Annotated in this window: 58 protein-coding genes (2 of these 58 only partly in view); 23 read left to right on the top strand and 35 right to left on the bottom strand. The window is 62.8% G+C overall.

Translation table 11 applies throughout. The features are described 5' to 3' along the window. From NKJ26_RS00525 to NKJ26_RS00505, 5 genes are all read right to left on the bottom strand, one after another. Positions 1–328: the 5' end (the start) of a transglutaminase family protein gene (locus NKJ26_RS00525; RefSeq protein ID WP_352692918.1), read on the bottom strand. Its footprint begins 467 nt before the window's first position; only the first 328 of its 795 coding nucleotides appear in the window; it begins with the start codon at positions 326–328; its stop codon lies off the left edge, out of view. Positions 329–387: 59 nt separating this feature from the next. Then, entirely contained in the window at positions 388–1,329 is a 942-nt protein-coding gene (locus tag NKJ26_RS00520; RefSeq protein WP_027025157.1) for an alpha-E domain-containing protein, read from the bottom strand. Between the two features lie 214 nt (positions 1,330–1,543). Next, the gene (locus tag NKJ26_RS00515; protein WP_352692916.1) at positions 1,544–2,956 is read right to left on the bottom strand and encodes a circularly permuted type 2 ATP-grasp protein; all 1,413 of its coding nucleotides are present in this window, start codon (positions 2,954–2,956) and stop codon (positions 1,544–1,546) included. A gap of 171 nt (positions 2,957–3,127) precedes the next feature. Next, on the bottom strand, positions 3,128–3,364 hold the full coding sequence (locus NKJ26_RS00510; RefSeq protein WP_010909609.1) for an Lrp/AsnC family transcriptional regulator: 237 nt from the start codon (positions 3,362–3,364) through the stop codon (positions 3,128–3,130). 80 nt (positions 3,365–3,444) lie between these two features. Continuing rightward, on the bottom strand, positions 3,445–4,068 hold the full coding sequence (locus NKJ26_RS00505; protein ID WP_352692914.1) for a DsbA family protein: 624 nt from the start codon (positions 4,066–4,068) through the stop codon (positions 3,445–3,447). A gap of 192 nt (positions 4,069–4,260) precedes the next feature. On the opposite strand from NKJ26_RS00505, the gene NKJ26_RS00500 reads away from it, so the two are divergent. Continuing rightward, on the top strand, positions 4,261–4,680 hold the full coding sequence (locus NKJ26_RS00500; protein WP_352692912.1) for a DUF4864 domain-containing protein: 420 nt from the start codon (positions 4,261–4,263) through the stop codon (positions 4,678–4,680). 12 nt (positions 4,681–4,692) lie between these two features. On the opposite strand, the gene NKJ26_RS00495 is transcribed toward NKJ26_RS00500, so the two are convergent. The 8 genes from NKJ26_RS00495 to coaD all read right to left on the bottom strand — a co-directional run bounded on the left by NKJ26_RS00495 (position 4,693) and on the right by coaD (position 10,000). Then, positions 4,693–5,418 carry an SDR family NAD(P)-dependent oxidoreductase gene (locus NKJ26_RS00495; RefSeq protein ID WP_352599265.1) on the bottom strand — a complete coding sequence of 242 codons (726 nt, stop codon included), beginning with the start codon at positions 5,416–5,418 and terminating at the stop codon, positions 4,693–4,695. A gap of 72 nt (positions 5,419–5,490) precedes the next feature. Continuing rightward, entirely contained in the window at positions 5,491–6,621 is a 1,131-nt protein-coding gene (gene tgt / locus NKJ26_RS00490) for a tRNA guanosine(34) transglycosylase Tgt (protein WP_352692910.1), read from the bottom strand. Then, entirely contained in the window at positions 6,614–6,748 is a 135-nt protein-coding gene (locus tag NKJ26_RS00485; protein ID WP_352692908.1) for a hypothetical protein, read from the bottom strand. The genes tgt and NKJ26_RS00485 overlap by 8 nt, the downstream gene beginning before the upstream one ends. Next, a complete protein-coding gene (queA, locus tag NKJ26_RS00480; protein WP_352692906.1) occupies positions 6,745–7,833 on the bottom strand; it encodes a tRNA preQ1(34) S-adenosylmethionine ribosyltransferase-isomerase QueA in 1,089 nt (362 codons plus the stop codon). The genes NKJ26_RS00485 and queA overlap by 4 nt, the downstream gene beginning before the upstream one ends. Then, positions 7,833–8,282, bottom strand: a complete 450-nt coding sequence (locus NKJ26_RS00475; RefSeq protein WP_027025163.1) for a DMT family transporter — start codon at positions 8,280–8,282, stop codon at positions 7,833–7,835. Before NKJ26_RS00475 ends, queA begins: the two co-directional genes overlap by 1 nt. A gap of 12 nt (positions 8,283–8,294) precedes the next feature. Then, entirely contained in the window at positions 8,295–8,807 is a 513-nt protein-coding gene (locus NKJ26_RS00470) for a peptidylprolyl isomerase (protein WP_352599256.1), read from the bottom strand. Positions 8,808–8,835: 28 nt separating this feature from the next. Further along, the gene (locus NKJ26_RS00465; protein ID WP_352599371.1) at positions 8,836–9,330 is read right to left on the bottom strand and encodes a peptidylprolyl isomerase; all 495 of its coding nucleotides are present in this window, start codon (positions 9,328–9,330) and stop codon (positions 8,836–8,838) included. Between the two features lie 169 nt (positions 9,331–9,499). After that, positions 9,500–10,000, bottom strand: coding sequence for a pantetheine-phosphate adenylyltransferase (gene coaD, locus NKJ26_RS00460; RefSeq protein WP_352692904.1), 501 nt, complete (start codon positions 9,998–10,000; stop codon positions 9,500–9,502). Positions 10,001–10,193: 193 nt separating this feature from the next. Between coaD and NKJ26_RS00455 the strand changes: the two genes are divergently transcribed. Further along, the gene (locus NKJ26_RS00455; RefSeq protein WP_352692902.1) at positions 10,194–10,346 is read left to right on the top strand and encodes a hypothetical protein; all 153 of its coding nucleotides are present in this window, start codon (positions 10,194–10,196) and stop codon (positions 10,344–10,346) included. An 88-nt stretch (positions 10,347–10,434) separates the two neighbouring features. Here the strand turns inward: NKJ26_RS00455 and gyrA are convergent, their stop codons facing one another. Together gyrA and NKJ26_RS00445 are read right to left on the bottom strand one after the other, a co-directional pair. After that, positions 10,435–13,236 (bottom strand): DNA gyrase subunit A, encoded by a 2,802-nt coding sequence (gene gyrA, locus NKJ26_RS00450; protein WP_352599250.1) that lies wholly within the window; start codon positions 13,234–13,236, stop codon positions 10,435–10,437. A 266-nt stretch (positions 13,237–13,502) separates the two neighbouring features. Then, a complete protein-coding gene (locus NKJ26_RS00445) occupies positions 13,503–14,357 on the bottom strand; it encodes a helix-turn-helix transcriptional regulator (protein WP_352692900.1) in 855 nt (284 codons plus the stop codon). Positions 14,358–14,441: 84 nt separating this feature from the next. Between NKJ26_RS00445 and NKJ26_RS00440 the strand changes: the two genes are divergently transcribed. Next, positions 14,442–14,984: a hypothetical protein gene (locus NKJ26_RS00440; RefSeq protein ID WP_352692898.1), complete on the top strand. Its 543-nt coding sequence runs from the start codon at positions 14,442–14,444 to the stop codon at positions 14,982–14,984. A gap of 253 nt (positions 14,985–15,237) precedes the next feature. Next, a complete protein-coding gene (locus tag NKJ26_RS00435) occupies positions 15,238–15,867 on the top strand; it encodes a MarC family protein (protein WP_352599243.1) in 630 nt (209 codons plus the stop codon). Positions 15,868–15,897: 30 nt separating this feature from the next. On the opposite strand, the gene NKJ26_RS00430 is transcribed toward NKJ26_RS00435, so the two are convergent. Genes NKJ26_RS00430 through NKJ26_RS00420 form a run of 3 tightly spaced genes read right to left on the bottom strand, consistent with a single transcriptional unit; the run spans position 15,898 to position 17,349 of the window. Then, complete coding sequence (locus NKJ26_RS00430; protein ID WP_352599241.1) at positions 15,898–16,323, bottom strand: OsmC family protein; 426 nt, start codon at positions 16,321–16,323, stop codon at positions 15,898–15,900. Positions 16,324–16,375: 52 nt separating this feature from the next. After that, on the bottom strand, positions 16,376–16,789 hold the full coding sequence (locus NKJ26_RS00425) for a DUF2306 domain-containing protein (protein ID WP_352692896.1): 414 nt from the start codon (positions 16,787–16,789) through the stop codon (positions 16,376–16,378). A gap of 41 nt (positions 16,790–16,830) precedes the next feature. Next, positions 16,831–17,349: a single-stranded DNA-binding protein gene (locus NKJ26_RS00420; protein WP_027025171.1), complete on the bottom strand. Its 519-nt coding sequence runs from the start codon at positions 17,347–17,349 to the stop codon at positions 16,831–16,833. Between the two features lie 226 nt (positions 17,350–17,575). Between NKJ26_RS00420 and NKJ26_RS00415 the strand changes: the two genes are divergently transcribed. The 8 genes from NKJ26_RS00415 (at position 17,576) to NKJ26_RS00375 (ending at position 26,030) form a co-directional block, all read left to right on the top strand. Next, positions 17,576–17,890 carry an ArsR/SmtB family transcription factor gene (locus tag NKJ26_RS00415; protein WP_352692894.1) on the top strand — a complete coding sequence of 105 codons (315 nt, stop codon included), beginning with the start codon at positions 17,576–17,578 and terminating at the stop codon, positions 17,888–17,890. Next, complete coding sequence (locus tag NKJ26_RS00410) at positions 17,887–18,360, top strand: SRPBCC family protein (RefSeq protein WP_352692892.1); 474 nt, start codon at positions 17,887–17,889, stop codon at positions 18,358–18,360. The genes NKJ26_RS00415 and NKJ26_RS00410 overlap by 4 nt, the downstream gene beginning before the upstream one ends. A gap of 20 nt (positions 18,361–18,380) precedes the next feature. After that, a complete protein-coding gene (locus NKJ26_RS00405; RefSeq protein WP_027025174.1) occupies positions 18,381–18,986 on the top strand; it encodes an ATP-dependent Clp protease proteolytic subunit in 606 nt (201 codons plus the stop codon). A 67-nt stretch (positions 18,987–19,053) separates the two neighbouring features. Next, on the top strand, positions 19,054–19,347 hold the full coding sequence (locus tag NKJ26_RS00400) for a hypothetical protein (protein ID WP_352599232.1): 294 nt from the start codon (positions 19,054–19,056) through the stop codon (positions 19,345–19,347). A 744-nt stretch (positions 19,348–20,091) separates the two neighbouring features. Next, a complete protein-coding gene (gene uvrA, locus NKJ26_RS00395) occupies positions 20,092–23,013 on the top strand; it encodes an excinuclease ABC subunit UvrA (RefSeq protein ID WP_352692890.1) in 2,922 nt (973 codons plus the stop codon). Between the two features lie 34 nt (positions 23,014–23,047). After that, a complete protein-coding gene (locus tag NKJ26_RS00390) occupies positions 23,048–23,518 on the top strand; it encodes a GNAT family N-acetyltransferase (RefSeq protein WP_352692888.1) in 471 nt (156 codons plus the stop codon). A gap of 42 nt (positions 23,519–23,560) precedes the next feature. Beyond that, on the top strand, positions 23,561–24,367 hold the full coding sequence (locus NKJ26_RS00385; RefSeq protein ID WP_352692886.1) for a DUF72 domain-containing protein: 807 nt from the start codon (positions 23,561–23,563) through the stop codon (positions 24,365–24,367). A gap of 517 nt (positions 24,368–24,884) precedes the next feature. Further along, a complete protein-coding gene (locus tag NKJ26_RS00375) occupies positions 24,885–26,030 on the top strand; it encodes a GGDEF domain-containing protein (RefSeq protein WP_352692883.1) in 1,146 nt (381 codons plus the stop codon). A 135-nt stretch (positions 26,031–26,165) separates the two neighbouring features. Here NKJ26_RS00375 and NKJ26_RS00370 read toward each other — a convergent pair whose 3' ends face one another. From NKJ26_RS00370 to urtA, 6 genes are all read right to left on the bottom strand, one after another. Beyond that, a complete protein-coding gene (locus tag NKJ26_RS00370) occupies positions 26,166–26,342 on the bottom strand; it encodes a hypothetical protein (RefSeq protein ID WP_352599220.1) in 177 nt (58 codons plus the stop codon). Positions 26,343–26,603: 261 nt separating this feature from the next. Beyond that, the gene (gene urtE, locus NKJ26_RS00365; RefSeq protein ID WP_352692880.1) at positions 26,604–27,299 is read right to left on the bottom strand and encodes an urea ABC transporter ATP-binding subunit UrtE; all 696 of its coding nucleotides are present in this window, start codon (positions 27,297–27,299) and stop codon (positions 26,604–26,606) included. Positions 27,300–27,368: 69 nt separating this feature from the next. Beyond that, positions 27,369–28,115: an urea ABC transporter ATP-binding protein UrtD gene (gene urtD, locus NKJ26_RS00360; protein ID WP_352599216.1), complete on the bottom strand. Its 747-nt coding sequence runs from the start codon at positions 28,113–28,115 to the stop codon at positions 27,369–27,371. A gap of 6 nt (positions 28,116–28,121) precedes the next feature. Next, a complete protein-coding gene (gene urtC, locus NKJ26_RS00355; protein WP_352692878.1) occupies positions 28,122–29,357 on the bottom strand; it encodes an urea ABC transporter permease subunit UrtC in 1,236 nt (411 codons plus the stop codon). Beyond that, entirely contained in the window at positions 29,354–30,970 is a 1,617-nt protein-coding gene (gene urtB, locus NKJ26_RS00350) for an urea ABC transporter permease subunit UrtB (protein ID WP_352692876.1), read from the bottom strand. Before urtB ends, urtC begins: the two co-directional genes overlap by 4 nt. Positions 30,971–31,095: 125 nt before the next feature. After that, positions 31,096–32,406, bottom strand: coding sequence for an urea ABC transporter substrate-binding protein (gene urtA / locus NKJ26_RS00345; RefSeq protein ID WP_352599209.1), 1,311 nt, complete (start codon positions 32,404–32,406; stop codon positions 31,096–31,098). A 312-nt stretch (positions 32,407–32,718) separates the two neighbouring features. Here urtA and NKJ26_RS00340 point away from each other — a divergent pair, with 312 nt between their 5' ends. Further along, positions 32,719–33,132: a hypothetical protein gene (locus tag NKJ26_RS00340; protein ID WP_352599207.1), complete on the top strand. Its 414-nt coding sequence runs from the start codon at positions 32,719–32,721 to the stop codon at positions 33,130–33,132. Positions 33,133–33,277: 145 nt separating this feature from the next. On the opposite strand, the gene cckA is transcribed toward NKJ26_RS00340, so the two are convergent. After that, positions 33,278–35,854 (bottom strand): cell cycle histidine kinase CckA, encoded by a 2,577-nt coding sequence (gene cckA / locus NKJ26_RS00335; RefSeq protein WP_352692874.1) that lies wholly within the window; start codon positions 35,852–35,854, stop codon positions 33,278–33,280. 247 nt (positions 35,855–36,101) lie between these two features. Between cckA and NKJ26_RS00330 the strand changes: the two genes are divergently transcribed. Continuing rightward, positions 36,102–36,854: a hypothetical protein gene (locus tag NKJ26_RS00330; protein WP_502903072.1), complete on the top strand. Its 753-nt coding sequence runs from the start codon at positions 36,102–36,104 to the stop codon at positions 36,852–36,854. 196 nt (positions 36,855–37,050) lie between these two features. On the opposite strand, the gene dksA is transcribed toward NKJ26_RS00330, so the two are convergent. Continuing rightward, positions 37,051–37,467 (bottom strand): RNA polymerase-binding protein DksA, encoded by a 417-nt coding sequence (dksA, locus tag NKJ26_RS00325; protein ID WP_352599201.1) that lies wholly within the window; start codon positions 37,465–37,467, stop codon positions 37,051–37,053. A 332-nt stretch (positions 37,468–37,799) separates the two neighbouring features. Between dksA and NKJ26_RS00320 the strand changes: the two genes are divergently transcribed. From NKJ26_RS00320 to NKJ26_RS00305, 4 genes are all read left to right on the top strand, one after another. Then, entirely contained in the window at positions 37,800–38,303 is a 504-nt protein-coding gene (locus NKJ26_RS00320) for a SixA phosphatase family protein (protein WP_352599199.1), read from the top strand. Between the two features lie 76 nt (positions 38,304–38,379). Then, complete coding sequence (locus NKJ26_RS00315) at positions 38,380–39,858, top strand: YcjX family GTP-binding protein (protein ID WP_352599197.1); 1,479 nt, start codon at positions 38,380–38,382, stop codon at positions 39,856–39,858. Next, the gene (locus NKJ26_RS00310; protein ID WP_352599195.1) at positions 39,855–40,943 is read left to right on the top strand and encodes a YcjF family protein; all 1,089 of its coding nucleotides are present in this window, start codon (positions 39,855–39,857) and stop codon (positions 40,941–40,943) included. Before NKJ26_RS00315 ends, NKJ26_RS00310 begins: the two co-directional genes overlap by 4 nt. A gap of 124 nt (positions 40,944–41,067) precedes the next feature. Continuing rightward, on the top strand, positions 41,068–41,619 hold the full coding sequence (locus NKJ26_RS00305) for a hypothetical protein (protein ID WP_352692869.1): 552 nt from the start codon (positions 41,068–41,070) through the stop codon (positions 41,617–41,619). 79 nt (positions 41,620–41,698) lie between these two features. On the opposite strand, the gene NKJ26_RS00300 is transcribed toward NKJ26_RS00305, so the two are convergent. The 3 genes from NKJ26_RS00300 to NKJ26_RS00290 all read right to left on the bottom strand — a co-directional run bounded on the left by NKJ26_RS00300 (position 41,699) and on the right by NKJ26_RS00290 (position 44,394). Further along, positions 41,699–41,965, bottom strand: a complete 267-nt coding sequence (locus NKJ26_RS00300; RefSeq protein ID WP_352692867.1) for a hypothetical protein — start codon at positions 41,963–41,965, stop codon at positions 41,699–41,701. Between the two features lie 180 nt (positions 41,966–42,145). Continuing rightward, entirely contained in the window at positions 42,146–43,354 is a 1,209-nt protein-coding gene (locus tag NKJ26_RS00295; protein WP_352692865.1) for an MFS transporter, read from the bottom strand. Between the two features lie 59 nt (positions 43,355–43,413). Then, positions 43,414–44,394, bottom strand: coding sequence for an AraC family transcriptional regulator (locus NKJ26_RS00290; RefSeq protein WP_352692863.1), 981 nt, complete (start codon positions 44,392–44,394; stop codon positions 43,414–43,416). A gap of 161 nt (positions 44,395–44,555) precedes the next feature. Here NKJ26_RS00290 and NKJ26_RS00285 point away from each other — a divergent pair, with 161 nt between their 5' ends. Both NKJ26_RS00285 and NKJ26_RS00280 read left to right on the top strand, forming a co-directional pair. Continuing rightward, complete coding sequence (locus NKJ26_RS00285) at positions 44,556–46,391, top strand: monovalent cation:proton antiporter-2 (CPA2) family protein (RefSeq protein WP_352692861.1); 1,836 nt, start codon at positions 44,556–44,558, stop codon at positions 46,389–46,391. Between the two features lie 10 nt (positions 46,392–46,401). After that, on the top strand, positions 46,402–46,947 hold the full coding sequence (locus NKJ26_RS00280; RefSeq protein ID WP_352692859.1) for a DUF924 family protein: 546 nt from the start codon (positions 46,402–46,404) through the stop codon (positions 46,945–46,947). Positions 46,948–46,963: 16 nt separating this feature from the next. Here NKJ26_RS00280 and folK read toward each other — a convergent pair whose 3' ends face one another. From folK to folP, 3 genes are read right to left on the bottom strand one after another with little or no spacing between them, the layout of a single operon-like run. Further along, entirely contained in the window at positions 46,964–47,476 is a 513-nt protein-coding gene (folK, locus tag NKJ26_RS00275; RefSeq protein WP_352692858.1) for a 2-amino-4-hydroxy-6-hydroxymethyldihydropteridine diphosphokinase, read from the bottom strand. Continuing rightward, positions 47,460–47,819 (bottom strand): dihydroneopterin aldolase, encoded by a 360-nt coding sequence (gene folB / locus NKJ26_RS00270; RefSeq protein WP_027025200.1) that lies wholly within the window; start codon positions 47,817–47,819, stop codon positions 47,460–47,462. The genes folK and folB overlap by 17 nt, the downstream gene beginning before the upstream one ends. Positions 47,820–47,822: 3 nt before the next feature. Then, a complete protein-coding gene (gene folP, locus NKJ26_RS00265; protein ID WP_352692855.1) occupies positions 47,823–48,671 on the bottom strand; it encodes a dihydropteroate synthase in 849 nt (282 codons plus the stop codon). 140 nt (positions 48,672–48,811) lie between these two features. Here folP and NKJ26_RS00260 point away from each other — a divergent pair, with 140 nt between their 5' ends. Then, positions 48,812–49,429, top strand: a complete 618-nt coding sequence (locus NKJ26_RS00260; RefSeq protein ID WP_352693290.1) for a DUF922 domain-containing Zn-dependent protease — start codon at positions 48,812–48,814, stop codon at positions 49,427–49,429. A gap of 207 nt (positions 49,430–49,636) precedes the next feature. After that, a complete protein-coding gene (locus NKJ26_RS00255; RefSeq protein WP_352692853.1) occupies positions 49,637–51,112 on the top strand; it encodes an MDR family MFS transporter in 1,476 nt (491 codons plus the stop codon). A gap of 15 nt (positions 51,113–51,127) precedes the next feature. Here NKJ26_RS00255 and NKJ26_RS00250 read toward each other — a convergent pair whose 3' ends face one another. The 3 genes from NKJ26_RS00250 to NKJ26_RS00240 all read right to left on the bottom strand — a co-directional run bounded on the left by NKJ26_RS00250 (position 51,128) and on the right by NKJ26_RS00240 (position 53,274). Next, the gene (locus NKJ26_RS00250) at positions 51,128–52,162 is read right to left on the bottom strand and encodes an NAD(P)/FAD-dependent oxidoreductase (RefSeq protein WP_352692851.1); all 1,035 of its coding nucleotides are present in this window, start codon (positions 52,160–52,162) and stop codon (positions 51,128–51,130) included. Positions 52,163–52,485: 323 nt separating this feature from the next. Further along, positions 52,486–52,806 (bottom strand): 2Fe-2S iron-sulfur cluster-binding protein, encoded by a 321-nt coding sequence (locus NKJ26_RS00245; protein ID WP_013895257.1) that lies wholly within the window; start codon positions 52,804–52,806, stop codon positions 52,486–52,488. Positions 52,807–52,905: 99 nt separating this feature from the next. Beyond that, entirely contained in the window at positions 52,906–53,274 is a 369-nt protein-coding gene (locus NKJ26_RS00240) for an Hpt domain-containing protein (RefSeq protein WP_352599172.1), read from the bottom strand. A gap of 276 nt (positions 53,275–53,550) precedes the next feature. Between NKJ26_RS00240 and NKJ26_RS00235 the strand changes: the two genes are divergently transcribed. Then, positions 53,551–55,564: the beginning of an apolipoprotein A-IV repeat region-like domain-containing protein gene (locus tag NKJ26_RS00235; protein ID WP_352692849.1), read on the top strand. The gene runs 4,100 nt beyond the window's last position; 2,014 of the gene's 6,114 nt are visible here — the first part of the coding sequence; the start codon lies at positions 53,551–53,553; the stop codon falls past the right edge of the window.

Below are 55,564 nucleotides of genomic sequence, written 5' to 3'. Positions count from 1 at the left end.
TCGTCGTCAATGGCGTTTCATGGCTATACAGCCAGAGCGGCGTAAAACCCTGATGCGGTCCGGAGACGCCTGACGTGTCGCGTGTCACCACTTCGCCCGATGCCTCTACCGTGATAAAATCGCGCTCGCCCTCGACGCTCAACAGTCTTGTGTCATTACCGAAATGATCAACGAAGCGGACCTCCTCGCGCGCGCCCTCGATGTTCAGCGCCCAGGATAGAACGGTCTGCGTCGATCCGCTGACCGGAAGCAGCCGTAACCGCTGCAGCAGATAGTGCACCGGCGCATCGTAGCGGTATTCGGTCCGGTGGGTGATCTTCAGCCGCATGCACTATTTCCCGCTTGCGAGCATGATCTCGTGCCAGGTTCCACTCTTCGGCATCATGCTCAATTGAACCGGTAATCTTGTGCGATCTCGTCGCCCAATCTGGTGTTGTCGCGAATGAAATTGGCCAGGAATTCATGCAGGCCGGCGTCGAATATGTCCTTGATGGATCCACCGGTGAGCATTGCCTGGGTTCTGCAGGCTGTCTCATGGCAGACGTGGCGCTCGCCATAGTCGTCGCTCAGGAACTTCAGATGCTCGGCCAGGAAACGATAGCAGAAGGTCAGCGAACGCGGCATGCGGACATTGAGGATCAGGTAATCGGCAATGTTGGTCGGCTTGTAATCGGCGTCGTAGACCCAGCGGTAGGAGCGATGCGCCGATACTGAGCGCAGGATCGATTCCCACTGATAGTTGTCGAGCGTCGAGCCGACCCAGGAGATCGACGGCAACAACACGTAGTATTTCACGTCGAGGATGCGCGCCGTGTTGTCGGCGCGCTCGACATAGGTACCGAGCTGCGAGAAATCGAAGATCTCGTTGCGCAGCATGGTGCCGTAGAACGAGCCGCGGATCAGCGCGGTCTCGCGCTTGATTGCATCGAGGACGCTCGGCAGGTCGCGCTCGTCGATCGGCTTGGCCAGCATGCGCTTGAGCGCCATCCAGGCCTCGTTGATGCTTTCCCAGGTCTCGCGCGTCAGCGCCGTGCGGACCATGCGGGCATTGTTGCGGGCCGTCTCGATCGACGACATCGTACTCGACGGATTCGAGGTGTCGCGCAGCAGGAAGTCGGCGACGTTCGCGGCGGAATAATCCTGATATTTCTGCGTGAAAGCCGCATCGGAGCCGGCGCTGAGCAGCACCGAATTCCACTCTTCCGAGGCGTTCTGGGTCCGGGTCAGCGCCATGCGCAACCCGGCATCGACCAGCCGCGCCATGTTTTCGGCCCGCTCGATATAGCGGTTCATCCAGTAGAGCCCGTTGGCGGTGCGGCCTAGAAGCATGTCAACGTGCCTCGATTTTGAGCGAGTAGCGAGTAGCGAGTAGCGAGTAGCGAAAAAATAGGTTCATGATTTTTGTTGCAGGCTCCTGATCATAGAACGCAGCATTCTCCCGATCTCATCGGTTTGGCCAAGCAAACGCACCATCTCCACTTCAACCATCAATCCTACTTTTTCGGACAAGATCAGGTGTCTCCCTACTCCCTACTCCCTCATCTCAGTCATCCAACACCCAAGTATCCTTCGTTCCCCCGCCCTGGGAGGAATTGACCACCAGAGAGCCCTCCTTGAGGGCGACGCGCGTCAGCCCGCCGGGCACGATCTGGATGCGGTCGGAGACCAGCACGTAAGGCCTGAGATCGACATGGCGCGGCGCCAGCCCGTTTTCGGTCAGGATCGGGCAAGTCGACAGCGCCAGCGTCGGCTGGGCGATATAATTCGAAGGCTTCGCCGCCAGTTTCTTGGCGAATGCCTCGCATTCCTTCTTGGTCGCGGCCGGCCCGACCAGCATGCCGTAGCCGCCGGAGCCATGCACTTCCTTGATCACCAATTCGTCGATGTGCTCGATCACGTATTTCAAACTGTCGGGTTCCGAGCAGCGCCAGGTCGGGATGTTGCCGAGGATCGCCTTGCGGCCGGTGTAGAATTCGATGATCTCGGGCATGTAGGAATAGATCGCCTTGTCGTCGGCGATACCGGTTCCCGGCGCATTGGCGATGGTGATGTTGCCGGCGCGGTAGACATCCATGATGCCTGGCACGCCAAGCGCCGAGTCAGGCCGGAAGGTCAGCGGGTCGAGGAAGGAATCGTCGACGCGGCGATAGAGCACGTCGATCTGCTTGTAGCCTTCGGTCGTTCGCATCGCGACATGGCCGTCGACGACGCGCAGATCCTGTCCTTCCACCAGTTGCACGCCCATCTGGTCGGCAAGGAAGGCATGTTCGAAATAGGCGGAGTTGTAGCTGCCCGGCGTCAGCACGGCGATGGTCGGCGCGCCCTTGGCGCTTTGCGGCCGTACCGCCGCCAGCGATTGGCGCAGCAATTGCGGATAGTTCTCGACCGGCCGCACCTTGATCTTCTGGAACAACTCGGGGAACAACTGCATCATCGTCTCGCGGTTCTCCAGCATGTAGGAGACGCCAGATGGCGTGCGCGCATTGTCCTCCAGCACGTAGAATTCGTCCTCGCTGATGCGCACGATATCGACGCCGATGATGTGGGTATAGACGCCGGCCGGCGGCCTGACCCCGATCATCTCCGGCAGGAATGCCTCGTTCCTGGCGATCAATTCCCGGGGAACGCGGCCTGCGCGCAGAATTTCCTGGCGATGATAGATATCGTCGAGAAAAGCGTTCAGCGCCTGCACGCGCTGTTCGATGCCTTGGGTCAGGCGTCGCCATTCATTGCCTGAAATGATCCGCGGAACGATGTCGAACGGGATAAGGCGTTCGGAGGCTTCCTGCTCGCCATAGACGGCAAAGGTAATGCCGGTCTTGCGAAAGACGCGTTCGGCGTCCTGCATTTTCTCGGTGAGCCTGGCCGGATCCTGCTCCTTAAGCCAGCGATCGTAAGCCGAATACGGTCTTCTCAATCCGGAGACCTCCGGAAGCATTTCATCGAACGCGGCCAATCGCATACTCCCCTGTGACGCCATTTCACTGGCGTCGTTGGAGAAAATCAAGCGCAATCGGTGATTTGACGGAAGCCGGCGATCAGGTTGTCGCTCATGCCTAAAAATTAGGCGACGAGAATATGAGCTTGGCCAGGCTTTGCCTCATGCCCGGGCAAACGCACTCCGGCGCTAGAAGGCGCGAAACGTGACGACGGTGAACGTGTCCTTGATGCCTGGGAGAATCTGCACCTTCTCGTTGACGAAATGCCCGACGTCTTCCTCGTCATCGACATAGAATTTGGCGAGCAGATCGTAATTGCCGGCGGTGGAGTAGATCTCCGAGGCGATCTCGGCGTCGGCAAGCGCGCTGGCAACCTCGTAGGATTTGCCCAGCTCGCATTTGATCTGCACGAAAAACGCCTTCATGGCTTCGTCCCGCTAAATTTCCAGGTCCAAGCGGCCCTTCTGGCAGACTGGAGGCGCGCTTTCAAGCGCTGGGACGGTACTCAGCCGGCGCGGACCCTGGCCACGACCTCCCGCAGCTCCGCCACCGGCATGCCGCGCTTGAAAAGCTTGCCGCCGATCACCAGCGCCGGCGTGCCTCGCAACTTGAAGGCCGTCGCCTGGCCATCATTGCGCGACAGCAATGCGTCGATCGCGGGCTTCCGGCCGGCAAGACCGGCGCGCGCTTCGGCAACATCGACGCCTACCGAGGCGAGAATGGTGTCGGTGCGGCGCTCGGAAAGCCCACGCTGATTGGCCATCAGCGCATCGACGGCCGCCGCGTAATGGGTCCCCGCCGATAACGCCATCCGCGCCGCATCGCGCGAGACGTCACCGAAGATCGGCCAATCCTTCATCACCAGCCGGATGCCCCGATCCTCGGCCATAAGCTTCTTCAGTTCGACAAAGACGAGCTTGCACACGGGGCATTGGTAGTCGACGAACTCGGCGATGGTCACATCGCCATCGGCATTGCCAAGAGCCGGTATCGCCGGATCGAAAGCCACTTCGGCGACGGTTGGTGCGGTTTTGGCCCAGGCCGGCAGAGGCGCCAGGACAACAAGGCTGGCAGCACCCTTCAGCAAAAGGCGCCGATCGACAGGCTGCGCGAACATCATTCGTCCCATGCGTTGCACGTTTCCCGCCCCTGATCACGATGAGCGCCCCGCCTTAAAGGAAGCTTAAGCACGAAAAAAGCGCACTGGCGGGATGAATATTCGCGGCCGCTGAAACCGTGAAGCACTGCCAGGCGTATGTTAGGATGCCACCTGGAACAGCTTTTCTGGAGCCGGCTTTTTGGAGACGACGGAGACCAAGCCATGCGCCGCATGTTTTTCGCATTCGCGTTCGTTCCGCTCCTTCTGGTTTCGTCTGCATACGCCGGGGATACCGAGGTTAGGGCGGCGCAAACGGCCATAGACGGCCAGCTGAAAGCGTTCATCGCCGATGACGGCGCCACGGCCTATAGTTTCGCGGCGCCGAACGTGAAGCAGATATTCCCGACCGTAGACACGTTTATGAACATGGTGACCAACGGCTATCCGCCGGTGCGCAAGCCCCGGAGCTACTCCTTCGGCAAGGTCGAGGAGACCGGCCCCGGTTCGATCGTCCAGCAGGTGTTGATCGTCGGCCCCGACGGCAAGGATTACGAGGCGGTCTATACGTTGCAACAGCAACCGGACGGCACGTTCCGGATTACTGGATGCAGCCTGCGCGCGTCGAATTCGCTGAGCACCTGAGTAGAAAAACGCTCAATAGCGCGCCCTGCCCCCCGACATATCGAACACCGCTCCAGTGTTGAACGCGCTGGCATCGGAGCATAGCCAAAGCACCAATGCCGCGACTTCATCCACAGAGCCGAGGCGCCTGAGCGGACTGGCGTTGATCATGTCGTTTACGACATCGTTGCCAAGCCGCCTGATGAGTTCGGTATCGATCGGTCCCGGCGCGACGCAATTGACGCGGATGTCGGTGTCGCTGACCTCCCGCGACAATGCTTTTGTGAAAGCAATGACACCCGCACTTGCCGCAGAATAGGCTGCCAGGTTCGGCAGTCCTTCCTTGCCCGCCAGCGAACCCATATTAACGATACGACCACTCCCGGCCTTGCGCATGATCGGCAGAACCTGGTGCGTGACTTCGAAAACACCCATCAGGTTGACGCCGATGATCCGTTGCCATTCGATCGGATCGAAGGCCTCGAATCCACGATAGCTGCCAAGGTAGCCTGCATTGTTGATGAGGATATCGATCCGCCCGTCATCGACTGTGACCCCGGCCAATGCGTCCTTTATCTGGTGTGCCTTGGTCACATCGACAGTCTGGCAATAGGCGCCATCGAGAGGCAAGGGATCCGCATCCCATATCCAGACATCGGCACCGGACTGTATCAGCTGCGCGGCAACGGCTTTGCCGATACCCCTTGAGCCGCCGGTCACGATCGCGGTCTTGCCGCCAAAGTCGTACGTCACGGTCATGGCTTAACCCCGACCGGACCCTGCGTCCGGACAATCGACCAGTCAATCGTTATCACGCAGACGCTGGCTCATTCACAGGGCAGGAATATCGCCCCGCGCCCAACCTTCGGAAATCTCCGCTGAGCGCGCTTCGAAGGTCTGGGCTTCGATGGCGGCGCGGACGTCCTGCATCAGCTTCTGATAATAGGAAAGATTGTTCCAGGTCAGCAACATTGCCCCAAGCGCCTCTTGCGAGCGCACAAGGTGGTGCAGATAGGCGCGCGAATAGTCACGAGCCGCCGGGCAATCGCTCTCCTCGTCCAGCGGGCGAGGATCGTCGGCATGGCGGGCGTTGCGCAGGTTGACCTTGCCGCGCCTGGTATAGGCAAGACCGTGCCGGCCGGCCCGCGTCGGCATCACGCAGTCGAACATGTCGATACCGCGCGCCACCGATTTCAGGATATCGTCGGGCGTGCCGACGCCCATGAGATAGCGTGGCTTGTTATCAGGCAGTTCCGGGCAGGTGATCTCGAGCATCTCGAGCATCACCGCTTGCGGCTCCCCGACGGCAAGGCCTCCGATCGCGTAGCCCTTCAGGTCCATTTCGCTCAGCGCCTGCGCGGAACGCACCCGCAATGCCGCGTTGTCGCCGCCTTGAACGATGCCGAACATCGCCTTGCCCGGCTGATCGCCGAACGCCGTCTTGCAGCGCTCGGCCCAGCGCAGGGACAGTTCCATGGCGCGCTCGATCTCCTTGGTCTCGGCCGGCAGCGCCGTGCACTCGTCGAGCTGCATCTGGATGTCGGAATCGAGCAGCCCCTGGATTTCGATCGAGCGCTCCGGCGACATCTCGTAAGCGGCACCATCGATATGCGAGCGGAAGGTGACACCCTTTTCGGTCAGTTTCCTCAGCTTCGACAGCGACATCACCTGAAAACCGCCGCTGTCCGTGAGGATCGGCTGCGGCCAGCGGGCGAATTCATGCAAGCCGCCGAGCCGCGCCACGCGCTCGGCGCCCGGCCGCAGCATCAGATGATAGGTGTTGCCAAGGATGATGTCGGCGCCGACGCCGCGCACCTGGTCCATGTACATCGTCTTGACGGTGCCGCCGGTGCCGACCGGCATGAAGGCCGGCGTACGGATTTCGCCGCGCGGCATGTCGATCACGCCGCGGCGCGCTTTACCATCGGTCGCCAATACGTTGAAGGTAAATGGCTTAGCCATTGAATTCCTTGTCATGGACCGGGGCCGCCGGTGCCTGCTCGTCGAGCGACTGGCGATAGCGAATGCCGGCTCGCAATTTCTTCACTTCCGCAATCAGGCGTTCGCGATCGAGGGGCTTGCAGATCATCGTCCATCGATTGCCTCCGCTCGGTAGAGCAGGCTTGCGTCCCCATAGGAATAAAATCTGTATCGGTTCTCGATGGCATATGCATAGGCCGCGCGCATCGTGTCGAGGCCGCTGAAAGCCGAAACCAGCATGAACAGGGTCGAGCGAGGCAGATGGAAATTGGTCATCAGCATGTCGGCGACGCGAAAGCGGTAGCCGGGCGTGATGAAGATATCGGTGGGGCCGGACCAGGCCAGCAGAGTGCCATCCTCGCGCGCGGCACTCTCCAGTAGGCGCAGTGAGGTCGTGCCGACGGCGATGATGCGCCCGCCCCTCGCCTTTGCTGCGTTCAGCGCGTTGGAGGTTGCATCACTGACCGAGCCAATCTCGGCATGCATCTTGTGCTCGGCGGTATCGTCCACCTTCACCGGCAGGAACGTGCCGGCGCCGACATGCAAGGTGACGAAGCGGCGCTCGACACCCCGGGCATCGAGAGCGGCAAACAGCTCCGGCGTGAAGTGCAGGCCTGCCGTCGGTGCCGCGACCGCGCCCTCCTCCTTGGCATAGATGGTCTGGTAGTCGGCCCGGTCGCGTTCGTCGTCGTCGCGCTTCGAGGCGATATAGGGCGGCAGCGGAATATGGCCGACGGCGTGCAGCGCCTCGTCGAGGAAAGGTCCCGACAGGTCGAAGCCGAGCAGCGCCTCGCCGCCCTCGCCTCTCTCGATCACGGTGGCGTCGAGCTGGCCGAGGAAACAGGAATTGGCGTCATGGCCAAAATGGATGCGGTCGCCGGCGGCGATGCGCTTGCCCGGCCGCATGAAGGCCAGCCAGCGGTCCGGCGCCATGCGCATGTGCAGCGTGGCTTCGACTTGCGCCTGTGCCTCGCCGCGCCGCCTAATGCCTTTGAGCTGGGCCGGAATGACCTTGGTGTCATTGAAGACCAGCACATCGCCTTCCCTGAGCAAGGCGGGCAGTTCGCCAACAGTCCGGTCTTCGAGCGCTTTCCCCGGCTTGACCACCAGCATTTTTGCGCTGTCGCGCGGCTCTGCCGGGCGAAGCGCGATGCGCTCCTCCGGCAGGTCGAAGTCGAAGAGGTCGACGCGCATCAGTAGAGCCGGACGAGCAGCGCTCCGGCCAGCAGCAGCACCGCGCCGGCGATGCGGCCGAGCGAGATTTCACGCACCGCGACGCCGAGGAAGCCGATGCGGTCGATGAGCATGCCGGCCAGCAACTGGCCGGCCACCAGAAATGCCATCAGCGCGGCAGCACCGATACGCGGCGTCAGGATTGTGGAGAGCGTGACATAGAAGCCGCCCAGCATGCCGCCGGCCAGGAACAGCCAGGGCGCCGGCGCCTTCCAGTCGAGCGAGATGCCTTGCAGCTTCACCACCACGACCGCAATGATGCCGAGCACGATCGCGCCCGACAGGAACGAAAACGCCGCCGCCGCGACCGGAAGACCCAGGCCGCGCGCCAGCTGCGAATTGATCGGCGCCTGAATGGCAATGAAGGCGCCGGACAGGATTCCGAGAAGCGACCAGATGGCGCCCATCATTGTCGTTTTGCCTTACTTGACGTCGGCCGCGACCTTCAGCGACACGATCTTGTCGGGATCCTGCACCGGCTCGCCGCGCTTGATCTTGTCGACATTGTCCATGCCTTCGATGACCTGGCCCCATACCGTGTACTGGCGGTTGAGGAAGGCGGCATCGTCGAAGCAGATGAAGAACTGCGAATTGGCCGAGTTCGGGTTCTGCGAACGCGCCATCGAGCAGGTGCCGCGGCCATGGTTGGCGTTGGAGAATTCGGCTTTCAGGTCCGGCTTGTCGGAACCGCCCATGCCCGCGCGCGACGGCGCGAAGGAAGGCTTGCTCGAATTGCCGAACTTGACGTCGCCGGTCTGCGCCATGAAGCCCTCGATGACGCGGTGGAAGACCACGCCGTCATAAGCGCCTTCACGCGCCAATTCCTTGATACGGGCGACATGGCCCGGAGCCAGGTCGGGGAGCATTTCGATGACGACCTTGCCCTTGGTCGTTTCCATGATGAGCGCGTTTTCGCGGTCCTTGATTTCGGCCATGTCAGATATCCTTCTTCAAAAAACAGAATTATTTGTCGGCGGCGATGCGCACCTTGATCATCCGGTCAGGTTCGGTGACCGTGCCGTTGTCGGCCTCTTCGCCCTTCTTGATCTGGTCCACCAGTTCCATGCCGCTGACGACATTACCGACGATGGTGTACTGCCCGTCGAGCGGCGGCGCCGGCGCGAACATGATGAAGAACTGAGAATTGGCCGAGTTCGGATCCTGCGAGCGGGCCATGCCGACCACGCCGCGCTTGAAATGCTCGGTCTGCGAGAACTCCGCCGGCAGGTCGGGCAGATCGGAACCGCCGGTGCCGACTGCCTCGGCGCTGAAGCCCTTGCTCAGGTTGCCGAACTTCACGTCGCCGGTCTGCGCCATGAAGCCATCGATAACGCGGTGGAAGGCGACATTGTCATAGGCATGCTCGCGCACAAGTTTCTTGATCTGTGCGACATGCTTCGGCGCCAGATCGGGGCGGAGCGCGATGGTCACATCGCCGTCTTTCAGCGTGATGACCATGGTGTTTTCCGGATCGGCGGCATACGCCGAGACCGATGCGGTCACGAGACCGGCAAGTACGACGAGGAACGAGGCAAGCTTTTTCAGCTGCATGGGATGGCTCTCCGAAAATTTATGTTCATGGATGCGTTGTCCCAAAAACCGGGTTCCACTTCTGGGACGACATGCATCATTTCGCGAATTTGGCGGTGAGTGCGCCGGCAACGGCCGCCGGCACGAAGGGGCGGATGTCACCGCCCATCGAGGCAATCTGGCGGACAAGTGTGGCGGTAATGGTGCGCACCGAGGGGCTTGCAGGCAGAAAAACCGTCTGCAGCTCCGGCGCCATGGTCTCGTTCATGCCGGCCATCTGCATTTCATAGTCTAGATCGGTGCCGTCGCGCAGGCCGCGGATCATGATCGAGGCGCCCTCTTTGCGGGCCGCGTCGATGACCAACCCGTCAAAGGCAACGACCTTTATGCGGGCGCCGTCGCGGCCAAATTCGGCTTTGGTTGCGGCTTCGATCAGTTGCACCCGCTCCTCGAAGGAAAACAGCGGCTTCTTGCCCGGATGAATGCCGATCGCCGCATAGACGATGTCGGCCACCGCCAGCGATGCTTTCAGCACATCGAGATGGCCGTTGGTCAGCGGGTCGAAGGAGCCGGCATAAAGGGCGATACGTTCGATCATGGCGGTGCTTCTAGCGGGCGCGTCGGCGGAAGGCAAATCCGTTAATGCGACGCCCGTGAACCTTTTCCGGCGCATGAACGACAGATGAACAAGCCGATCACGAAGCCTTCACGCAGCGTTCACTAGGTTGAACCCTTATTAAGATGAAACCAAAATCCTATCTATCCGTTGTAAGGCGCAGGAGAACACGCAAATGCTGATCTACATGCTCGCCACCGCAATGACCGTCGTCATGCTGATCGCCACCGTATTGGGGCTGCATCAGGAGGCACAACGTATCCGCGTCAAGGCAACCACCAAGCGATTCGAAGGCTTCGGCCCCCGCAAGCCGTATCGTCACTACTAAGTCAGTCCGAATTTGCCGACGCGCCGGCCAGTGGGCCGGCGTTGCTGTGTCGGGAGCTACGCTGCCCCAGCCTTATTCCACACCGTCCTTATTCCGCACCATCCGGGCCAGCATCGGTCGTATCCGCAGCGACACCGACTTCGACGATCTCTTCGCTTTCCTCGTCCGACTGCGGCTCCGATATCCGCTCGACCGATACGACCTTTTCACCGTCCGCCGTGTTGAAGATGGTCACGCCCTTGGTGGCGCGGCTGGCGAAACGAATGCCGGCGACCGGCACGCGGATGACGGTGCCGCCGTCCGACACCAGCATGATCTGATCGTCATTGCCGACCGGGAAGGTCGCCACCAGCCTGCCGATCTCGGCGGTCTTCGAGACGTCGGTGGCGCGGATGCCCTTGCCGCCTCGTCCAGTCAGCCGGAAGTCATAGGATGACGAGCGCTTGCCGTAGCCATATTCGGTGACCGTCAGCACGAACTGCTCATGTGCCTTGAGGAACTCGTAGCGTTCGTCGGAAAGCTCCGTCTCCTCGCCGACCTCTTCGTTCGTAAGCGCGATCTCTTCCTCTTCGCCGGTCGCGACGCCGGCGGCAAGCCGGCGGTCGGCCGCCGCCCGCTTGAGATAGGCGGCGCGTTCGGCCGGCGGCGCATCGACATTCTCGATGACAGCCATCGAAATCACCCTGTCCGAATCGGCCATGGCGATGCCGCGCACGCCGACGGAGTTGCGGCTCTGGAAGACGCGCACATCGCCCACGGAGAAGCGGATGCACTGGCCGGAACTGGCGGTCAGAAGCACGTCGTCATTGTCGGTACAGGTCTCGACACCGAGGATCTCGTCGCCTGCCTCCTCCAGCTTCATGGCGATCTTGCCGTTGCGGTTGACCTGGACGAAGTCGGAAAGCTTGTTGCGGCGCACCGTGCCGCGCGTGGTGGCGAACATCACGTCGAGTTCGCCCCAGCTCGTCTCGTCCTCGGGCAGCGGCATGATGGTGGTGATGCGCTCGCCCTGTTCCAGCGGCAGCATGTTGATCAGCGCCTTGCCGCGCGACTGCGGGTTGCCGATCGGCAGACGCCACACCTTTTCCTTGTAGACGATGCCGCGCGAGGAGAAGAACAGCACCGGCGTGTGGGTGTTGGCCACGAACAGCCGGGTGACGAAATCCTCTTCCTTAGTCGACATGCCCGAGCGGCCTTTGCCGCCGCGGCGCTGCGCCCGGTAGAGCGACAGCGGCACGCGCTTGATGTAGCCGGAATGGCTCACCGTCACGACCATGTCCTCGCGCTGGATCAGGTCCTCGTCTTCCATGTCCGCCCCACCCTCGGCGAGTTCGGTGCGGCGTGGGGTGCCGAATTCGTCGCGCACGGCGGCAAGCTCGTCCTTGACGATCTGCTGCACGCGCACGCGGGAAGACAGGATGTCCAAATAATCGACGATCTCGGCGCCGATCGTGTTCAATTCATCGGCGATCTCGTCGCGGCCGAGCGCGGTCAGGCGCTGCAGGCGCAGTTCGAGGATGGCGCGCGCCTGTTCCTCGGAGAGATTGTAGGTGCCGTCCTCATTGATGCGATGACGGGGATCGTCGATCAGAAGGATCAGTGATTCGACGTCGCCGGACGGCCAGCGCCGCTCCATCAACTGCTCGCGCGCCGTTTGCGGATCGGGCGCGGTGCGGATCAGCTTGATGATCTCGTCTATGTTGGCGACGGCGATGGCCAGGCCGACCAGCACATGGGCGCGGTCGCGGGCCTTGCGCAGCAGGAATTTCGTCCGCCGGGTGACCACTTCCTCGCGGAAGGCGACGAATGCCCTCAGCATGTCGGTCAAGGTCATCAGTTCCGGCTTGCCGCCATTCAGCGCCACCATATTGGCGCCAAAAGAGGTCTGCAGCGGCGTGAAGCGGTAAAGCTGGTTGAGAACGACGTCGGCGACGGCATCGCGCTTCAACTCGATGACGACGCGGTATCCCTGGCGATCGCTCTCGTCGCGGATATCGGAAATGCCCTCGATGCGCTTGTCCCGCACCAGCTCGGCCATCTTCTCGATCATCGACGCCTTGTTCACCTGGTAGGGAACCTCGGTGACGATGATCGATTCACGGTCGTTGCCGCGCTGTTCGATGTTGACCTTGCCGCGCATGACGATGGAACCGCGGCCGGTCGAATAGGCGTTGTAGATGCCGGAGCGGCCAAGCACGATGCCGCCGGTCGGGAAATCCGGCCCCGGAATGATCTCCATCAGCGCCGGCAGGTCGATCGCCGGATTGTCGATGATGGCGATGGCGCCATTGCAGACTTCACTGAGATTATGCGGCGGGATATTCGTGGCCATGCCGACGGCGATGCCGCCGGAGCCGTTGACCAGGAGGTTGGGGAACCGCGCCGGCAACACTTTCGGCTCGCTGCCGGAAGCATCGTAGGTGTCCTGGAAATCGACGGTTTCCTTGTCGATGTCCTCCAGCATTTCATGCGCGACCTTGGTCAGCCGCGATTCGGTGTAGCGCATCGCCGCCGGCGGATCGCCGTCGATCGAACCGAAATTGCCTTGCCCGTCGATCAGCGGCACGCGCAGCGACCAGTCCTGCGCCATGCGCACCAAGGCGTCATAGATCGAGGCGTCGCCATGCGGATGGTATTTACCCATCACGTCGGCGACCGGACGCGCCGATTTCACATATTTGCGATTCCAGTGGTAGCCGCTTTCATGGGCGGCGAAGAGAATGCGCCGATGAACCGGCTTCAGGCCGTCGCGCACGTCCGGCAACGCACGGCTCACGATCACGCTCATGGCGTAATCGAGATAGGAGCGCTGCATCTCCTCGATGATGGATATCGGCTCGATGCCGGTGGGGCCGCCGTCGGCGCCGCGCGGTGTCTTCTGGTCGGTCAAATCGGATCACAATCTAAACAGGAATCACTTGGTGCTTATATAGGAACCAACGCCGAAACTCCAACCTTAGAGGCACTTTTCCAGTGTCATTTTTTATGGGGATTTCAAAAGGATACCGCTGATTGCGACGATATGGCCACCGCGCTTTTCGCCGCCGCCAGGGCAACAGCCGGCAATGAACCATTTCCCCCCAAGCGAAAGCCACGAGCATGATGAGTTGGATCCCATGGCTGCCTCCGCATGCGCCGAGCGCTCGGGCACCCATTTCACGGGACCAGGGCAAGCGGGGTGCGGCCGAATGCGCCACGGCGGGCGCGAAAATTGCCCGGCGTTTCTCCCATCACGCGCCGAAACCGGCGGTTGAAGCTCGACAGATCGTTGAAGCCGGCCGCGAAGGCGATCGCCGAGACCGCGTCGTCTGATGTGCGCAACCGCACCGCCGCGCGGTTCAGCCGGGTCTTGAGCAGGAACTGGTGGGGCGTCATGCCGGCGACCTGCCGGAAGACGCGCAGGAAATGATAGGGGCTGGTCGCTGTCGCATCCGCAAGCGCTGAAAGCGAAACCGACCCTTCGGCATCCAACTCGATCCGCCGCACCGCTTCGGCAACCCGCTTCTGGTCGCGGCGGCTCGGCTGGCGCCCAGCGCGCGCCGCGCTGGAGACCGTAGCCACGGCGGCACCCGCGATGCGCAATCCGAGTTCCTCGAAGGCGTCCCGGTCGCCCATCTCTCGCGCCGTCTCCGCCTCAGCCAGCAGTGGCGCCAGGGCCGGCAAAGGTGGCAGGCGCGGCGCTTCGAAAGCCAGATTGCTGGCGCCCGGCACGCCGGCCACGATCCGTTCCATATAGGCCGGCTCGAAGTGAAATGAGAGGCAGCGGTCGCCGCCGCCATGTTCGTGCCCGCATTCGTAGCATGTGCCGGAATTGCCGAGCAGCAGCGCGCCCGGCGCCAGCATCTCGGTGCCTTGTTGGGCGCGGTAGCGGAACGCGCCGCTGGTGACCGCCGCGATACAGAAATCCTGATGCGCCTCCTCGAACGGCCGGTCGCCGGCGCTGGCCGTGCAGACCACATCCGCCACGTGCCAGCCGGGCCCGGATGCGAGCGTATGCGTGGTCGCCGTCATGGCCGAATTATAGCAATTTTTCCCAAGCCCAGAACCCCGCCACCGCCTAGATTCCGGGTCTCCTGACAAGAAGAGACCGAAACCATGTTCGACCAATCTTCCTTTGCCGAGGCTTTGCACAGCCCGGGCCCCATCGACGGGCTTGCCGAAAAGCTGAACCTTTATGGTCGCTTCGTCGGTGCCTGGACTTTCGACGCCTCGCGCCAGCTTGAAGACGGTACCGTGCTGACCGGGCGCGGCGAGGTGCATTTTGGCTGGGTTCTGGAGGGCCGCGCCGTCCAGGACGTCTGGATCCTGCCTGCCCGCGACGCCGGCCCCTCGCCCTCGCTCGGCAAATGGACGTTCTATGGCACGACGCTGCGGGTCTACGATCCCGGCGCGGATGCCTGGCACATCTTCTGGAGTGATCCGCGCAGCCAGTATTTTAGCCGCCAGCTCGGCCGCGCCGACGGCGACACGATCGTGCAAGTCGGCGCTGACGACACCGGCTCCTCCGTGCGCTGGAGCTTTTCGCGGATCACCGGGAACTCGTTCCGCTGGCTCGGCGAGCGCTCGCATGACAATGGCGCGACATGGCGGCTGGAGGTGGAATTCCTGGCGCGGCGGCAAGCGGAACTTGATGGCTAAAGGCGGTTCCGTAGCGATCCTTCGCGGACCGAGCTAACGCCGAAGCTGCCGATCTCCCCCCTCGTGGGGGAAGATGTCCGGTCCACCCTCCGCAGCTGTGCGGAGGACGGGCAGGACAGAGGGGGGCGCCGGCCCGCCGGCTTCCAAAAGGTTGAATTCCCGGGACATGAACAGCTTCCCTGGCGGTTCCCCCCGACCGGTCTTTGCTCTACCAATATCCTGGTGCGGGCTCTGCCCGGTGGGAGGGTCAGAGATGCCGAATTTCGACAGCCTGTTCAACGCCTTCGTCACCATTCTCGTGACCATCGATCCGCCCGGCCTGGCGCCGCTGTTTCTTGCCGTCACGCGCGGCATGAACCGCGAGGAGCGCCAGCAGGTGTCCGTGCGCGCCTCGGTCATCGGCTTCCTGGTGATGGCGCTGTTCGCGGTCGCCGGCGCCTCGATCCTGTCGGTGTTCGGCATCACGCTGCCGGCCTTCCGCGTCGCCGGCGGTTTTCTCCTGTTCTTCATCGCCTTCGAAATGGTGTTCGAGCGCCGGCAGGACCGCAAGGAGAAGATCGGTGACGTCGCCATCACCAAGGACATGATCCACAACATCGCCGCCTTCCCGCTGGCGATCCCGCTGATCGCCGGCCCCGGCGCGATTTCGGCGACGGTGCTGCTCTCCGGTTCGTTTCAGGGTTTTGGCGCGCAGGCGGCTCTGGTCGGCATCATCTTCGTCTGCCTCGCCATTACCTATCTGGTGTTCGTGCTGTCGGAGCGCATCGACCGCATCCTCGGCCAGACCGGCCGTTCGATCCTGACCCGCCTGCTCGGCGTCATCCTGGCCGCACTTGCCGTGCAGTTCGTCGCGGACGGCATCAAGGCATTGATGGTGGGGTGATGCGCGACGGGCCGCCTGTCGACGGCGACCCTACTTCGCCGTCATATCGATCACTTCGAAATCGTGGGTGATCGCAGCGGTCTTGGCCAGCATCGCGGAGGCCGAGCAGTATTTCTCGATCGAAAGATCGATCGCCCGCTTGACCTTGTCGCTGGAGAGCGCCTTGCCCTTGACGACGAAATGCATGTGGATGCGGGTGAAAACCCTGGGCTCGGTTTCGGCCCGGTCGGCGTCGAGCTCGACCACGCAGTCCTCGACCGCCTCGCGGCCCTTTTCGAGGATATGCACCACGTCATAGGCCGAACAGCCGCCGGTGCCGATCAACACCAGCTCCATTGGGCTCGGCCCCGGCGTTTTACCTTCCGGTCCGAACGCAGTCCCCAGCACGACCTTGTGGCCCGTGCCGGATTCGCCGACGAAGGTGCGTTCCTCGACCCATTTGATGCGTGCTTTCAACTGAAACATCCTTTCGCCGCAACACTGTCCATGCCTGGGACTAGAGAAGAGTTCACGGGCCGCTACGCGCGACCCCGAAGACCACGTCGTGCATGACCCTGCCCGGCAACAGCGTGAAGATGCCGGCGCCGACCAACGCAAAGACATACAGCGCAATCATCGCCTTGCGGTGCTTGGCGACGCGGTGATTGCGTGCATGCCAGACCGCCAGCGGCACCGTGACCAGCACCAGGATCGACAAGAGATGGATCGGGCTGAAAGGGCCAAGGAGCCGTATCTGCTGGATCCAGAAACTCGAGATGGCAACGGCCAGCATCAGCGCCGCCCAGAGATAGCCCATCGCGCGGTGGCGCAGCGTGCCTTTCGGCAGCGCCAGCTGCGCGCCGCCTATCGCCAGCGCGGCAAAAGCCGCAAACGCATGCCATGGGATCGGAGGACGTGCCGATAGGAGCGGTCCGAGCGACATCGCGCCCTCTCCTCAGATGCCCGTCACGCCCGTGTCGATGCTCAGAACGGAATTTCGTCGTCCAGCTCGCGCGAAGAACCGCCGCCACCGCCGCCCTTGGAAGCGCCGCCGCCGCGATTGAAGCTTTCGCCCGGGCTGGACTGGCCGAAATCGGAGCCACGGCTGCTGCCGCCGGAATAGCCGCCGACCTGGCCGCCTTCGCCCTGTCCGCGCGCGTCGAGCATCTGCAATTCGCCGCGGAACTTCTGCAGCACGACTTCCGTCGTGTATTTGTCGGCACCGGTCTGGTCCTGCCATTTGCGGGTCTGCAGCTGGCCCTCGACATAGACCTTCATGCCCTTCTTCAAATACTGCTCGGCGACCTTGGCGATCCCCTCATTGAAGATCACGACATTGTGCCACTCGGTCTTTTCCTTGCGCTCGCCAGAATTCTTGTCGCGCCAGCTTTCCGACGTGGCGATGCGGATGTTGACGACCGGCTCGCCCGAATTCAGGCGACGGATTTCCGGGTCCGCGCCGAGATTGCCGACCAGAATGACTTTGTTGACGCTACCCGCCATGATATTTCTCCGCGCTCGTCCGAAACAAATTTTTGTCGCAGCACCTTACAGGCTGTCGACAGTCGCCGCCTGCTAAGGCTGGCTTTTCCCACAAGGTTTTTGTTCTCTTTTCGTTCTACACGCATTGCCGCCGATTGTCAAGGAATGGCAGCAATGCTGGAAGCCCCACATATGGGTTTCAAAACAGCCCTTGCCAAATCGATAAGTATCCACTTATGCTTTCGTCATGATCGAAGCCGAGATTTTCCGAGCCCTGGCCGACCCGACGCGCCGCGCCGTCTTTGAGCGGCTGGCGACAACCGAGATGAGCGTGTCGGAACTGCGCAGCGGCATGACGGTGTCGCAGCCGGCCGTGTCGCAACATCTGGCGGTTTTGCGCGGAGCCGGCCTCGTGACCGAGCGGCGCTCCGGCCGCAACGCCTATTATCGCGCCGATCCGCGGGGGCTTACACCCCTGCTCTCCTGGATCGAACGCTACCGGGCCTTCTGGCCGGATCGCATCGAAAGGCTGAAGGCGGTTTTGAAGGACATGGACCAATGAAGCACGAAAGCCAAACCGAAGCCGCTCTCGATGCGATCGAGTTCGAGTACGATCTCACCGAGCCGCCGGAAAAAGTGTGGCGGGCGCTGACCGTGCCGGAACTGCTCGCGGCCTGGATGATGCCGAACGATATCAGGCCGCAGACCGGCAGCCGTTTCGCCTTCGCCGGGCCGGATGCTGCGATCGAATGCGAAATCCTTGACGCCGAACCCGAACGGCTGCTGCGCTATTCCTGGCGCGAGCAGCCGGGCGATGCCAGGCAGGACGCGCTCGACAGCATCGTAACCTTCACGCTCGCCCGCACCGTTTCCGGCGGCACGCATCTGCGCATCGTCCATGACGGCTTTGCCCGCAAGGCAATGCCCGCTGTTGCCACGGCGGGTGCCGGATGCCGGCTTTCGCTGGGACTGCGCGGGCCCGCGAAACCCGTCGCCGCGAACACATCTTTGCCGATGCTGCGCGCGGCCTGACCAGGACAATGGAGAAGATTATGAGCGGTGTTGCCAATCTGGTGCCGATGGTGATCGAGCAATCGAGCCGCGGCGAACGCGCGTTCGACATTTTCTCGCGGCTGCTGCGCGAGCGCATCATCTTCATCAACGGCGAGATCAACGACGACACCTCGGCGCTGGTCTGCGCACAGCTTCTGTCGCTGGAATCGGACAATCCCGACAAGGAGATCTCGCTCTACATCAACTCGCCGGGTGGCGTGGTGACCAGCGGTTTCGCCATCTACGACACGATGCAGTACATCAGCTGCCCGGTGTCGACCGTCTGCATGGGCTTTGCCGCTTCGATGGGATCGTTCCTGCTGATGGCGGGTTCGCCGGGACGCCGCATTTCGCTGCCCAACGCCACCATCCTGCTGCATCAGCCGCTGGGCGGTTTCCAGGGCCAGGCCTCCGACATCCAGCGCCATGCCGAGCGCATCGGCCAGACGAAACGCCACATGACCGAACTCTATGCGCAGCATTGCGGACGCAGCTACGAAGAGGTCGAGCGAACGCTGGACCGCGACCACTTCATGACCGCCCGCGAAGCCCAGGCGTGGGGCATCGTCGACCACGTCTTCGACACACGCAAAAAGGCGGCGTGAATCCGGTTGCCGAAGATTTGACGATGGCTGTCTGGTTCCGTCGGCGCCACATGACTATAAATGAGGAATGGCCTACCTTCTTCCGTCCAGAACTTCACACCGCATCGCCATTGCGATGCTCGCCATTGCCGGCCTGGTGTCCGGCACGGCACGCGCCGAAGACAACTCGCCACGGAAAGGCGCCCTGCCCGGCGTGAGCAGCGAGTATCGCATCGCCAGGCCGGCTCCGCAGCCCGAGTCCGACGACGCGTTCCCCAGCAACGGCGACGGCCAGTTCAAGATCGGCGACACGGACGTCAGGATTTCCGGCAGCATCACTGTCGATGTCGGCGCAGGTTCGATCAAGCCCTCCAACCGGTGACATCAGCCGGAGGGTTTGCGATTCATCTTCTCAAGGTCCGCGCTATTGGGCGGGCACGCTTTTGGAGATCATCTCGCCTAAAAGAATAGCCCCGCCGTGCTTTGCGCAAACGGACGGGGCTTCTCTGGATTTAAAATCCAATCTCTTGCCGGGAATATACTGCCGGCGTTTGATTTCGGATGCTTCGCGGTGTTCAGCCGACGATCCGACTAGCAGTCTCTGATTTTAACGGTACGGCAGGTTCATGGTTTGCCTGGCGGCGAAACCGCCAACTCTTGGCACTTATGCCCGCCGCGGCTCCATCGCGATGTGGAGCCCTTTGTGATGGTCAGGTGGCGTCATGCTCCGCTCCTTTGTCCATTGCGTCCTGTCGTCGTCCCGAAGCTCAAATCGCAAATGCCTGCGGCGTCTCGCAGGCCGCCCCTGGGCGGCGAGGCCATCGAAAGACGGCCGGCTTCGGTTGACGTCTGGAGTCTGCCCCCCTCTGTCGGGGACGTCAACCGTTCAAATAGGCTGATTAAAAAATGTGATCGAACCTCATGCACCAGGGCTCCATGCACAGCTTTTGTCAGGAGCATGTTCGGCCTTTGTTCTTTCTGCTTGCCCCTTCGCGCGAAAGACGGTTAAACGCTTCTGTCGGGAGTTGTGGCGTCTCTCGACGTGGCGGCAAAAAAACCTACATAAGGGATGGCCGGGAAAAGCCCGCCAATCCCACGAATTCCAGATCTGAGGCGGCGACCGGCTATGGCCGACCATAAATTTCTTTCCATTCGCGGGGCGCGCGAACACAATCTCAAGAACGTCGATCTCGACCTGCCGCGCGACAGCCTGATCGTCATGACCGGCCTGTCGGGCTCCGGCAAGTCGTCGCTCGCCTTCGACACCATCTATGCCGAAGGCCAGCGCCGCTATGTCGAAAGCCTGTCGGCCTATGCCCGGCAATTCCTCGAAATGATGCAAAAGCCGGACGTCGACCAGATCGACGGCCTGTCGCCAGCCATCTCCATCGAACAGAAGACCACGTCCAAGAACCCGCGTTCGACGGTCGGCACCGTCACCGAGATCTACGACTATATGCGGCTTCTGTTCGCGCGTGTCGGTGTGCCCTATTCGCCGGCCACCGGCCTGCCGATCGAAAGCCAGACGGTTTCGCAGATGGTCGACCGGGTGCTGGCGGTCGAGGAAGGCACGCGCCTGTTCATCCTGGCGCCGATCGTGCGCGGCCGCAAAGGCGAGTACCGCAAGGAATTGCTGGAGCTGCAGAAGAAGGGATTTCAGCGCGTCAAGGTCGACGGCGTCTTCTACGAGATCGCCGACGTGCCGGCGCTGGACAAGAAGTACAAGCACGACCTCGACGTCGTCGTCGACCGCATCGTCGTGCGCGGCGATCTCGCCACCCGGCTTGCCGACTCCATCGAGACCGCGCTGAAGCTCGCCGAAGGGCTGGCGGTGGCCGAGTTCGCCGACAAGCCGCTCGACGCCAGCCAGACCGGCGAGGATTCGGTCAACAAGTCGAAGAACGAGACGCATGAGCGCATCCTGTTCTCCGAAAAATTCGCTTGCCCGGTGTCCGGCTTCACCATTCCGGAGATCGAGCCCAGGCTGTTCTCGTTCAACAACCCGTTCGGCGCCTGCCCGACCTGCGACGGTCTCGGCAGCCAGCGCGCCATCGATCCCAATCTCGTCGTACCGGATGAGAACGTGTCGCTGCGCGACGGCGCCGTCAGCCCATGGGCGAAATCGACCTCGCCCTATTACGTGCAGACGCTTGAGGCGCTGGGCAAGGCCTACGGCTTCAAGCTCGGCGACAAGTTCAGGGATTTGAGCGTCGAGGCCCAGGAGGCGATCCTGCGCGGCACCGGCGAGCGCGAGATCACGTTCCAGTATGATGACGGCCTGCGCTCCTACAAGACGACCAAGACTTTCGAGGGCGTCATTCCCAATCTCGAGCGGCGCTGGAAAGAGACCGAATCCGCCTGGATGCGCGAGGAGATCGAGCGCTTCATGTCGGCCACGCCTTGCCCGGCCTGCAAGGGCTATCGGCTGAAGCCCGAGTCGCTGGCGGTGAAAATCGCCGGCAAGCACATCGGCGAGGTCACCGAACAGTCGATCCGCAACGCCGACCAGTGGTTCACCGACCTGCCGGCACAGCTCAACGACAAGCAGAACGAGATCGCGGTCCGTGTGCTGAAGGAAATCCGCGAACGGCTGCGCTTCCTCAACGATGTCGGGCTCGACTATCTGACGCTGTCGCGCAATTCCGGCACGCTGTCGGGCGGCGAGAGCCAGCGCATCCGGCTTGCCTCGCAGATCGGCTCCGGCCTCACCGGCGTGCTCTATGTGCTGGACGAGCCGTCGATCGGCTTGCACCAGCGTGACAATGCGCGCCTTCTCGATACGCTGAAGCACCTGCGCGACATCGGCAACACGGTGATCGTCGTCGAGCATGACGAGGACGCCATCCTGCATGCCGACTATGTCGTCGACATGGGGCCCGCCGCAGGCATCCACGGCGGTGAGATCATCGCCCAGGGCACGCCGCAGCAGGTCATGGCTAACTCCAATTCGATCACCGGCAAATACCTGTCGGGCGAACTGGAAGTGGCGACGCCCGGCGTGCGGCGCGAGGCGAAGAAGAACCGGCGGCTGAAGATCGTCGGCGCGCGCGGCAACAATTTGAAGAACGTCACCGCCGAAATCCCGCTCGGCACCTTCACCGCCGTCACCGGCGTGTCGGGCGGCGGCAAGTCGACCTTCCTGATCGAGACGCTGTTCAAGGCGGCCTCGCGCCGCATCATGGGCTCGCGCGAGCATCCGGCCGAGCATGACCGCATCGAGGGCCTCGAATTCCTCGACAAGGTCATCGACATCGACCAGTCACCGATCGGCCGCACGCCGCGTTCGAACCCGGCCACCTATACCGGTGCCTTCACGCCCATCCGCGACTGGTTCGCGGGCCTGCCGGAAGCGAAGGCGCGCGGTTATCAGCCGGGGCGCTTTTCCTTCAACGTCAAGGGTGGCCGCTGCGAGGCCTGCCAGGGCGACGGCGTCATCAAGATCGAGATGCACTTCCTGCCCGACGTCTACGTCACCTGCGACGTCTGCCACGGCAAGCGCTACAACCGTGAGACGCTCGACGTGCTGTTCAAGGGCAAGTCGATCGCCGATGTGCTCGACATGACCGTCGAGGAAGGCGTCGATTTCTTCGCCGCGGTGCCCGGCGTGCGCGACAAGCTCGACACGCTGAAGCAGGTCGGCCTCGGCTATATCCATATCGGCCAGCAGGCGACGACGCTGTCGGGCGGCGAGGCGCAGCGCATCAAGCTCGCCAAGGAACTGTCGCGCAAGGCGACCGGCAAGACGCTCTACATCCTCGACGAGCCGACCACCGGCCTACATTTCCACGACGTCGCCAAGCTTTTGGAAGTGCTGCACGAGCTGGTCGACCAGGGCAACACGGTGGTCGTCATCGAGCACAATCTCGAAGTGATAAAAACCGCCGACTGGGTGCTCGACCTCGGCCCCGAAGGCGGCGACGGCGGCGGCGAACTCGTCGCCTCCGGGACGCCGGAAGCGATCGTGCGCGAAAAGCGCAGCTACACCGGCCAGTTCCTCAAGGAATTGCTGGAGCGGCGCCCCGGAGGCAAGCGCGAAGCGGCGGAGTGATGGGCGGCCCGCTTGGCGCCTGGAGAGCTTTTGAATGACAATCCGAAGAGCGCTTGCCGGTGATCTCCAGGCTATCGTCTCGCTGACGGAAGCCGCCTATGCGCCCTACACCGCCTTGCTCGGGGCGCCGCCGGTCCCGGTCACCGAAGACTATGCGCCGCGCATCGAACGCGGCGAGGTCTGGTTGCTGGAGAGCGGCGGCGACCTGGCCGGCCTGATCGTCTTGGAGCGGCAAAAAGACCACGCGATGATTTTCTCAGTCGCCGCGGCGCCTGGCTTCCAAGGCAAGGGATTCGGCATCGCGCTGTTGAAATTTGCCGATGAACAGACCCGTCTGTGGCGCCTGCCGGAAGTGCGGCTCTACACCAATGCAAGGATGGAGCGGAATATCGCGCTTAATCTGGCCTATGGTTTTCACGAAACGGGTCGCCGGCCCAATCCCTACCGGCCGGGATGGGTGCTCGTCGATATGGCCAAAGCCGTCGACGAAATCACGATGGCCTGATTTTTCTGAATTCGGCCAGGCTTTTGAATCGGGAGGACGACAATGAGCAAATCGGGAACAATCCGCGCCGGCATGGGCGGCTGGACCTTCGAGCCGTGGGATACGTCCTTCTATCCCGAAAAACTCTCCAAGGCGAAGCAACTGCAATATGCCACTCGGCAGGTGCCGAGCATCGAGGTCAACGGCACCTATTATTCCAGTTTCAAGGAGCCGACCTTCGTCAAATGGGCGAACGAGGCGCCGGATGGTTTCGTCTATTCGCTGAAGGGCAACCGCTTCGTCACCAACCGGCGTGTGCTTGGTGAGGCCGGCGAGTCGATGATGCGCTTCCTCGGCTCCGGCATCGCCGCACTCGGCGAAAAGCTCGGGCCGATCCTGTGGCAGTTCGCGCCGACCAAGAAATTCGATGCGGACGATTTCGAGGCTTTTTTGAAACTGTTGCCGGAAAAGCAGGACGGCGTCGCGCTACGCCATGCGCTCGAAGTACGCAACGACAGCTTTGTCGTGCCGGAATTCGCCGCGCTCGCGCGCAAATACAAGGCGGCGATCGTCTATGCCGATCACGCCAAATATCCTGCGATCGCCGATATCACCGGCGATTTCATCTACGCCCGGTTGCAGACCGGCAGTGACGATAATCCCGACTGCTACACGCCAAAGGGCCTCGACGAATGGGCCGCGCGTGCAAAGGTCTGGGCGGAGGGCAAGGTGCCGGCCGACCTGCCGCGCGCCGATCCAAGCACCGATGCGCCGGTCCAGCCGCGCGACGTGTTCGTCTACTTCATCACCGAAGGCAAGGTGCGCGCGCCGTTCGGGGCAATGGCATTGATGAAGCGGGTGACGGCCTAAGCTGCAGGCCTTGTGGCTATAACCATCTTCTAGGTACCTGCGTCAGCAGCCTCTGTCGGAACCTCAGGGGCGTCATGACCGTTTTGGCGGAGTGGGTTCCCCCGGAGCTAATGCTGATCGGGAGAACCCGAGAAAAGCGAGGAAAGGATGGCTGTCATCCTTATCGGAGCGTTGCTCATCGTCGCCGGCGTTGTGTACATGGCGGGCGCGGCCCTCAAGCGCGGACGGCTCAGCGATCCCGCACCTGTAACTTCGGATCGACCTATGCCAAACCTCGCAACGCCGGGACCGACGCTCGAGCCACGCCGGCGGGGCCTCGGTTTCCTCGGCCTATCACAGAATTGGCCGGGACTGCTAATGATGGCGATCGGCGCCATCCTGCTGTTGTCGACGATAGTCCTCTAAGGCAGCGCAATCTCGGCGTCTTCGCCTCCATCGTAACCTTATCGATACTTCCTTACGTCATGAATCCCGCCACGCTAGGTTGCAGAGGCGGCCGCGGGCAAGGACGAGGGGCATGTCGCTCGACTACAACTCACTTCTGCTGGCAGTTGGTTTTTCCGCTGCCTGCCTGAGCCTGACGTTGTTCGGAACGTGGCTGACCGCGCGCACCGACAAATTCCTGCTGACATGGGCGATCAGCGCATTGCTGGTGGTCTGCGATATCTTCACCTACGACGCCTACATCGACACGCCCGGGCGCATCCTCGGCATGGCCACCTTCGCTCTGCTGCTGGTCAGCTTCTCGATGATGCTTGGTGCCTCCTACCAGTTCAGAAGCGGCGGCTCGCCAATCCCCAGGATCCTGATCGGCAGCGGCATTTCGCTTGCGGTGGCGCTGCCGCCGATGGCGCTTGGCTATGACGGGCTCGGCTTCATGTTCGAGAATCTGTTCGCCGCGCTGCTTCTGTTCGCCACGGCCACCGAATACTGGAAAGGCCGCGCCGAGGCCCCTGCCCTGACGATCGGTGCCGCGGCCCTCTATTCCGCCACCGCCCTATCTTTCCTGCTGTGCGCCGCTGTCCTGGCCTGGGACGGCAAGCTGATCCTCGGCCATGCGCCGAGCAACTGGGCCGAGGATTTGAGCCTTGTCGTCGTCATTGCCTCGATGACGGGCATCGGCGCGCTGTCGCTGGCCCTCAACCAGGGCCGCCTGGCCAGACATCACCGCCGCAACGCCCTGACCGATCCGTTGACCGGCCTGCTCAACCGCCGTGCGCTGTTCGACCTTTTCGGCGATTCTCCGGTCGGCGCCTTCACCGCGGTAGTCGTGTTCGACCTCGACAGTTTCAAGGCCATCAACGACGAATTCGGCCACGCAACTGGCGACGAGGTGCTGCGAGTGTTCGCCAGGGAGCTCGCCTGCAATCTTCGCCCGGCCGACATTGCCGCACGCATGGGCGGGGAGGAATTCGCGCTTGTGTTGAAGCGGACCTTGCCCGAAACGGTGGAGAATACCGCCGAAGCCATACGGACCTCGTTCGCGGCGCGCCGCGTCGAAACCGAAGCGGGATCCCTGACATGCACGGTCAGCGCCGGGTATGCCTTCGGCAGCAAGGAAGGCCTCAGCTTCGACAAGGTGCTCAGCGCCGCCGACAAGGCGCTCTATGCCGCCAAGCGCGGTGGCCGCAACCGCGTCTCTCCATTCCGGCGCGCAAGCTGATGCTAGACGTTGTCGTGACAGCCGCTTACGACAATGGCACCATGCTTCGCATCTACGCCCCGCGCTGAACCATCACGAATTCTGGCAGTGACATAGCAATGCCGCGCCTGTGGTCGAGAGCAACGAGGGCGGCTTTTATGCCGCCAAGACGATTTCATTGAAGGTATCGAGATCGACGTAAAAGACCTTGGTGATTTCCTCGATCAGTTCGTCGCGGTCGTACCCTTGCGATCTCAGGATGTTGATGGCGGTGATGATGTCGACGCGCTCCGTGAGCCGCCGTTTCTGGTAGTCCTCGACGTAACGTTCCATGGCTGTCCCTTAGCCTGTGTGCCCAAACGCGTTGAACGACAGAGATCGCAGAGGGAAGCTAGGAATGCATGCTTGCGCGGAACTTGCCCGCCCGGGCCCGCGTCCCTCGATCTGCGATAAACCAGACTGATACGGAAGCGGCCGACTCACAAAAGCCAGGAAAAGATTAGCATGCAGCTCCGGGTGCACCAGAGACGCAGATGGTTGGGTCGGAAATATTGTGCCAACGACTTCGGATTCACCTGAAGCCCAGCGCCGATTCTACACCGTCAGGAATTTCCTGACATCGGCACGGTCCAGATCTTCCGCCGGCCCGGTATGGACGATCAGGCCGCGGTCCATGATGTTGACCTCGTCGGCGAGCTCGCGGCAGAAATCCAGATATTGCTCGACCAAAAGCACGGCAATGCCGGCCTGGTCGCGCAGATAGCGGATGGCGCGGCCTATGTCCTTGATAACAGACGGCTGTATTCCTTCCGTCGGCTCGTCGAGCACCAGCAGCTTCGGCCGCATCACCAGCGCCCTGCCGATCGCGAGCTGCTGTTGCTGGCCGCCGGAAAGATCGCCGCCGCGGCGGCCCAGCATCTGCTTCAGCACGGGAAACAGCTCGAACACATGCGCCGGCACGTTGCGGTCGACGCGCTTCAAGGGCGCGAAGCCCGATTCCAGGTTCTCGCGTACAGTGAGCAAGGGAAAAATCTCCCTGCCCTGCGGCACGAATGCGATGCCCGACCGGGCGCGGTCATACGCCGCGCTCCGGTCGAGCGCCTTCCCCTCGAAGGCAACGCTTCCGCTCGTCAGCCGGTGATGGCCGACGATCGATCTCATCAAACTGGTCTTGCCGACGCCGTTGCGGCCGAGCACGCAAGTTATCTTGCCGGCACCCGCCTTCAGCGACACGCCGCGCAGTGCCTGGGCGGCGCCGTAGTGGAGCGTGGCATCGGAAACTTCGAGCATGTCAGCGCCTTCTCCAGAACCTGAGAAAAGACAGATCGAAGCGATGGAATTGAACCCGCCAGACCATGCTCATCTCCCCAGATAGACTTCAACGACGCGCTCGTCGGCCGAAACGAAATCGAGTGTGCCTTCGGACAGCACCGAGCCCTCATGCAGGCAGGTGACCTTGACGCCGAGCTCGCGCACGAAATGCATGTCATGCTCGACGACGATGACCGAATGGTCGCGCGCTATATCCTTGAGCAGCCGCGCCGTTTCCTCGGTTTCGGCATCGGTCATGCCGGCGACCGGCTCGTCGACCAGCAGCAGCTTCGGATCCTGCGCGAGCAGCATGCCGATCTCGAGCCACTGCTTCTGGCCATGGCTGAGATTGGCGGCCATTTCTTCGCGCTTGTCGCCGAGCCGGATGATGCCGAGAATGTCGTCGATCTGCCGCGCCTCCGCGGCCGAGCGGCGGTGGAACAGCGCCGGGAAAATCGAGCGCGGCCCCTTCAGTGCCAGCATCAGGTTTTCCTCGATCGTGTGGCTTTCGAACACGGTCGGCTTCTGGAATTTGCGGCCGATGCCCATCATGGCGATCTCGGCCTCGTCATGCTTGGTGAGATCCACCTGACCGTCGAAGAACACTTCGCCCTCGTCGGGCCGCGTCTTGCCGGTAACGATGTCCATCATCGTCGTCTTGCCGGCGCCGTTGGGACCGATGATGGCGCGCATCTCACCCTTGTCGAGCACCAGCGACAAATTGTTGATGGCGCGGAAGCCATCGAAAGAAACCGAGACGCCGTCGAGATAAAGGATGGTGTTCGACTTCGACATGGTCGCTCACTCCGCCGGCTGCGGTTCGGGGCTGGACGAAGACCATTCACCCGGCTTTGTCGCCGCGCTGCGAACGATCTTCCGCGGCGGCGGCGGCATCTCAGGATCGGTGCCAGCCTCCTCGGCCGGCGAAGCCGCACGCAACGCCCTGGCGTTGCCGCGCCAGGAATCCCACATGCCGATGATGCCCTTCGGCAGGAACAGCGTGACGGCGACGAACATGCCGCCCAGTGCAAACAGCCAGAATTCCGGCAGCACGCCGGTGAACCAGGATTTGCCGGCATTGACCAGCAGCGCGCCGACAATCGGCCCGACAATGGTGCCGCGTCCACCGACGGCAGCCCAGATCACCACCTCGATCGAATTGGACGGTTCGAACTCGCCCGGATTGATGATGCCGACCTGCGGCACGTAAAGCGCGCCGGCAATGCCGGCCATGACGGCCGAGACGGTGAAGGCGAACAGTTTCACATTCTCCGCCCGCCAGCCGAGGAAGCGTGTGCGGCTCTCGGCGTCACGCACGGCCATAAGCAGCTTGCCGTATTTCGAACCGACGATCGCCCAGGTGATGAAGACCGCGAGTGCCAGCATCACCGCGCTGGCGGCGAACAGGGCCGAACGCGTCGCATCTGCCTGTACGTTGAAGCCCAATATATCCTTGAAATCGGTCAGGCCATTATTGCCGCCGAACCCCATGTCGTTGCGGAAAAAGGCCAGCAGCAGCGCATAGGTCATCGCCTGGGTGATGATCGAGAGATAGACGCCGGTGACGCGGCTGCGGAAGGCGAACCAGCCAAAGACGAAGGCGAGCAGGCCCGGCACCGCAAGCACCATGATCGCGGCGAACCAGAAGTGGTCGAAACCGGTCCAGAACCATGGCAATTGCTTGTAGTTCAGGAACACCATGAAATCTGGCAGAATCGGATTGCCATAGACGCCGCGCGAGCCGATCTGGCGCATCAGATACATGCCCATCGCATAGCCGCCGAGCGCGAAGAAGGCGCCGTGGCCGAGCGAAAGAATGCCGCAATAGCCCCAGACGAGGTCGAGCGCCAGCGCCAGCAACGCATAGCAGAGATACTTGCCGGTCAGCGCCACGATGTAGGCGGGGATATAGAACGCGCTGGCCGGCGAAATGGCCAGGTTGAGCAGCGGCACGATGATGGCCGCCGCCAGCAGGATGAGGATGGTGATGGCGATGCGGCGGTCCGCGCCGGCGGCGAAGAAGCGTCCTGACATCATGCTTCCACCGCCCTGCCCTTGAGCGCGAACAGGCCGCGCGGGCGCTTCTGGATGAACAGGATGATCAAAACCAGCACGACGATCTTGCCGAGCACGGCGCCGGCATAGGGCTCGAGGAATTTGTTGACGATGCCGAGCGAGAAGGCGCCGACCAGCGTGCCCCACAGATTGCCGACACCGCCGAAGACGACGACCATGAAGCTATCGATGATGTAGCTGCGGCCGAGATTGGGCGAGACGTTGTCGATCTGGCTGAGCGCGACGCCGGCGATGCCGGCAATGCCGGATCCGAGCGCGAAGGTCAGCGCGTCGACCCAGGGCGTCCTGATGCCCATCGACGCGGCCATGCGCCGGTTGGCGGTGACGGCGCGCATCTGCAGGCCCCAGGGCGTGCGCTTCATCACATAGAGCAGCACGGCGAAGACACTGAGCGCGAAGACCAGTATCCAGAGACGGTTCCAGGTGATGGCCAACTGGCCGACGTCGAACGAACCCGACATCCAGGAGGGATTGCCGACCTCCTGGTTGGTCGGCCCAAAAATGCTGCGCACGGCCTGCTGCAGGATCAGCGAGACGCCCCATGTCGCCAGCAGCGTTTCCAATGGGCGTCCGTAGAGAAAACGGATGACGCCGCGCTCGATGATGAGACCAACCAGGGCTGAGACCAGGAAGGCCAGCGGCAGCGCGATGACCAGCGACCAGTCGAACAAGCCTGGAAAGGAAGTGCGGATCACCTGCTGGACGACGAAGGTCGTGTAGGCGCCAAGCATGACCATCTCGCCATGCGCCATGTTGATCACGCCCATGACGCCGAAGGTGATGGCAAGGCCGATAGCGGCAAGCAGCAGCACCGAGCCGAGCGAAATGCCGTACCAGATGTTCTGGCCGGCATCCCAGAATGCCAGCGTCGAATTGATGTTTCGAATGGCCGCGGTCGCCGCTTCCTTGACCACGTCGGAAGCGTTCGCCTCGACCGAGGTGAGCAGCGAAACCGCGTCGCGGTCGCCCCTTGCGCCGATCAGCGCCACCGCGGCGAGTTTGTCTGCGTCCGGCCGGTCGGAGACCAGCACGGAAGCGGCACGGGCCTGTTCGAGCAAGGCCTTGACGCTCGCGACCGTCTCGTTGGCGATCGCCGTGTCGAGCGGCTCGATGTTTGAGGCATCCGGCGTCTTGAACATTGTATCGGCGGCGGCGATGCGCGCGGCCGGATCCTTGGCGCCGAGCGTCAGCGTGCCCAGCGCGTCGCGGATGACGCGCCGCAAAGTGTTGTTGACCTTGATCTTGGTGATACCGTCCTTAGCCGCTTCGCCGGACGCTCCGCCGCTCAGCGGGTCGAAAAGCTCGACGCTTTCGCCGGCTTCCTTGCCGACGAACACCAGGGAATCCGCCTTGCGGACATAGAGGTTGCCGTCGGCAAGCGCCGATAGCGGCCGTTCGACGGCGGGATCGCCGGTGGCGGCCAGTTCGTGAACCACGGCTCCCGTGGCGGAAAACCCGGTGGCCGTGGCGAACTTGGCGACGATGGCGCGCAGATCGGCTTCATTGGCATTCGACGGCAAAAGTGTCGCCAGCAGCAACACCAGCATCAGGCCAATCATGCGGATCGATGTCATCGGCTTCGGGTAGCTCCGGGGCTGTTGATTTCGCGCCCGGGCGGGCTTGGAGGAGGAAGCCCGCCCGAAGCGCTTGCGGTCCCGGGCCGTGGCGTTGCGGCCACGGCCCGGTCAGACCGGGAGGATCAGTTCGTGCCTTTGCCGCCGCACTTGCCGGTGGCGACATTGAAGTTGCCGCAGGACAAAGGCGCGCGCCAATCGGAGATCAGGTCCTTGGAATCGGGCAGATAGTCGGACCACTCATCGCCCATCACCAGGCCCGGCGTGCGCGAAACCGTCTCGAACTGGCCGTCGGCCTGGATTTCACCGATCAGCACCGGCTTGGTGATGTGGTGGTTCGGCATCATGGTCGAATAGCCGCCGGTCAGGTTCGGCACGGAAACGCCGACCATCGCATCGATGACCTTGTCCGGATCGGTGGTGCCGGCCTTCTCGACTGCCTTCACCCACATGTTGAAGCCGATATAGTGGGCTTCCATCGGATCGTTGGTGGTGCGCTTGTCGTTCTTGATGAACTTGTGCCAGTCGGCGATGAACTTCTTGTTCTCGGGCGTATCGATGCTCTCGAAATAGTTCCAGGCGGCGAGATGGCCGACCAGCGGCGCGGTGTCGAGACCGGCAAGCTCTTCCTCGCCGACCGAGAACGCCATGACGGGGATGTCCTCGGCCTTGATGCCCTGGTTGCCGAGTTCCTTGTAGAACGGCACATTGGCGTCGCCGTTGACCGTCGAGACGACGGCGGTCTTCTTGCCGGCCGAGCCGAACTTCTTGATTGCCGAGACTTCGGTCTGCCAGTCGGAGAAGCCGAACGGCGTGTAGTTGACCTGGATATCCTCGGCCGCGACGCCCTTGGCCTTCAGGTAGGCTTCGAGGATCTTGTTGGTGGTGCGCGGATAGACGTAGTCGGTGCCCTCGAGCACCCAACGCTTCACCGAACCGCCGTCCTCGCTCATCAGATAGTCGACGGCCGGGATGGCTTGCTGGTTCGGCGCCGCGCCGGTGTAGAACACGTTGCGCTCGCTTTCCTCGCCCTCATACTGGACGGGATAGAACAGGATGTTGTCGAGTTCGGAGAACACCGGCAGCACCGATTTGCGCGACACCGAGGTCCAGCAGCCGAACACGGCCGCTACCTTGTCCTTGGAGATCAGCTCGCGCGCCTTTTCGGCGAATAGCGGCCAGTTGGAAGCCGGATCGACGACGACGGCTTCGAGCTTCTTGCCGAGCAAGCCGCCCTTGGCGTTCTGCTCGTCGATGAGCATCAGCATGGCGTCCTTCAGCGTCGTCTCCGAAATCGCCATGGTCCCCGACAGCGAATGGAGGATGCCGACCTTGATCGTGTCCTCGGCCGCCTTCGCGGGAGCGGACACCATCAGGCTGGCGGCGACCACGCCAGCCGAAAACATTTTTGTTATTGTCAAGAAATTACCCCTCATGCCTAACACTCCCAAACTGGTTGATTGCATCGCAACAATACGAAGCAACCCCCATGCCAACTGCCGATCCAACGTGTCTTCGAGGTGGATAATCGAACGCAATCAAAGGCTTGCATATTAGCAACACATAAACAAAGAGGTCCGGTCGAGAATCGATTGCGGGAAATTTGCGCAGCGCACACCGCTTGTGCCTAATTTTCGTACAAATTTTTCCGGTGCCTAGATTTTGACCCGACTCCTCGGGTCGCAAATGACAAATGTTGCGGCAGGGCACAGAAATAGGGCAAGCTCGCCGTTCAACCGGACGACGTCATGGCATCCTGGATTTCCCGCCTTTCTATTGCCCGCATTGCTCTTGGCATCCTGCTTCCGACGACAGCGACCGGCGATGCACGCGCCGACTTCAGTGACGGAAAGATGCCCGACGGCACCTATCACTGCGAAGTCTACTTGCTCGGCATGTTCCTCAGTCTCGGCGACATCACCATCAAGGGAAATGTCTATAGCGGCCCGGTCACGTTTGGGGCGGCACGGCAGGGTTACAACTACCAGATGGACGCAAACGGCGTGATCTCATGGCTGGGACCGCTCGGCGGCTATACCACCGGCGGCAACTCGCTCTCGCTGACCCAGGCAACATTGGATGGCCAGAACCCGCCCTCCTTCGACATCATCATGAAGCAGCCCGACGGCGCCTTCACCGCCTCGACTTGTACGAAGAACTGAGACGCCGAGAGAAAAAGAGGCACTAGACCTCGTCTGCCCGGCGGGATCGCCAGCGACACGATCGTAAGCGCACGACCTGCGCAGCCATCGGCCGGGCATGGTAGGCCGATGGCGTCGAAGCGGGAAACGGCCTGATCAGCGATTTCTAAGATTCAAGCACATCCTTGACGATGGTCGCCAGCTGCTTGAGCGAAAACGGCTTCGGCAGGAAGCCGAAATGCGCGTCCGCAGGGAGGTTCCTGGCGAATGCGTCCTCGGCATAGCCGGACACGAAAACGAATTTGATGTCGGGCTGGCGCTTGCGCAGTTCGCCGAGCAGCGTCGGCCCGTCCATTTCCGGCATCACCACGTCCGAAACGACGATATCGACCTTGCCGCCGAGCGCTTCGAACACTTCCAGCGCCTCGACGCCCGAGGATGCCTCGTGCACGGTATAGCCGCGCGAGGTGAGTGCCCGCATGCCGCCCATGCGCACGGCATCCTCATCCTCGACCAACAGCACCGTGGCCGACCCGGACAGGTCCTTGGCGGTATCGGCCGGCTTGACCGGCGCCGCGGCCGGCGCTTCACCGGCTTCGCTGGCCTTTTTCGCCTCAGCGATGTGACGCGGCAGGAAGATGCGGAAAACGGTCCCCTTGCCGACCTCGGAATCGCAGAAAATGAAGCCGCCGGTCTGCTTGATGATGCCGTAGACCATGGACAGGCCAAGGCCCGTGCCCTTGCCGACTTCCTTGGTGGTGAAGAACGGCTCGAATATCTTCTTCAGCACGTCCGGCGCGATACCGCTTCCGGTATCCTCGACCTCGGCCACGACATAGTCTGCCGCGGCGAGTTCGCGGTAGGGAAAGGTCTTGCACTCCTCGGCGGTCACGTTGCGGGTGCGCACGGTGAGATCGCCGCCGGCCGGCATCGCGTCGCGCGCATTGACCGCCAGGTTGACCACCACCTGCTCGAACTGCCCGATATCGACCTTGACCGGCCACAGGTCGCGTCCATGGTCGATCTTCAGCTTGATGTCGTTGCCGACCAGGCGGGCAAGCAGCATCCTGAGATCGGCGAGCACGTCGGTCAGGTTGAGCACTTCCGGCCGTAGCGTCTGCTTGCGCGAGAAGGCCAGCAATTGCCGCACCAGCGACGCCGCCCGGTTGGCGTTCTGCTTGATGTTCATGATGTCGGGGAAGGACGGGTCCGACGGCCGGTGGTTGGTCAAAAGCAGGTCCGACGCCATGATGATGGCGGTCAGCACATTGTTGAAATCATGGGCGATGCCGCCGGCAAGCTGGCCGACCGCCTGCATTTTCTGGCTCTGGGCCATCTGGCCCTCAAGCGCTTTCTGTTCGGTCGTGTCGACGGCGTAGACGATGGCCGACTCCTCGGCGCCCTCGCCGCCGGTGCCGTCGGCAACGGCGTTGACATAGAAACGGATGTGCCGCTCTTCATTGCCTGGCAGCAGCGTGTCGATCGGCTCTATATCGGCCTGCCGCTGCCGTGCCTTTTCGAATGCCGCGGCAAAGGCCGGCCGGTCGCGTTCATGGATCACCGTATCGAGCCGCACGCGGCGATCCACGGCATCCCGGTCGACGACCGAGGAAAACAGCGACAGGAACGGCGCGTTGGTGCGCAGGATGCGCCCGCTGGCATCGACGCCGGCGATCGCCATCGGCGTCGAATTGAAGAAGCGGGTGAAGCGCACCTCCGAGGCGCGCAGATCGGCCGAGGCATCCTCGCCTTGCGTGCGATTGAGCACGATCGTGCGCGTCGGGCCGCCAATGCCTTCGCGGCTGGCCGAAACGCGGTGCATGAAGCGCACCGGCAGCGCCTCGCCCGTCATCGTCGTCAGGTCGAGATCGATGACCGCGTTGCGGGTCGTGCCGGGATCGGCCTTGACCGAGCGCACCAGCGCCATGCCGTCGCCGGCGACGATATCCGGCAAGGTCACGGCGCCTGGCGTGAAGCTGGCGAGATCGATGCCCAGCCATTCGGCGAGCGTGGCGTTGATATAGGTGACGCGGCCGTCCTGGTCGGCGGAAAAGAAGCCAGCCGGAGCGTGATCGAGGTGATCGATGGCTTTCTGCAAATCGAGGAAGAAGCGCTCCTGTTCGGCCCGCTCCTGCGAAATATCGGCGAGCTGCCAAGCCAGCATCGGCAGGCGTTGGCCCGGAATGTTGAAGGCGCGGGCACGGGCGCGATACCAGCGGGCGCCCGGTTCGGCCCCGGGCCGGATGGATTGCGCCAGCCGGAACTCGCCGTCGCCTGGCTGGCCGTCGCGCAGGCCGGATGCCAGCCGGTAGATGGTCACCGAGGCTTCAGGCACGTCCGAAAGCAGGCCTTCGACCGTCTTCAGGTCGGCGGCCGAAGAGGCTCCGGTCATGTCGGCATAGGCGCGGTTGGCGTAGACGACGCGCCCCTTGGTATCCGTGACGAGGAGGCCCTGCGACATCGAATCGACGAATGCCTTCGACAATTCGTCACCGGTCGAGCGAGGCGTGATCTGCACGAAGCCGATCGCGGTCGCGAACAGGAAGCCGACGCCGATCATCGCCAGCACGCCGAGCATGCCGAGCAGGAAAGGATCGCCGAGGCGCTCGCGGAAAATGCCGAAGACGACCGCGGCCCCTGTCAGGACGATGATGAAGATGATGAGCCGGGTGACCGCGCCCGGTCGCGTGTTCTGATCGACGATCGGTACCGGATAGAAATCGCCGCGCACTTCCTTGGCCATGTGCCCCCTGCTCGTGAAGTCCGGTGTTCTGGCACTCGCCCCAATTGCGCCGGCACCCACCCCAACCGGGTTGAATCATATTCTCCCGGTCCGGAAAAGGCCCGCGTGGCAAATGTCAGATAAAAATGATGTCTGCCGGCCTTCGAGTGTTTCAAGCTGTTCACGAAGCGTGAAAGGCAACTTGCGGTCGCACGCCGCAACGGTCTAGTGTCGCCTCTCTTTCCAAACCGATCAGGGGGAACCAATGCTGCAATGGCTGGATAGCGTAGCTGGTCCCGGTTATGCCGCGGCGCTCCTGTGGACCTTCGCCGCGCTGATCCTGCTGGTCATCGTTCTCGTCATCGTCAAGCTCGTCCGCAACCTGACTTTCGGCACCTTTGTCGCCGGCGGCAGGAACCGCAAGACACGCCTGGCGGTCATGGACGCCACCGCCGTCGATAGCCATCGCCGGCTGGTGCTGGTGCGCCGCGACGATATCGAACACCTGCTTCTGATCGGCGGCCCGACGGACGTCGTCGTCGAACGCGATATCCGTCTTGCCGCGCCGCGCCGTCCGGCACTGACCGGAGACAGCGGCTTGCAGCCCGTTCCGGCCGCAGCCGCCCCGGCGGCAAGGCCGCGTGCGCCTCAGCCTGCTCCGGCGCCGGCAAGACAGGCGCCGGCTCCACAACCGGTGAACGCGGCGCCGCCGCCTGCACGCCCGCGCCCTGCGGCACCGCCGCCGGCGCCGGCCCCGAAGCCCGCGCCGCACAGCTATCAGCCGACGAGTGTCACGCCGTTGCCTGCCTATGGCTCCGCCAACGCCAATTCCGTAAGGCACACGCCGCCGCCGACGCCCAAGCAGGACAGCGTCGACGACGCGCTGATGCAGGAACTCGAGGTTTCACTGGACCAAAACCATTCCGGCGGTCCGGCAAACAGCCCGGCGGCCAAGACGCCGCCATCGCTCGACGATGAGATGACCAGGCTTCTGGGCGAACTCTCCAGCCAGAAGAGATGATCGGTTCGGGAGCCGCCTCACCCAGACAGTTCGAATTCAGTGCCGGACAGTTCAAATTCGGCGCCAAACAGTTCGAATTCGGCGAATGTGATTTCCGCGCGTGGATCGATGCGTCACGCAAAAATGGCCGGGGAAACCGGCCATTTTGATACCAATATCGCTGCAACCGGCTTGAACGCGAGCCAGAAACGACGCGTCAGTCGTCGCGATAGACTTTTTCGCGGCGTTCATGCCGCTCCTGCGCTTCGATCGACAAGGTAGCGATCGGACGGGCATCGAGCCGCTTCAGCGCGATCGGCTCGCCGGTTTCCTCGCAATAGCCGTAGGTGCCTTCGTCGATGCGCTGCAGCGCCGAATCGATCTTTGCGATAAGTTTCCGCTGACGGTCGCGGGCCCTGAGCTCGATGGCGCGGTCTGTTTCCGAAGAGGCGCGATCGGCGAGATCGGGATGGTTGGCGTTTTCCTGCTGCAGGATTTCGAGGGTTTCGCGCGCTTCGCGCAATATGTCGCTCTTCCAGGTGACGAGCTTCAGGCGGAAGTAAGATTTCTGCCGCTCGTTCATGAACGGCTCGTCTTCGGAGGGTACGTAATCGGCGGTAACGGCATCGTTCATTCGACTCACCCAAACAGCCCCAAATTCCGCGCCTATATATTCGCGGTCCGACGCCCGCACAAGCGCAATTAGCCGCCGGGTCACGCAATTGTTAATCTGCGGCCGCGGGGCTGTTTAAAGGGACGCGGCCAAGTCCCTACACGCCAAATCTTGTGATGCTGCGAGCCGTGCTTTGCAAAAGACGGTCGGAATTTGCGCATCCCTGCGCGATTACCTCTTTTCTCGCCGGCGTCCATGATTCGAGGCTCTCGGGAGCAAGAACCATTGTGCGCGAACCAGTTCTCGTGGCTAATCGCCGGGCGGTTTCGGCCCTGGTCGTCGTTGGAGGTTGGGTGAGCAGGCTTTATCTTCTGAGACACGCCAGGGCCGGTTGGGCGCTGCCCGGCATGCGTGATTTCGATCGCCCGCTCGATGCATCCGGCCGCGCCGAAGCCGAGAGGATGGGAGCGGCCATGCGCTCACGCGTCTATGTGCCGGACCTGACGCTGTGCTCCAATGCCAGACGCGCCAAGGAGACGCTCGAAGGCTTGGCCGGGGAGACCGACACAGGCAAGGTGCTGTTCTTCGACACGCTCTACAGTGAAGACGCCGGCGGCTATCTCCGCCTCATCCGCGACCACGGCGGACCCGGTTCATTGCTGGTCATCGGCCACAATCCGATGACGGAGGATCTCGCCATGGCGGTTTCGGGCGACGGCGACGAGACGGCGCGGGCCATGCTCAATCACGGCTTTCCGACCGCTGGCCTGGCCGTCATCCGATTCGAAGGCGATCTGGCGAAGGCCTCCCAGGGCACCGGCTATCTCGAAGCCTTCCTGACGCCGGCCGATCTCTGATGTCAATTCCCGGCGCCATTTCAAAGCCGGGCTCCAGAGCCTATATCGGACGGACCGAAGCCCGAGAGAGCATGTTTTGGCATCATCGCTGACCACCTTCACCGACGAAGCAAGAATTGCTCTCGACACGCTCTCCGGGCGCGCCACGGGGCTTTTTTCGCCATCGCTGCGATTGGGTGTCACGGGCCTTTCCCGCGCCGGCAAGACCGTCTTCATCTCGGCCTTTGTCCACAATTTGATCCACGGCGGGCGCCTGCCGTTGTTCGAGGCGCAGAAATCAGGGCGTATCGCGCGCGCTTTCCTGGAACAGCAGCCGGACGATGCCGTGCCGCGCTTTCAGTATGAGGACCACATCGCCGCCTTGGTCAATGATCGCGTCTGGCCGGATTCGACCCGCGCCATCTCGGAATTGCGGTTGACCATCGAATATGAATCGGCTTCCGGCTGGAGCCGCATGTTCTCTTCCGGCAAGCTGTCGGTCGACATCGTCGACTACCCCGGCGAATGGCTGCTCGACCTGCCGTTGCTCGGCAAGTCCTTCGCCGATTTCTCCCGCGAAGCCATTGAAATGGCGGCGTTGCCGGTGCGCGAGGACCTGTCGCGGGCCTGGCGAGCCGTCTCAACCGAAATCGACCCGAACGCCGACGCCGACGAGATGACGGCGCGCCGGCTGGCCGAAAGCTTCGCCGCCTACCTCAAGGCCTGCAAGCTCGACGAGCGGGCGCTTTCGACCTTGCCGCCCGGTCGCTTCCTGATGCCTGGCGATCTCGAAGGTTCCCCTGCCCTGACCTTCGCACCGCTGGTTGGCCTCGGCGACAGGCGTCCTCGCAACGGCTCGCTGCATGCAATGATGGAAAGGCGCTACGAGGCCTATAAGACACATGTCGTCAAACCGTTCTTCCGCGAGCACATCGCCCGCCTCGATCGCCAGATCGTTCTGATCGACGCCATGCAGGCGCTGAACGCCGGCCCCGGTGCTATGGCCGACCTGGAACGCGCGGTAACCGAGATCCTAAGCTGTTTCCGACCCGGCCGGGGCAGCTTCCTCACCGATCTTTTCGCCCGGCGCATCGACCGCATACTGGTCGCCGCCACCAAGGCCGATCACCTGCACCATGAAAGCCATGATCGCTTGCAGGCAATCGTGCGGCGCCTGGCCGACCGTGCCGTGGCGCGGGCGAATTTCACTGGTGCCGATGTCGACGTGGTCGCCATGGCGGCGATGCGCGCGACGCGCGAAGGCACCGTCAAACAAGGCCGTGAGACATTGCCGGTCATCATCGGCACGCCGATTGCCGGCGAGAGGATCAATGGTGAGACGTTCGACGGAAAGACGGAAACAGCTATATTTCCCGGTGACTTACCGGAGAAAATCGATACGGTTTTCGATGTTTCGGCGCCCGACCACAGGCAAAACTCTGCGGACCCGACAATCCGCTTCGTCCGTTTCCGCCCACCAAAGCTCGAACGCACCGCCGAAGGCGTCACGCTGTCGCTGCCGCATATCAGGCTCGACCGTGCCTTGCAGTTCCTGATCGGAGATCATCTGGCATGACCTCGCCCCGCAAGCCGGCGGCGTTCCGCATCGAGCCGGAAGCCGCGTCAAGACAAGAGACGCCTGAGCCTCGCCGTGCCCACGCCGAACCCCAGCGGAAACCCCGCGCGATGAAGGCCGACGTGGCGCTGGTCATACCGGCCGAGGTGGACGTCTTCGATGAACCCGACATCGTTGCCGCCGAGCCGCCCGCGGTCGCCCCGAGAAGAAAATCGCTGCTCGGCAGCGTCTTCTTCGGCGCTCTTGGCGTGCTGGTCTCGCTGGCTATCGGCATGTGGACCGACCAGCTGATACGCGATCTTTTTGCACGAGCCGAATGGCTTGGCTGGCTGGCCGCCGGCGTCGCGGCAATCGCCGTGCTGGCGCTTGCGGTGATCCTGATCCGGGAATTCCTGGCGATCGCCCGTCTCGCCGAGGTCGAAAAGCTGCAGAAGCGGGCGCTCGACGCGATTGCGCGCGACGATCCCAAGGCGGCACGATCGGTTGTCGACGAGCTCTCCGCCTTTGTCGCGGCCAAGCCCGAGACCGCGGCCGGCCGGCGCGCGCTGGCCGAATTGCGCGGCGAGATCATCGACGGCGCCAACCTGGTGCGCCTGGCCGAAGCGGAAATTCTCGGTCCGCTCGACATCAGGGCGAAGGTGATGATTCTGGAGGCTGCCAAACGCGTCTCGCTGGTGACGGCGGTCAGTCCGCGCGCGCTGGTCGATGTCGCCTATGTCGTGTTCGAGGCCGGACGCCTCATCCGCCGCCTGTCGGAACTCTATGGCGGCCGGCCGGGAACGCTCGGTTTCTTCCGGCTGGCGCGCAGCGTGCTGGCGCATCTGGCGGTCACCGGTTCGATCGCCGTCGGCGATAGTTTCGTCCAGCAGATCGTCGGCCATGGCCTTGCGGCACGCCTTTCGGCCAGGCTTGGCGAAGGCATCGTCAACGGCATGATGACGGCGCGCATCGGCATCGCCGCGATGGAGACGGCGCGGCCCCTGCCCTTCAGCGCCGCAAAGCGCCCGGGACTGGGCGATTTCCTCTCCGCGCTGACCTCGTTTGCAGCGAAGAAAGACACCGAAACGCCCGGCGCCGGCAAATAACGCCAGGATGTTCGGAGATGGTTGGCGGATGGCGGTTTCGAGACCCGGCAGTGACGAAGCATTAACCAATCTTGTTCATGGTCAGCCTGGTTTCAAACAGCCTCGTTGTTGCCGGGTGTCGTCGATGAAAAGCGTAGTTCTGTCCAGCATCCTGCCCCTGGCGGTCGCGATCACAGCAGTCGCCGGACTTGCCGCGGGGGCAAACGCCGCGGAGCCGGACAAGCAGTTCTTCCAGTCCGCCGAAGGCAAGTGGGTCGGTCCGGGCGAAATCGTCGCCGGCAAGTACAAGGGCACGAAATTCAACTGCAGCTTCACCGGCTCCACGCCCGACGGCAAGATGGGCATGACGCTTGACGGCGGCTGCAGGGTCGGCGTGTTCACCCAGCCCATGTCGGCCAAGATCGAGCGCAAGGGTCGGGATTATAAGGGTTCTTTCATGGGCGGCTCGGCCGGTTCCGGGCTCGACATCATCGGCGGCAATGTCGTCGATGCCCGCAAGGTGGTCTTCACCATCAACCGCAATCAGCTGCGCGGCGTCATGCAGGCCCGCATTCCCGACGACAATTCGATGACGGTGACCGTTGCCGTTCGCGTCCAGGACCAGTTGGTGCCGGTGATCGGCATGAGTCTGAAGCGCGTCGACGCCGTCGAAGTCGGCTCTATTGCGCCGAACTGAACCGAACTTATCCTGCCTGAACATGGAAAAGCGGCAACCCAAGGGGCCGCCGCTTCGCTTGAACCAGTCGAATCAGTGCTTAGCTCTTGATCGCGGCAGTGACCTCGTCATAGGCCTTGCAGGCATCGGCCAGGGTCGTGGCGCCCTGATACTTGGTTGTCACCGTCTGGACCTTGGCCGTCAGGTCAGCCGCCTTGGACGGGTCCTCGGTGATCGCCTCCTGCAGGGCGGCAGCCATGTCCTGCGCCTTCTTGGTCGCGATCTCCGCCGTGCACTCGGGCGCCTTGGAACAAGCCGAACCGGCAAGCACCGCCAGGCCGACGGCGACAAGCAAAAACTTCTTCATGTCAGTCATCTCTCCTCAAAAGGGCGCGACTTGATCGTCGCTCGCCCCCAATGGCCGAAGCCGAGCGTGCTTAACCTCCGATTGTGGCAAGATGCAACGCAACCGGAGGCTCAACTTGTGTAACGTGCCTGCAACATTGCCCGGGCCGGATTCAGGCTACCGTGTCAGCGGCGGCAAAGTTCAGCTGCGCGGCTGTAGCAGCGCCAATACGGCTGTCGATGCTGCAAGGATAGCAGTCACAGTCAAAGGCGCGGTAGGGCCATAGGTGTCCACGACATAGCCGCCGACAACAGCGCCGACGGTGATGGCGACCTGAAACGAGGCGACCATCAGGCTGCCCGCCGCTTCCAGCGCGTCCGGCGCTGCGCGAGACAAATTTGTCGGCAGCACCACCGGCGCCATGCCGAAGGCGAAGCCCCACAGCGTAACGAAGCCAAAGGCAACGCCAATGTGTACGCCCCAAAGCACCAATGCCAGCGCCGCAAACGCCATCAATGCCGCGGTAACCACGAGAGCCACGTGGATATTGGCGTCGGCGATGCGGCCACCGGCAATATTGCCGATCACCGCGGCAATGCCAAATCCGAGCAACGCCAGGGCAATTGGCCCGGTTGCAAGGAGCGTCACATGTTCGAGAAAGGGACGCACATAGACCGAGCCGGCAAAATGCCCCGTCATCAGCAGAAGGATAGCAAGCATACCAAGTTGAATGCCACGCCGGCGTGTCAGCCGAAGGACGTCTGCAAGACTATTGCTTGCCGCTGCCGGCAAAGACGGCAGGCTAAGCAATTGCAGTAGCATGGCAAGCAAGGCCAACCCGGCTGTCATGGCCATGGCGCTGCGCCAACCCAGCCAGTCGCTGATCAACGCGCCCATCGACGGTGCGGCAATGGTTGCGAGCGAAACACCGAGGGTGACGATAGCCATGCCCCGCCCAGTCGCATTGGCGCCAACCAACCTCGCCACGACGGCGACCGAGAGTGCCCAGAAAGCGCTGAGTGCGATCCCCAGTCCGGCCCGACCCAGCAACAACAACCAGAAATCGGTCGCCAGCGCCGCAAGAATGTTGGAACCGACCGCCAAGGCGCTGAGACCAACCAGCACTGCCTTGCGGTTCAATCGGCCGATGAGAACATTGCTCAACATGGCCGTCACGGCGCCGACGGACGCTGTGGCCGTAACAACCTGTCCGGCCGTTCCTTCACTGATACCGAGATCGCGCGCCAGTGGCGTCAGCAGACCTGCCGGCAGAAATTCGGCTGACACCAGAGCAAAGCTGGTGGCGGCCAATGAAATGACCGCGAACCAGGTGGTTGCGTCCCATTTGGCCTGCGCAGCCGCATCAACGTCTGTCGCCGGGTTTTCAAGCTGTAATGTTGTGTCTGTCACAGAAGCATCTCCAAAGTTTGGAGATCTTCATAAACGACTCCTTTCGGATGAAATGCATCTCAAAATCCGAAATTCATGTCTATTCGTCCGGGAATTGTGCGACGCACAACGCCAGGGGAGACATTGGTGATGCGCTTGAAGGCGCGAGCGAAGGATGCCTCGGAATCATAGCCCAAGCGGGTAGCAACCTCGGCCACCGACAAACCGTTTTGCCCCAACAACTCGCGGGCAAGCTGCATGCGCAAACGGGCGAGATAGCGTGCCGCGCCTTCTCCCAATACGGCGCTGAAGCGCTCGGCGAAAATCGAGCGCGATTGGCCTGCCAGGCTGGCGAGGCTTTCGAGCGTCCAGTTATGGCCGGGATCTCTGTGCATGGCTGCCAGGGCGCGGCCAATATGGGGGTCGCGGATGGCAGCGAGCCAACCGGTGGTCGAAGCTCCCGTGCAATTGACCCAGCAGCGAATGAGCCGGGCTGTCAGCAAGTCCGCCATACGCGACAAGATGGTGGCGCTGCCCATCTGCGGTTGCGCGGCCTCCGCGGACATGGCCGCCAGCAAAGGACCAACGACCGGGTCATTGCCGGCCACATCGCAACCCTTGATGATAGGCGGCATCAGCGCGATCAACGGGTTTAACGCACAGGCGCCCAAGGCCATTGAGCCGCAGAAAAGGGTGCTTGTCGCGCCCGTGCCTTCCCGTACGACTTCGCAGACGTTGCTCCCCAACTTGGTCACCCGGCAATCATCGAGCGAGCCGCCTGCAACGTCCGGCGCGCTAGCCAGCCGATGGGCGATGCCTTGCGGCAGCAGCACCAGATCGCCATCGCGCAACTCCAGCCAGCCTTGCGCTTCGGTATGGACCCAGCATGGCCCCTGACCGACAAAGTGAAAACGAAGCAGCGATTGTTGCGGAAATTCTATGCTCCAAGGATGCCGGAGCTCGCAGCGGCCATAATTGACGCCACTCAAGCGAAAGTCTTGCAGGACTTCGCTGAGCGCATCCATCGGAATATGTGACAGCGAGGACGAATGGTTAGTCATTCTGCCGATATATATACCAATCGTCCGACAGGCAAGTGGAGACCATTGTTCCACCAGGGGAAACGCTTCGACGGCACCCTACCCGTCCTGGCAGGCTCCCCGCCCTTGCCTCCCGCTCCAACTGCATGCAAGGAGTGCTGTCGGACATAGGGAAAAGAGGCATGGCGGTAGAGGCATCAGGCAGCGATCTGGTTCAGGTGGTGGCGCTGCTCGCCGCGGGTGTCGTCGCCGTTCCCATCTTCAAGCGCATGGGTCTCGGCTCGATTCTCGGCTACCTGGCGGCCGGGGTGGTGATCGGCCCCTTCGGCCTGCGCATCTTTTCCGAATCGGAAGCCATTCTTCATGTCGCCGAGCTGGGCGTCGTGATGTTCCTGTTCATCATCGGGCTGGAAATGCAGCCGTCTCGGCTGTGGGGCCTGCGCCGGGAGATCTTTGGCCTCGGTGCCTTGCAGGTCGGCGTCTGCGCTGTCCTGCTGACCGGTGTCGGCATGGCGGGAGGATTTCCCATCTCGCAGTCCTTCGTCGCCGGTGCAGGTTTCGTGCTGACCTCGACGGCGATCGTCATGCAGCTTCTCGAGGAGCGCGGCGAAATCGCCTCGCCCAAGGGCCAGCGCATCGTCTCCATCCTCTTGCTGGAAGACCTCGCGATCGTGCCGCTGCTGGCCCTGATCGCCTTCCTGGCACCCGGCGGCGCCGATACGAGCCTGTCGGAGCGCTTGACCGAGGTCGGCATCGGCCTGGCCGCCATCGTCGGGCTGGTGGTGGCCGGACGTTATCTGCTCAATCCGTTCTTCCGCATCCTTGCCGATGCCCGCGCCCGCGAAGTAATGACGGCCGCAGCGCTTCTGGTCGTGCTCGGATCGGCGCTCGCCATGCAGCTCAGCGGCCTGTCGATGGCGATGGGCGCTTTCCTCGCCGGTGTGCTTCTGTCCGAATCGACCTTCCGCCATCAACTGGAGGCCGACATCGAACCGTTCCGCGGCATCCTGCTCGGCCTGTTCTTCCTCGCCGTCGGCATGTCGCTCGACCTGCACATAGTCGCCGAGAACTGGAAGCTGATCGCCGTCTATGTCGTCGCCTACATGGTGATGAAAGCGCTCGGCATCTACATCGTCGCCCGCATCCTGAAAACCGGCCACCGTGAAGCGCTGGAACGCGCCGTCTTCATGGCGCAGGGCGGCGAATTCGCCTTCGTCCTCTATTCCGCAGCCGCTTCCGTCGGCATCATCGACAGCCAGGGCAACGCGACGCTGACCGCGATCGTCATCATCTCCATGGTGCTGACGCCACTGGCGATCGTCGCGTTGCGCTATCTCACGCCGCGCGACGAGCAGTCGCTTGAAGGTGTCGACGTCGCCGACGGCCTTACCGGCAGTGTGCTGATCATCGGTTTCGGCCGCTTCGGCCAGATTGCCAGCCAGCCGCTGCTGCTGCGCGGCATCGATGTGTCGATCATCGACAACGAGGTCGAAATGATCCAGGCGGCCGCCGATTTCGGTTTCAAGGTCTATTATGGCGACGGCACGCGCCTGGATATCCTGCATGCCGCCGGCGCCGGCCGGGCGCGTGCGGTGCTGATCTGTGTCGACAAGCCCGATGTGGCCGTCCGCATCGCCCAGCTGGTCAAGGCCGAGTTTCCTCTGCTTACGGTGCTCGCACGGGCTTTCGACCGCGGCACCGCGCTGCAGCTCATTCGCGTCGGCGTCGACTTCCAGCTGCGCGAAACCTTCGAGTCGGCGCTGGTTTTCGGCGGCTCGGCCCTGGAATCGTTTGGCGTCGATCCGGAAGAGGTCGCCGAAGTGATCGAGGACGTGCGGCGCCGCGACACCGCCCGTTTCGAGACGCAACTCGCCGAAGGCGTCCGCGCCGGACAGCGCTTCCTGAAGGGCAATATCGGCACGCCTATTCCGACGCCGCTGTCCACGCCGCGTCGCCCTGGCCAGGCGCTCAACGAAGAGACGGCCGGCGTGCTGCACAAATCCAAGCCCACGGACTGACGAGGAACGCATGAAATTGGACAGCAGAGCCCTCTCGGTCACCAAATTCTGGCGTGATGCCGGCGAGGATGCATGGTTCGAAAAGAACGACGCTTTCGATGCCGATTTCCGCACCGGCTTCCTCGAGCTGCATTACGACGCCGCGCGGCGGCAATGCGACGACTGGTCGGACCATGCCGAAGGCTCGCTGGCGCTGATGATCCTGCTCGACCAGTTTCCGCGGAACTGCTTTCGCGGCACCGGCCATATGTACGCCACCGACCCGCTGGCCAGGCATTTCGCCCGCAAAGCGGTCTTGGCCGGCCAGGATCTGTTGCTCGCACCGGAAATCCGCGTGTTCCTGTATCTGCCGTTCGAACATTCCGAGCTGCTCGCCGATCAGGAAACGTCCGTGGAACTCACCGCGGCCAGGGCACCGGACTACCTCAAATACGCCGAAGAGCACCGCGACATCATCCAGCGTTTCGGCCGCTTTCCGCATCGCAACAAGATGCTCGGCCGCGATACGACGCCGGAGGAGAAGGTGTTCCTGGACGAGGGCGGCTTTTCCGGCTGATGTCCTGGCTGCCGGGCTACCGCCGCCACCAGTCGCGGCCGGATGGCAGCCGCTCGATGCCGGCCGCGTCGACGGCGCCCAGGCGCTCCGACACGCTTCGGCCCCCGACCGCGAGATCAGGCGCGATCTCGGCCAGCGGAGCCAGCACGAAGGCGCGCTCCAGCATGCGCGGATGCGGCACCTCCAGTCCGGTCTCGTGAATGACGCGGTTGCCGAACACCAGAATGTCGATGTCGATCAGGCGCGGCCCCCAGCGCTCCTCGCGCACCCGCTTCAACTTGCGCTCCGCCTCGAGGCAGAGATCAAGTAGCGCCCGTGGCGAGAGCCTCGTCGACAATTCGGCGGCGGCGTTGAGAAAATCCGGCTGGTCGAGCTTGCCCCACGGCGGCGTGCGGTAGAGCGAAGAGACGGCGGCAACGCTCGTACCGGCATCGGCGTCGAGCAGACGCAGTGCTGCAGCCATCGAGGCCGCCGGATCGCCGAGATTGCCGCCAAGGCTGAGGTAAACGGTGTTATTCCGGCCAGACAACGGTCACCTCGACGTAATCGAGCACGCCGGGCACGGGTGCATTCGGCTTGCGCACGGTGATTTCGGCCTTCCGTATCTGGGGAAAATGCGACGTCAGCGCCTTTGCCACCTCCAGCGCCAGCGCCTCGATCAGGAAGCGCCGTTCGCCGGTGATGATTTTCTCGATCACGGCGAAGGCGACGCCGTAATTGACGGTTTCCTGGATGGCGTCATCGACAAGCGCCCGTCCGGGTTCGACGGTGAGCACCGCATCGACATAGAAACGCTGGCCGAGCGTCTCCTCCTCGTCCAGCACGCCGTGCCGGGCAAAGAAGGCGCAATTCTTCAAGCGGATGACATACATGGCTCAGCGTCCCGGTCTGGCGGTTTCCCGTGCCAGCATAGCATCCGCCACGGCCAGCGCGTCCACGTTGATTGCGACATCGTGGACGCGAAACAGATGCGCGCCCTTGAGCCTGAGGATGACGCTTGTCGCAGCCGTCCCGACGCCCCTGTCGGCCGCATCGCGGCCGGTGACGGTGCCGATGAAACGTTTCCGCGAAGTGCCGGCCATCAGGGGAAAATCGAGCGTACCGAGTTCGGAAAACCGTGCCATCAGGTCGAGGTTTTCAGCCGCCGTTTCCTTGGCGAAGCCAAAGCCGGGATCGAGCACGATACGACTGTCCGCGACGCCGTTCGCGTGGGCGATTTCCAGCGATTTGCCCAGGAACGCCAACTGATCGGCGATCACGTCCGGCAGCTTCTGGCGATCCCGTCCGGTATGCATGATGACAAGCCCGGCGCCTGTATCGGCGGCGACCCGCGCAATATCGGGCTCGCGTTGCAGCCCCCAGACGTCGTTGACGATATGGGCGCCGGCTGCGACGGCGAGCCGCGCGGTGTCCGCGCGATAGGTATCGACGGAAATCAGCACGTCGCCGGCGCTCGCCAGCGCCTCGATCACGGGCAGGATACGGGCCTGCTCCTCGCTGGCTGACAGGACGGTGGCGCCCGGGCGGGTCGATTCGCCGCCGACGTCGACGATCAATGCCCCTTCGTCGATCATGCGGCGCGCCTGGACAAGCGCCCTTTCGGGTGCATCGAACAGGCCGCCGTCGGAAAAGCTGTCGGGCGTGACATTGAGGATGCCGACGACCACGGCCTTGCCAAGGTCGAGATGGCGCCCATGCGCCAGGTGCCACCGCCTCGCCGTCATTGTTCGTCAACCATGGGGCACGTCAACCATGAGGCTTATCAACCGTGTGTGATCCGCTGCGGATCAATTCCGTTGCGCCGGCAACGGCCGTAAAGCAAGGTGGTCTAAGAGGCAACATCATGAAGCCATCCATGCTCGGTATGAAAACACCCCTGCTCTGTGCGCTGCTGCTTGCCGCGACCTCGCTTCCGGCGGGCGCGGCCAATCTCGTCAAGACGTACAGTTACTTCGCCGTCGGCGGCCGCACGCTCGACGATATCGAGACGCAACTCTCCAAACACGGGCCGCAGGTCAAAAGCACGGGCTCGCGCCATCCCGGCGCCACCCAGATGGCCTTCACCACCCGCATCAGCTACGCCGGGCAGTCCGGCTCCTGCCGGATCGCGGATGCCGTCGTGACCCTCAAGGTCAAGGTGATCCTCCCCCAATGGCGCCGCCCGCGCAAGGCCGATGCCGATGTGAGGCTGTTCTGGGACACGTTGTCGGCCGACATCAAGCGCCACGAGGAGCGCCATGTCGAGATCGCCAAGAATCACGCCCGCGACCTAGAGGACGCATTGAAGGCGACCTACCCGCAGAAGGATTGCGATGCGGCGAAAGCCAAGGCAGCCGGGATCACCGCCGCCATTCTCGCCCGGCATGATCGCGCCCAGCTGCAGTTCGACCGCGTCGAAAGCGTCAATTTCGAAAGCCGCATCCTGCGGCTCCTGCGCTACCGAATGCAGCGCATCGACAATGGCCAATTGCCGCCGGCCTGAACGTCGCCGAATTTTCCCGGTCCGGGCCAATTGCGCCGAAACATAGTGCCAGATTCGAAAAATTTTCGAGCGCCGGTCGAAATCGGCCTATACGGCACGACATATGTCGAGTTCGCCGTGGCGAGCTTCGAAACATCACTGCGGCCATCAACGCACCGCAACGGCCGAATGGCGCCGGCCAGGCCGCTCACATACGGATGAATGAACATGGACCAGACTGTCGACAGGCAGACGACGGTGAAAACCGACGCGCCGCTCAGCGAAAGCGAAAAGAACGCCATCATCGGCGGCGTCCTCTTGTCGATGCTTCTGGCCGCGCTTGATCAAACCATCGTCGCGCCGGCAATGCCGACGATGGCGCGCCTGCTCGGCCATGCGGAATATCTGCCCTGGATCGTGACCGGCTACCTGCTGACCGCCACGGCCATGGCGCCGCTCTACGGCAAGATCTCGGACGTTTATGGCCGCCGCCCAACGATTTACGCAGCGATCCTCATCTTTCTTGCCGGATCCCTGGTCAGTGCCATGGCGCCGAACATGCTGGTACTGGTCGTCGGCCGCGCAATCCAGGGCGCCGGTGGCGGTGGCCTGTTTGCACTGGCGCAGACGGTGATCGGCGACCTCGTGCCGCCGCGCGAGCGCGCGCGCTACGCGGCCTGGATCGCGGGCACCTGGGCGGTCGCCAGCATCGCCGGCCCGCTTCTGGGCGGCACCTTCGCCGAGCATCTGCACTGGTCGCTTATCTTCTGGATCAACATCCCGCTTGGCCTCTTCGCCATGGCCATCATCAACAAGCCGCTGAAGAAGCTGCCGGTCGTCGCGAGACACCACCGCATCGACGGGCTCGGCGCATTGCTGCTGGTCGCGGCCACCGCCTTGCTGTTGCTGGCGCTGAACTGGGGCGGCAGCACATATCCGTGGCTGTCGCGCGAAATCCTCGGGCTGCTCGCCTGTTCGGCGGTCATCTGGAGCGCCTTTGCGCTGCGGCTGTTGCGTGCCGCCGAGCCGCTGATCTCGCTCGAGGTGCTCGGCAACCCGATCGTTCTTGCCGGCACGCTGTCGATGTTTCTGCTGCAGGCCGCCAGTATCGGCCTCGCGGTCTACCTGCCGGTTTACCTGCAGTCGGTTCTCGGGCTTTCGGCAAGCGAATCGGGAACCGCCATGCTGGGGCTCATGCTTGGCACGGTTGCCGGCGCGACGTTCAGCGGCCGCACGCTTCCGCGTTTCTTTCACTACAAGCGGATCGCCATGGCAGGCATGATCTTCGCCATTCTCTGTCTCGGCGTGCTCAGCCTGGTGGCGGGACATGCCTCGCTGCTGGTCGTCGAGATCCTGACGACCTGCATCGGCCTGGGCAGCGGCACGACGTTTCCGGTTGCCACCGTGTCGGTTCAGAACGCCGTCGATCAGGCTCATCTCGGCGTCGCCACCGGCGTCCTGACTTTCCTGCGCTCGTTGGGCAGCGCGCTCGGGGTCGCCATCCTCGGCGCGGTCGCGCTTGGCTACGGCCTGCCGCTGGCCGGCGAAGGCGCTCAGGCGGTCAGCGCCACCGCCGAGGCCCCTGCGTTCGTCATGATCTTCCTGGTCGCGGCCGCAATGTTGCTCCTGGCGCTCGTCGCGCTCGGGCTGATGCCGGAAAAGCCGCTGCGCGGCCACCCCGAGGCTCCGGTGCTGGCGGACTAGGAACGGTGAACGGCGTTAAGAGGCTTCCACCACGCCGAGCTTCTTCTGCAGGCTGGTCGACGAGGTCGTGTACTGGAAGATGATGCGCTCGCCGGGGCTGATGATGCGCTTGGCGGCCTGGGCCATCAGCGCCACCTCGTGGAAACCCGACAGGATCAGCTTCAGCTTGCCGGGATACCAGTTGATGTCGCCGACCGCGAAGATGCCGGGCACCGACGTCTGGAACTTCTCGGTATCGACCGGAATGAGGTTCTCGTGAAGATTAAGCCCCCATTTGGCGATCGGCCCGAGCTTCATGGTCAGGCCGAAGAACGGCAGCATGCGGGTGCAAGGCACCTCGACGTCGCCGTCTGGCCCCTTGATAACGGCTGACGACAGCTGGCCTTCGGCGCCTGCCAGCCCGGTCACCTGTCCGACCTGGAACCCCAACTGCTTCATCTCGTGCATGGCATACATCTTGTTGACGCTGTCGGGCGCCGCACGGAATTCGGGCCGCCGGTGGACCAGCGTCACGCTCCTTGCCACCGGCTGCAGGTTCAGCGTCCAGTCGAGGGCTGAATCGCCGCCGCCGACAATGACCAGATCGTGGCCGCGAAAATCCTCCATCCTGCGCACCGAATAAAACACGCTCTTGCCTTCATAAGGTTCGATGCCTGGGATCGGCGGGCGTTTCGGCTGGAAGGAGCCGCCGCCGGCGGCGATCACCACCACCTTGGCCTCGAACACTTCGTTCTCGTCGGTGGTGACGCGGAAGCTGCCGTCCTCCAGTTTCTCCAGACTGGAAACCATGCGGTTGTAGGTGAATTCAGGCTTGAACGGCGCGATCTGCTCGAGCAGCTTGTCGACCAGCCCCTGCGCCGAGATCGAAGGCCAGCCCGGAATGTCGTAGATCGGCTTTTCCGGATAAAGTTCCGCGCATTGGCCGCCGGGCCGATCGAGGATGTCGATCAGGTGGCACTTCATGTCGAACAGGCCGAGCTCGAACACGGCGAACAGGCCGACCGGCCCTGCCCCGACAATGAGGACGTCTGTGCTGATGATGCCGGTCATGCTGTGTGCCTCGCTGCTGCGTTGGCGTGAGACTGCATGACCACCGGCCCGCTGCCAAGCGGCAGCGGCAAAAATCCGGGGCTCCCGATTCGGGTTACAAGGCTGGCGACGGCCAGTCCGCTGTGCCGGCAGCTATCGGTGATAGGAATTTTTTCTTGACAGGGTGAGTGCAGCTATGGTAGATATTTATTTATGGTGCTGAGTTGCGCCAGGGGCCCGCCGCATAGGCGGGTTTTCCGTTTCAATGCTCGATCAACAGCGCGCCGGCGAAGGCCCCGAAGAACCGTTAACCCGGATTCGTTGCCCTGGGTAAAATCGACTTTTCAGCCTTGGCGCTCGGGCACCCGCACGACGAGGCCATCAAGCGCGTCGCGCACCTTGATCTGGCAGGACAGCCGCGAGTTCGGCTGGACCTCGTAGGCGAAGTCCAGCATGTCCTCTTCCATCGCTTCCGGCTCGCCAACCTCCGCCGTCCACGCCTCGTCGACATAGACATGGCAGGTCGCGCAGGCGCAGGCGCCGCCGCACTCCGCCTCTATGCCCGGCACGGCGTTGCGGATGGCGTTTTCCATGACCGTCGAGCCGTTTTCGGCATCCACGTCGAAATGTGTGCCGTCATGGGCAATGAAGGTCAGCTTGGTCATTTGTCACCTGAGGGAGTTGCAGCCGAGATAATCACTCCGGCAGACAAGTCAACTGCCGCGCGAAAGCGCCGCTGTGTGACGTTTTTCCACAAACCGGGATCAGCGGCTGATGGCCGCGATGAAATCGCGCACTTCGTCGATCAGCACACCAAGCCGCTTGAGCGTCTGGCCGTCTTCCGGCTGCCGTTCGATCTCGCTGGCGCAATCGGCGATGGCGAAGGCGCCGACGCCGCGAGCCGACCCCTTCAGACTATGCGCCAGGAGCAGCCGGTCCTTGGTATCGGCATCGACTATTCTGTCGCGCACCGACAGCGCCTGCTGTACAAACAGCGCCAGCACCTCCTGCTCGAGGCTGCGGTCGCCCATCGTCTGCCGGGCAAGGTGTGCCAAATCGACAGGCCGGGACCGCCTGGTTCCCGATACGTCGCCCCCGGGCATTGAGAAGGCAATGCCGCTTTCGCCACGCATGAACTCGAACTCCGTTTTTCTTCGGCCGCCCTGAAAAGCTAGGCGAATCCAATGGACAACGGGTTAATGGATGGCCCGGAAAAATGTTGCGAAAACGGCGGAGGAATCACGCTTCCGTTAACCTTATATTTAAAGTTTTACGTATCCCGAGGAATGCATGTTTTCTTTACCCCCCTGTGTCATTACGATACGAGGGTCCATTTTCAGCCTCCTGCGAGCGGGCATCGAGAACCAGAATCATAAGACCGCGGCAGCTTAGTACAGGGTAGCGAAGGCATGGCGAAGAAAACAACGACGACCAGAAATCTCGACAGCGACGTGGCCAGGGAACTGGAAAAGGCGCTCGATATCGACCTCGGCGGCGACGTCGGAAGCGGCGATCTCGATATCGCGGCTTCGATGGAAGATCTGGAGGCGCAGATATCCCAGGCCGCCGACGAGCTGGCACGCGAGGGACGCAACCAGACGCCGGCTCCCGCAGCCAATCAAGCGCAGGCCTTCAACCAAACCCAGGCCGCGAAACCCGCGCCGAAGGCCAAGCAGGCAGAGCTGCGCCCCGTGGAAACGCGCAATGGCTCCCAGCCCGCGGGCTTCGCGCCGGCGAACGACGATCGCCAGAAAGATTACAAGACGCTCCTGCACAGCCTCAACAGGCGTGCCTCCAACACCATCTACTGGGTCATCGCCTTTGTCTCGCTCGCCTGGATCGCGGGCGCCGGCGGATTGGCCAACCTGCTTTTCGGACCGAGCATCTGGAATATCCGCACGCTCGACCAGTTCTTCGCCCGTCCCGAGCTGATCGGCCTGGCGGTCGCGGCGATCGTGCCGGTCATCCTGTTCTGGGCCTTCGCCACGATGATCCGCCGCGCCCAGGACATGCGCATTGCCGCGCAGTCGATGACGGAGGTGGCGTTCCGCCTGACCGAGCCGGAAAACCTCGCCCAGGACCGCGTCATGATGATCGGCCAGGCTGTTCGCCGCGAGGTCGCGGCCATGGGTGAAGGCATCGAACGCACGCTTGCCCGCGCCGTGGAGCTGGAAACGCTGGTCCACAGCGAGGTCAACCAGATCGAGCGCTCCTATTCGGAAAACGAGAACCGCATCCGTTCGCTGGTCGACGGGTTGGGCAGCGAGCGTGAGGCTGTCGTCAGCCATGCCGAGCGGGTCCGCGCCTCGATCTCCGGCGCGCATGAAACGCTGAAGGACGAAATCGGCGCTGCCAGCGACATCATCCGCGACAGCATTCTCAACGCATCGACCAAGCTGTCGATGACCATTACCAATTCCGGCGACACGCTCATCGACCGCATCAATGAAAGCTCGATGTCGATCTTCGATTCGGTGGAGGGCCGGCTCGACAACATCACCGACAGGCTTTCGACCTCGGGCGAAGCCTTCGCGAGCCTTCTCGACACGCGCATTGCCAAGCTGACGGACACGACGGACGGCCTGACCCGGTCGCTGACCGACCTCCTCGACGATCGCACCACCGGCATGGTGTCGCTGCTTGGCGGCGCCGCGCGTACCCTGAATTCCGAATTCGAAGCCAGCCTCAATGGCATCGAGCGCACGCTCGCCGAACGCGGCCAGGCGCTGATCAGCGAATTCCAGACCCGCGCCGAGGCGCTGGACACCGGCACGCAGAAGCTTAACGCCGCACTCGAGGCCCGTGCTCGCCAGATCAACGAGACGCTGGTCGAGCGCGCCCGCGAGATCGCCCACACCTTCGCCGAAAGCAAGGATACGCTGTCCGCGATGATCGATCAGGGCAAGACCCAGATCGGCGCCGACATGGCCGACATCGTCACCTCGACTTCGTCCATGCTGGAAGCCCGCGCCGGCGACTTCGCCGGGCGTATGGAAGCGGCGCGTCATGTCGTGTCGCGCTCCTTCGACGCCGACATCCAGCGGCTGGCCGATGCCCGCGCCGGCATCGAGGAAGCTGTCGAAAACCACAGCCGCAAGCTGTCCGAGAGCAGCGAGCGCATGGCGACCGCCATGCAGGCGGATCTGGCAAAATTCGCCGAGGGCCGCGCCGGCATCGATGAAGCGGTGACGAACCAGGTGCAGAAGCTGGCCGAAGGCCGCAACCTGATCTCGCGCGCGCTTGAAGAGGATCTGCGCAAGGTCAATGAATCGCGCGCGGCCATCGACGCATCGCTGGGCAGCCATCTCGAAAGGCTGGAGGAAGGCCGCAACAGGCTTTCGCAAGCCCTTAACGAAGACTCTGGAAAATTGGTGCAAGCCCGTACGATCATTGACGAAATGGTCGCCGGACACGTCGGCAAGC

It is taken from the genome of Mesorhizobium sp. M0152 (genome assembly GCF_040322415.1).
Lineage (GTDB): Bacteria > Pseudomonadota > Alphaproteobacteria > Rhizobiales > Rhizobiaceae > Mesorhizobium.
Note: the sequence above shows the minus strand (reverse complement) of the source record. Positions and strands in the feature narration are given on the sequence as shown.

Excerpts from the sequence above, each read along its gene's own strand:
- NKJ26_RS00475 (WP_027025163.1), bottom strand. The coding sequence starts at position 8,282 with ATGATGGGCGCCATCTGGTCGCTTCTCGGAATCCTGTCCGGCGCCTTC.
- NKJ26_RS00485 (WP_352692908.1), bottom strand. The coding sequence starts at position 6,748 with ATGATCTGCAAGCCCCTCGATCGCGAACGCCTGATTGCGGAAGTGAAG.
- NKJ26_RS00245 (WP_013895257.1), bottom strand. The coding sequence starts at position 52,806 with ATGACCAAGCTGACCTTCATTGCCCATGACGGCACACATTTCGACGTG.
- coaD (WP_352692904.1), bottom strand. The coding sequence starts at position 10,000 with ATGATCGAACGTATCGCCCTTTATGCCGGCTCCTTCGACCCGCTGACC.
- NKJ26_RS00255 (WP_352692853.1), top strand. The coding sequence starts at position 49,637 with ATGGACCAGACTGTCGACAGGCAGACGACGGTGAAAACCGACGCGCCG.
- urtE (WP_352692880.1), bottom strand. The coding sequence starts at position 27,299 with ATGCTCGAAGTTTCCGATGCCACGCTCCACTACGGCGCCGCCCAGGCA.
- NKJ26_RS00465 (WP_352599371.1), bottom strand. The coding sequence starts at position 9,330 with ATGGTCATCACGCTGAAAGACGGCGATGTGACCATCGCGCTCCGCCCC.
- NKJ26_RS00285 (WP_352692861.1), top strand. The coding sequence starts at position 44,556 with ATGGCGGTAGAGGCATCAGGCAGCGATCTGGTTCAGGTGGTGGCGCTG.
- dksA (WP_352599201.1), bottom strand. The coding sequence starts at position 37,467 with ATGAACGATGCCGTTACCGCCGATTACGTACCCTCCGAAGACGAGCCG.
- NKJ26_RS00390 (WP_352692888.1), top strand. The coding sequence starts at position 23,048 with ATGACAATCCGAAGAGCGCTTGCCGGTGATCTCCAGGCTATCGTCTCG.
- urtD (WP_352599216.1), bottom strand. The coding sequence starts at position 28,115 with ATGTCGAAGTCGAACACCATCCTTTATCTCGACGGCGTCTCGGTTTCT.
- urtC (WP_352692878.1), bottom strand. The coding sequence starts at position 29,357 with ATGATGTCAGGACGCTTCTTCGCCGCCGGCGCGGACCGCCGCATCGCC.
- NKJ26_RS00250 (WP_352692851.1), bottom strand. The coding sequence starts at position 52,162 with ATGACCGGCATCATCAGCACAGACGTCCTCATTGTCGGGGCAGGGCCG.
- tgt (WP_352692910.1), bottom strand. The coding sequence starts at position 6,621 with ATGGCTAAGCCATTTACCTTCAACGTATTGGCGACCGATGGTAAAGCG.
- uvrA (WP_352692890.1), top strand. The coding sequence starts at position 20,092 with ATGGCCGACCATAAATTTCTTTCCATTCGCGGGGCGCGCGAACACAAT.
- NKJ26_RS00370 (WP_352599220.1), bottom strand. The coding sequence starts at position 26,342 with ATGGAACGTTACGTCGAGGACTACCAGAAACGGCGGCTCACGGAGCGC.
- urtA (WP_352599209.1), bottom strand. The coding sequence starts at position 32,406 with ATGAGGGGTAATTTCTTGACAATAACAAAAATGTTTTCGGCTGGCGTG.
- NKJ26_RS00340 (WP_352599207.1), top strand. The coding sequence starts at position 32,719 with ATGGCATCCTGGATTTCCCGCCTTTCTATTGCCCGCATTGCTCTTGGC.
- NKJ26_RS00425 (WP_352692896.1), bottom strand. The coding sequence starts at position 16,789 with ATGTCGCTCGGACCGCTCCTATCGGCACGTCCTCCGATCCCATGGCAT.
- NKJ26_RS00410 (WP_352692892.1), top strand. The coding sequence starts at position 17,887 with ATGAAGCACGAAAGCCAAACCGAAGCCGCTCTCGATGCGATCGAGTTC.
- queA (WP_352692906.1), bottom strand. The coding sequence starts at position 7,833 with ATGCGCGTCGACCTCTTCGACTTCGACCTGCCGGAGGAGCGCATCGCG.
- NKJ26_RS00280 (WP_352692859.1), top strand. The coding sequence starts at position 46,402 with ATGAAATTGGACAGCAGAGCCCTCTCGGTCACCAAATTCTGGCGTGAT.
- NKJ26_RS00510 (WP_010909609.1), bottom strand. The coding sequence starts at position 3,364 with ATGAAGGCGTTTTTCGTGCAGATCAAATGCGAGCTGGGCAAATCCTAC.
- NKJ26_RS00435 (WP_352599243.1), top strand. The coding sequence starts at position 15,238 with ATGCCGAATTTCGACAGCCTGTTCAACGCCTTCGTCACCATTCTCGTG.
- NKJ26_RS00470 (WP_352599256.1), bottom strand. The coding sequence starts at position 8,807 with ATGGCCGAAATCAAGGACCGCGAAAACGCGCTCATCATGGAAACGACC.
- NKJ26_RS00310 (WP_352599195.1), top strand. The coding sequence starts at position 39,855 with ATGACCTCGCCCCGCAAGCCGGCGGCGTTCCGCATCGAGCCGGAAGCC.
- NKJ26_RS00400 (WP_352599232.1), top strand. The coding sequence starts at position 19,054 with ATGGCCTACCTTCTTCCGTCCAGAACTTCACACCGCATCGCCATTGCG.
- folP (WP_352692855.1), bottom strand. The coding sequence starts at position 48,671 with ATGACGGCGAGGCGGTGGCACCTGGCGCATGGGCGCCATCTCGACCTT.
- NKJ26_RS00420 (WP_027025171.1), bottom strand. The coding sequence starts at position 17,349 with ATGGCGGGTAGCGTCAACAAAGTCATTCTGGTCGGCAATCTCGGCGCG.
- folB (WP_027025200.1), bottom strand. The coding sequence starts at position 47,819 with ATGTATGTCATCCGCTTGAAGAATTGCGCCTTCTTTGCCCGGCACGGC.
- NKJ26_RS00300 (WP_352692867.1), bottom strand. The coding sequence starts at position 41,965 with ATGAAGAAGTTTTTGCTTGTCGCCGTCGGCCTGGCGGTGCTTGCCGGT.
- urtB (WP_352692876.1), bottom strand. The coding sequence starts at position 30,970 with ATGACATCGATCCGCATGATTGGCCTGATGCTGGTGTTGCTGCTGGCG.
- NKJ26_RS00240 (WP_352599172.1), bottom strand. The coding sequence starts at position 53,274 with ATGCGTGGCGAAAGCGGCATTGCCTTCTCAATGCCCGGGGGCGACGTA.
- NKJ26_RS00505 (WP_352692914.1), bottom strand. The coding sequence starts at position 4,068 with ATGGGACGAATGATGTTCGCGCAGCCTGTCGATCGGCGCCTTTTGCTG.
- NKJ26_RS00520 (WP_027025157.1), bottom strand. The coding sequence starts at position 1,329 with ATGCTTCTAGGCCGCACCGCCAACGGGCTCTACTGGATGAACCGCTAT.
- NKJ26_RS00440 (WP_352692898.1), top strand. The coding sequence starts at position 14,442 with ATGTTCGACCAATCTTCCTTTGCCGAGGCTTTGCACAGCCCGGGCCCC.
- NKJ26_RS00495 (WP_352599265.1), bottom strand. The coding sequence starts at position 5,418 with ATGACCGTGACGTACGACTTTGGCGGCAAGACCGCGATCGTGACCGGC.
- NKJ26_RS00290 (WP_352692863.1), bottom strand. The coding sequence starts at position 44,394 with ATGACTAACCATTCGTCCTCGCTGTCACATATTCCGATGGATGCGCTC.
- NKJ26_RS00260 (WP_352693290.1), top strand. The coding sequence starts at position 48,812 with ATGAAAACACCCCTGCTCTGTGCGCTGCTGCTTGCCGCGACCTCGCTT.
- cckA (WP_352692874.1), bottom strand. The coding sequence starts at position 35,854 with ATGGCCAAGGAAGTGCGCGGCGATTTCTATCCGGTACCGATCGTCGAT.
- NKJ26_RS00415 (WP_352692894.1), top strand. The coding sequence starts at position 17,576 with ATGATCGAAGCCGAGATTTTCCGAGCCCTGGCCGACCCGACGCGCCGC.
- NKJ26_RS00385 (WP_352692886.1), top strand. The coding sequence starts at position 23,561 with ATGAGCAAATCGGGAACAATCCGCGCCGGCATGGGCGGCTGGACCTTC.
- NKJ26_RS00305 (WP_352692869.1), top strand. The coding sequence starts at position 41,068 with ATGAAAAGCGTAGTTCTGTCCAGCATCCTGCCCCTGGCGGTCGCGATC.
- NKJ26_RS00445 (WP_352692900.1), bottom strand. The coding sequence starts at position 14,357 with ATGACGGCGACCACGCATACGCTCGCATCCGGGCCCGGCTGGCACGTG.
- NKJ26_RS00455 (WP_352692902.1), top strand. The coding sequence starts at position 10,194 with ATGCTGATCTACATGCTCGCCACCGCAATGACCGTCGTCATGCTGATC.
- NKJ26_RS00375 (WP_352692883.1), top strand. The coding sequence starts at position 24,885 with ATGTCGCTCGACTACAACTCACTTCTGCTGGCAGTTGGTTTTTCCGCT.
- NKJ26_RS00500 (WP_352692912.1), top strand. The coding sequence starts at position 4,261 with ATGCGCCGCATGTTTTTCGCATTCGCGTTCGTTCCGCTCCTTCTGGTT.
- NKJ26_RS00405 (WP_027025174.1), top strand. The coding sequence starts at position 18,381 with ATGAGCGGTGTTGCCAATCTGGTGCCGATGGTGATCGAGCAATCGAGC.